The sequence below is a fragment of the Pseudomonas sp. BF-R-01 genome (assembly GCF_019946615.1).
Classification (GTDB): Bacteria; Pseudomonadota; Gammaproteobacteria; order Pseudomonadales; family Pseudomonadaceae; genus Aquipseudomonas; species Aquipseudomonas migulae.
In genome coordinates, this window is record NZ_JAGYFX010000003.1 from 1 (window position 1) to 56,398 (window position 56,398).

Consider the following 56,398-nt stretch of genomic DNA (forward strand, 5'->3'; position numbering starts at 1 on the left):
ACATTGATAGTGGCTGACCTGCCGCTTTCGCGAGCAAGCTCGGCTCCTACAGGGTTTGGGGTTTTTTCGAGACTGGCGACAGCCTGCGACATTGGTACAACGGTCAACCCGCAGTCTAAGCGGCTAATATGGCACTTCAATGCTGTCGATTGTCCGGGAACCGCGCTTTATGCAAACCGCCTACACCGTCCTGATCCTGTTGATGCTGGTCAGTGTTTCGCGCCTGGTCGGACGCGTGATCCCGTTGCCATTGCCGCTGGTGCAAATCGGTGCCGGCGCCTTGCTGGCCTGGCCGACGCTCGGTTTGCACGTCGCCCTTGACCCGGAATTGTTTCTGTTTTTGTTTCTGCCGCCGCTGCTGTTCTCCGACGGCTGGCGCATGCCCAAGCGCGAGCTTTGGCGACTGCGGGGGCCGATCCTGACCTTGGCGGTCGGCCTGGTGCTGTTTACCGTCGTCGGTGCGGGTTACTTCATTCATTGGTTGTTGCCGAGCATTCCGCTGCCGGTGGCCTTTGCCCTGGCGGCGGTGTTGTCGCCGACGGATGCCGTGGCCGTCTCGGCGATTTCTCAAAACCGACTGCCGACACCACTGATGCACATGTTGCAGGGCGAGGCGCTGATGAATGACGCGTCGGGCCTGGTGACCTTCAAGTTCGCCCTGGTCGCGGCGGTGACCGGGGTGTTCTCGCTGGCCAACGCCAGTCTGACATTTGTGTTGGTGGCGGTTGGTGGCCTGGCGGTCGGTGTTGCGTTGAGCTGGCTGGTCGGGCGTTTGCGCTCGTGGATGATTGCTCGCGGTTGGGATGATCCGGCGACTCACGTGGTCTTCATGTTGTTGCTGCCGTTTGCGGCTTACGTGCTGGCCGAACGCCTGGGGGGCTCGGGGATTCTGTCTGCCGTGGCGGCCGGGATGATGCAGAGCTGGCTCGATCTGCTGCCGCGCCAGACCAGCACCCGACTGCTCAACCGCAGCGTCTGGTCACTGCTGGAGTTCGCGTTTAACGGGCTGATCTTCCTGCTGCTGGGTTTGCAGTTGCCGGACATCATCAAAGCCGTGGCCAGCCACGAAACGTCGTTGTGGCCAACGCTGCTGTATCGCTGCCTCGACGTGGTGGCGATTTTCCTGGTGTTGGTGGTGTTGCGGTTTGTCTGGGTGCAGAGCATCTGGCGATTGTCGGGGCTGCTGCGTCGCTGGCGCGGCAAGGGCGAAATGACGCAAGTGCCGACGGCGCGCTCCTGCTGGTTGTTGACCGTCGGCGGGGTGCGCGGAGCGGTGACGCTGGCGGGTGTGTTGTCAGTGCCGATACTGATGGGGAATGAGGCGTTTCCTGAGCGCGATCTGCTGATTTTCATCGCGGCCGGGGTCATTCTGCTGTCGCTGATTGCCGCGTGTATTGCATTGCCATTGCTGCTGCGCGGCATCGAGAAGAGCCCTGACGACAAACGTCGCAGTGAAGTACGCGATGCCTGGCGCAAGACCGCCGAAGCCGCCATTCATGCGCTCGAAACCGAAGAGGCCAATCCGCAGGACGCCGCCCAGGCGGCGCTCGCTGTCGAACTCAAGGCACGGATCATGTCCGAGTATCGGCATCAACTGGAGGTGTTCAACGATTCGGCGGAAGCCCAGGCGCTGGCGTTTCAGATGGACCTGCTGGAGCGGCGTCTGCGCTTGAAGGCGCTGCGGGCGCAACGCCTGGAGTTGTATAAGCTCAGCCGTCACCACCAGATTGGTGATGACGTGTTGCGCGAGGTGCTGGGGGAGCTGGACTTGAGCGAAGCCAATCTGGGGCAGGTGAAATAGCGTCGCTCGTGCCGGCAAGCCGGCACCTACAGGTTTGTGGTTATTTGCGGCGCTGGATGAAGGCGCGGATGCGTTCAGCGGCTTCCACACACTCGGCCAGCGGCGCAACCAGCGCCATACGCACCCGACCGGCACCCGGATTCGCACCGTCAACGTCACGGGACAGATAAGAGCCAGGCACCACGGTCACGTGTTCTTCGACGAACAGATCGCGGCAGAACGCCTCGTCATCACCTTCAACATTCGGCCACAGGTAAAAACCGCCATCCGGGCGCTGCACGTCCATCACCGGGCCGAGGATTTCCAACACCGCGTCGTACTTCTCGCGATACAACGCACGGTTGGCGCGCACATGCACTTCGTCATTCCACGCAGCAACGCTGGCCAGTTGAGTCTGAACCGGCATCGCGCAGCCGTGGTAGGTGCGGTACAGCAGGAAGCCTTTGAGAATGTCGGCATCACCGGCCACGAAACCCGAACGCAGGCCCGGCAGGTTGGAGCGCTTGGACAGGCTGTGGAACACCACACAGCGTTTGAAGTCCTTGCGGCCCAGTTCCGCGCAGGCGCTGAGCAGGCCGGCGGGCGGGGTTTGTTCGTTGAAATACAGTTCGCTGTAGCACTCGTCCGCAGCGATCACGAAGTCGTGCTCGTCGGCCAGGGCGATCAGCTTTTTCAGGGTTTCGACCGGGATCAACGCGCCGGTCGGGTTGCCCGGCGAGCACAGGAACAGGATCTGGCAACGCTTCCAGATGTCCGGGGAAACGGCATCGAAATCCGGATTGAAGCCATTCTCGTCCAGGCACGGCAGGTAATGCGGCTTGGCGCCGGCGAGGAACGCGGCACCTTCATAGATCTGATAGAACGGGTTCGGGCTGACCACCAGGGCGTCGTCGCCACGGTTGACCACGGTCTGGGTGAACGCGAACAGCGCTTCGCGGGTGCCGTTCACCGGCAGTACGTTGCGCGCCGGGTCGAGCCAGCCGTTCGGCACGTTGAAGCGGCGTTCGCACCACGCGGCGATGGCTTCACGCAGGGCCGCAATGCCGAGGGTGGTCGGATACACGGCCATCTGGTCCAGATTGCTTGCCAGGGCTTCGGCGACAAAGCTTGGCGAACGGTGCTTCGGCTCGCCGATGGACAGCGCGATAGGGCGCTTGTCCGGGTTTGGCGTGACGCTGCCGAGCAGGGCGCGGAGCTTCTCGAACGGATAAGGCTGCAACTGGGACAGAGCGTTGTTCATCGGTAGATCTCGTTCAATGTGGAGGCCTGCCTGCCCTGTGTAGGAGCTGGCTTGCCGGCGATGGTCGTTAACGATGACGCGTGCTTATCGGGTAAGCGCGGGGCCTTCAAGTCCATCGCTGGCAAGCCAGCTCCTACAAAGAGCCGGCCAATTCAAATGCTTATGCGCGACAGTTTGATATCGGGTTCCTGGCTGACACTGAGCTGTTCGACGATCGCATCCTGCAAACGGCTGCACAACAGTGGGTCAGACAACGGTTGGTTGTTGGCGTCGGTAATGAAGAACACGTCTTCCACACGCTCGCCGAGCGTGGCGATCTTGGCGTTCTGCAATGACAGGTCGAATTCCAGAAAAATCGTGCCGATTCGCGCCAACAACCCTGGGCGATCCGGGGCGCTGAGCTCCAGCACCGTCACCGGGCGCTGGGCGTCGTTGTGGATCGTCACCTGAGGTGCAAACGCGAAATGCTTGAGCTGGCGCGGTACGCGACGCTGGATGATCGTCGGGTAATCGTCCGGGTTGCGCAGGGCTTCGGTCAGGCCTTCGCGAATCTGTTTGACCCGCGCCGGGTTATCGCCAATCGAGTCGCCGTCAGTGTCGAGCACGATGTAGGTGTCGAGGGTGAACTGGCTGCTGGAGGTGATGACCCGGGCGTCGTGAATGTTCAGGTTGAGCTGGTCCATCGCGGCCACGGTCACGGCGAAGAAGTCGTGCTGGTCCGGCGCGTAGATGAAGATCTGCGTACCGCCCTCGAACTCGCGCTGGGTGGTTTCCTTGATCAGCACCAGCGGGCCGCCATCGGCCGGCTGCTGCAGGATCGCATCGGTGTGCCAGGCCACATCGCCGGCGGTGTGACGCAGGAAATAGTCATCGCCCAGTTGCGACCACAACTGCTCGACGTCGTCGGGGTCGTTGCCGCCGCGTACCAGAATGTCCAGGGCGGCGCTCTGGGTCTGGCGGATCTGCATTTCGCGATCCACCGGGTTTTCCAGGCCGCGACGCAACGCACGCTTGGTCTCGGTGTAGAGCTGGCGCAGCAGGCTGGCGCGCCAGGAATTCCACAGCGTCGGGTTGGTGGCGTTGATGTCGGCGACGGTCAGCACGTACAGGTAATCCAGGCGGGTTTCGTCACCGACGATCTGCGCGAAATCATGGATCACCTGCGGGTCGGACAAGTCCTTGCGCTGGGCGGTGGTCGACATCACCAGATGGTTCTGCACCAGCCAGACGATCAGGCGGCTGTCCCAGATCGGCAATTGATGGCGCTGGCAAAAGGCTTCGGCGTCCACTGCGCCGATTTCCGAGTGATCGCCATGCCGGCCCTTGCCGATGTCGTGGTACAGGCCGGCGAGGTAGATCAGCTCGGGCTTGGGCAGCTTGCCCATGAGCTTGCTGGCCAGCGGGAATTTTTCCGACACTTGCGTGTACTGCAACTTACGCAGGTGCTTGATCAGGTTCAGGGTGTGCGCGTCGACCGTATAGATGTGAAACAGGTCGTGCTGCATCTGCCCGACAATGAAGCCGAACTCCGGCAAATAGCGGCCGAGGATGCCGTAACGGTTCATCCGCCGCAGGTTGCGGTGAATGCCGATCTTGCACTTGAACAGTTCGATGAACAGGCTGGTATTGCGAATGTCGTTGCGGAAATCGTCGTCGATCAGGTGCCGGTTTTCCCGCAGCAGACGAATGGTGTCGGCGCGTACGCCCTTGATTTCCGGCTGCTGGGCCATCAGCACGAAGATTTCGAGCATGGCGAACGGCGTGCGGCGGAACACGTTGTCGTTGCGCGCCTCGATGTAGCCGTCGTGCAACTGGAACCGCGAGTTGATCGGCTGCGGCGGCGCTTCGTCTTCGGGCGCGAGGATGACTTCCTCGAAGTGCTGGATGATCAGGTCGCTGAGCTGGGCGATGCTCATGACCACCCGGTAATACTGCTGCATGAAGTTTTCGATGGCTTGCTTGGCGTCATCGCCCTTGAACCCCAGCAGGCCGGCAATCGAACGCTGGTGGTCGAACAGCAAGCGGTCCTCCGAGCGGCCGGCGAGCATGTGCAGTGCGTAGCGGACTTTCCACAGGAATTCCTGGGAAGAAGCCAGCAGGGCGTTTTCGCTCTCGACCAGAAACCCTTCGCCGGCCAATGCCCGCAGGTTCAGGGTGCCGTATTCGCGACGGGCGACCCACAGAATCGTCTGAATATCCCGTAGTCCGCCGGGCGAACCTTTGACGTTGGGTTCCAGGTTGTATTCGGTGTCGTTGTACTTGTGATGACGGGCCTTTTGCTCGGCGCGCTTGGCCAGGAAGAACTCCTTGCTCGGCCACATGTGCGCGGTGCTGGTGACGTCTAGCATGCGCTGGCGCAAATGCTCGGGGCCGCAGATGGTGCGGCTTTCCATCAGGTTGGTGACAACCGTCAGATCTGCGCGGGCTTCAACGGCGCATTCTTCAACCGAGCGAACGCTCTGACCGACTTCCAGGCCGATGTCCCACAACAACGTCAGAAAACGCTCGATGGAATCGCGGAAAACTTCGTGGTCGGCGCTGTCCAGCAGGATCAGCAAATCGATATCGGAATAAGGGTGCAATTCCCCGCGACCGTAGCCGCCGACCGCGACCAGCGCGATGTCGGCATCTTCACTCCAGTTGAACTGCTCCCAGGCCTTTTGCAGGATGTTGTCGACGAACCACGCACGATCCTCGATCAGCCGGCGAATCTCCCGGCCGCTGCGAAAGCGCTCGTCGAGCACCTCGCGCGCCTGGCGGATTGCCTTCTTGAAGGCCGCGATCGGGCTGGCCTTCAGGGCCAGTTCAGCCTGGAACTGGCCACGGTCGAAGAGTTCGGGATCCACCTGCGGCATCGATTGGCTTTCCTATCTATAAGGCTGAGAGCTGTGCGGACCGGATCAGGCCGAAACGCGCGGGATGGTGTCGTCGCTGCGCAGGGTGAAGATCTCATAACCGGTTTCGGTCACTGCCAGGGTGTGTTCCCACTGGGCCGAGAGCTTGCGGTCCTTGGTGATCGCGGTCCAGCCATCGCCCAACACCTTGGTGTCGGCCTTGCCCTGGTTGATCATCGGCTCGATGGTGAAGGTCATGCCCGCTTTCAGTTCCATGCCGGTGCCGGCTCGGCCGTAATGCAGGATCTGCGGTTCTTCGTGGAACACCTTGCCAATGCCGTGGCCGCAGAACTCGCGAACCACCGAGAAGCCGTTCTTTTCGGCGTGCTTCTGGATCACTTCACCGATGTCGCCCAGGCGGCAGCCGGGTTTGACGATTTCGATGGCCTTGTACATGCATTCCTGGGTCACTTGCGACAGGCGCTCGGCCCAGACCGGCACGGTGCCGACGTGGAACATGCGGCTGGTGTCGCCGTGGTAGCCGTCCTTGATGACGGTGACGTCGATGTTCAGCGTGTCGCCGTCCTTCAATGGCTTCTCGTTCGGGATGCCGTGGCAGACCACGTGGTTGATCGAGGTGCAGATCGACTTCGGATAGCCTTTGTAGTTGAGCGGGGCAGGGATGGCCTGCTGCACGTTGACGATGTAGTCGTGGCAGATGCGGTCCAGCTCTTCAGTGGTGACGCCCGGCTTGACATGTTCAGCAATCATTTCCAGCACATCGGCGGCCAGTTTGCCGGCGACACGCATTTTTGCGATGTCCTCCGGGGTTTTGAGGGTGACGGTCATACAGGCTCTCTCTACGCTCGATGGCGCTTGTCAAAACGGAATGGGCAGTGTGCGATCAATCTTTACCGCCCTGAAAAACGCGATTCTAACAGACGAACAGCGCAAATCTGAGCCTCTGTACATCGCTTCTCTCTATAGATAGGCGCATTCTTGAGCGATTCCAAGGGCGCGGATAAAGGCGCGCGTCAGGAATTGAGAATCCGGGTTCCGTTTTTGCGAGCCTTGTGATATAAAATGCGCCGCTTTCCGGGGATACCCCGAAAGGCTTAAATCCACACACGTGTCGACACGATGACCTGGGTGCCTTCAGCTGATGCTGCTGGTTGGTCATTGGGATACGTGGAGGCCAAACCCGACTTATTAAGGAACTATCATGTCCCAAGTCAACATGCGCGATATGCTGAAGGCCGGTGTGCACTTCGGTCACCAGACCCGTTACTGGAACCCGAAAATGGGTAAATACATTTTCGGCGCGCGTAACAAGATCCACATCATCAACCTTGAAAAAACCCTGCCAATGTTCAACGAAGCTCTGACTTTCGTAGAGCGTCTGGCCCAGGGCAAAAACAAGATTCTGTTCGTCGGCACCAAGCGTTCCGCTGGCAAGATCGTTGCTGAAGAAGCAGCACGTTGCGGTTCGCCGTACGTCGATCACCGCTGGTTGGGCGGCATGCTGACCAACTTCAAAACCATCCGTGCTTCCATCAAGCGTCTGCGTGACCTTGAAGTACAAGCCGAAGACGGTACTTTCGCCAAGCTGACCAAGAAAGAAGCGCTGATGCGCTCCCGTGACCTGGAAAAGCTGGATCGTTCCCTGGGTGGTATCAAGGACATGGGTGGTCTGCCAGACGCTCTGTTCGTTATCGACGTTGATCACGAGCGCATCGCGATCACCGAAGCCAACAAGCTGGGCATCCCGGTTATCGGCGTAGTCGATACCAACAGCAGCCCGGAAGGCGTTGACTACATCATCCCAGGCAACGATGACGCAATCCGCGCTATCCAGCTGTACATGGGTTCGATGGCTGACGCAGTAATCCGCGGTCGCAACCACGTTGCTGGCGGCACCGAGCAGTTCGTTGAAGAAGCTCCGGCAGCTGCAGCTGAGTAACTGACGCCTTGGCGTTGACTCAGTAAGCAAAAAGGGGGCTTGGCCCCCTTTTTGCCACCTCGAAAACCATTTGTCCGGTGGCGCATTTACATCATTTGTAACTTGCAGCTGCTAACAAGGGTGGTTCGGGAAGAATTGAACGCCCGTTCGATCGGGTGGAATGGTTGAAAACCTATCCAAGAGGAATTTTGAAATGGCAGAGATTACTGCAGCGTTGGTCAAAGAACTGCGCGAGCGTACTGGCGAAGGCATGATGGACTGCAAAAAGGCCTTGACCAAGGCTGGCGGCGACATCGAAAAAGCCATTGATGACATGCGTGCTTCGGGCGCCATCAAGGCTGCCAAGAAAGCAGGCAACGTGGCTGCTGAAGGCGCTATCGCTCTGAAAGAAGACGGTAAATCCGCCGTTCTGCTGGAAGTGAACTCGCAGACCGACTTCCTGGCTCTGCAGGACGACTTCAAGGCATTTGTTGCTGCCAGCGTTGAAAAAGCGTTCGCCGACAAGCTGACTGACGTCGCTCCGCTGATCGAAGCTCAAGAAGCTGCTCGCCTGGTACTGGTCGGCAAGGTTGGCGAAAACGTCAACATCCGTCGCCTGGTTCGCGTTGAAGGTGATGTTGTTGGTGGTTACCTGCACGGCAACAAAATCGGTGTTGCGGTTGTTCTGAAGGGCGGCGACGTTGAGCTGGCCAAAGACATCGCCATGCACGTAGCGGCCAGCAACCCTGAGTTCCTGCTGCCATCGGAAGTTTCTGCTGAAGCTATCGAGCGCGAAAAAGCCGTGTTCCTGCAGCTGAACGAAGAAAAAATCAAAGGCAAGCCAGAAAACATTGTTGAGAACATGGTCAAAGGCCGTATCAGCAAGTTCCTGGCTGAAGCAAGCCTGGTTGAGCAGGCGTTCGTCAAGAACCCTGAAATCAAGGTTGGCGAACTGGCCAAGAAAGCCGGTGCAGAAATCGTTTCTTTCACCTACTTCAAAGTAGGCGAAGGCATCGAGAAGCCGGTCGACAACTTCGCTGAAGAAGTTGCTGCCCAGCTGGCTGCCGCCAAGCAATAAGACGGTTTTTTAACTGTCGCCCTGAAGAGGCTGCCCGCTTACGCGCGCAGCCTCTTTTCAGATGGGGCACCAATTTTTAATTGGTTTCCTTTTGGAACTGGCTTACAAAGCCATGTTCCGATGGCGCTGAAGCAGCGCCAAGCTAGAGTGAACGCCAGCTGTAAACAGCTCGCAAAGAATTTTTAAAATACGCCGCAGGAGAGATTCGCAATGGCTCAGCAGGGCAGTGGTTATCAGGCTCGCTATAAACGCATTCTACTCAAGCTTAGCGGCGAGGCCCTGATGGGCTCGGAAGAGTTCGGGATCGATCCGAAAGTTCTGGACCGCATGGCGCTGGAAGTCGGCCAACTGGTCGGCATCGGCGTCCAGGTCGGCCTGGTGATCGGCGGCGGCAACCTGTTCCGCGGTGCAGCGCTGAGCGCGGCCGGCATGGATCGGGTCACCGGCGACCACATGGGCATGCTGGCCACCGTGATGAATGCCTTGGCCATGCGCGACGCGCTGGAACGTGCCAATATCTCGGCCATCGTGATGTCGGCGATTTCCATGGTTGGCGTGACTGATCACTACGATCGTCGCAAAGCCATGCGCCACCTGAACGCCAAGGAAGTCGTGATCTTCGCGGCCGGTACCGGCAATCCGTTCTTCACCACGGATTCGGCGGCCTGCCTGCGAGCAATCGAAATCGATGCCGATGTCGTGCTCAAGGCGACCAAGGTCGATGGCGTCTACACCGCTGATCCATTCAAAGACCCGCATGCCGAGAAGTTCGATCATCTGACCTACGATGAAGTGCTGGATCGCAAGCTGGGTGTTATGGATCTGACCGCCATTTGCCTGTGCCGCGACCACAAGATGCCGTTGCGCGTATTTAACATGAACAAACCCGGCGCCCTGCTGAACATCGTGCATGGCGGCGCTGAAGGGACCCTGATCGAGGAAGGCCAACAATGATCAACGAAATCAAGAAAGACGCTAAAGAGCGTATGCAGAAATCCGTCGAGTCGCTGATGCACAACTTCGGCCGTATTCGTACTGGCCAGGCGCACCCAAGCATTCTCGAAGGCGTGATGGTGCCGTACTACGGTTCCGACACCCCGATCAAGCAAGTCGCCAACATCACCGTCAAAGACGCCCGTACCCTGCAAGTGGTCGCTTTCGAGCGCAACATGCTGGGCGCCGTCGACAAGGCCATCGGCAGTGCTGGTCTGAACCTCAACCCGACCAACCTGGGTGAGTTGCTGCTGATCTCCATGCCGGCCCTGACCGAAGAAACCCGCAAGGGCTTCACCAAGCAGGCTCGCGATGTCGCTGAAGATGCCCGTGTTGCCGTGCGCAACATCCGTCGTGATGCGAACAGCCAGCTCAAGGATCTGGTCAAGGAAAAGGAAATCAGTGAAGACGAAGAACGTCGCGCCACTGGTGAAATTGATGATCTGACCAAAAAGTACGTGGCTGAAATCGACGCGAATTTGGCGCAGAAAGAAAAAGACCTGATGGCCGTATAAGGGTCGCGTTTTCATGGAAAAGACCAAGCAGTCAGTGCCGTCCGCGGTGCCGCGTCATGTCGCGATCATCATGGATGGCAATAATCGCTGGGCGAAAAAACGCTTTATGCCGGGTGTTGCCGGGCATAAAGCGGGCGTGGACGCAGTTCGTGCAGTGATCGAGGTGTGTGCCGAGGCCAAGGTCGAGGTATTGACCCTGTTCGCCTTCTCCAGCGAGAACTGGCAGCGTCCGGCCGATGAAGTCAGTGCCTTGATGGATCTGTTCTTCAAGGCGTTGCGTCGTGAGGCCAAGCGCCTCAACGACAACAACATCAGTCTGCGCATCATTGGTGACCGTTCGCGTTTCCATCCAGAGCTTCAGGCTGCGATGCGTGAAGCGGAAGCGATGACCGCGGGCACCAATCGCTTCGTTCTGCAGATCGCCGCCAACTACGGCGGTCAGTGGGACATCGCGCAAGCCGCACAGCGTCTGGCGCGGGAAGTTCAGGCCGGGCATCTGCGTCCGGAAGACATCACCCCGGAACTGTTGCAAACCTGCCTGGCCACTGGCGATCTGCCGTTGCCGGACTTGTGCATCCGTACCGGTGGCGAGCACCGCATCAGCAATTTCCTGCTGTGGCAACTGGCCTACGCCGAGTTGTACTTCTCCGACCTGTTCTGGCCGGACTTCAAACACGACGCCATGCGCACCGCGCTGGCCGATTTCGCTTCTCGCCAGCGCCGCTTCGGTAAAACGAGCGAGCAGGTCGAGGCTGGGGCCCGGGTTTAATGCTCAAACAACGAATCATCACCGCGCTGATCCTGTTGCCGATCGCCTTGTGCGGGTTTTTCCTGCTCGAAGGCTCCGGTTTCGCGCTGTTCATCGGGCTGGTCGTGACCCTCGGTGCCTGGGAATGGGCGCGTCTGGCGGGCTTCACTGAGCAGCCGATCCGCGTTGCCTATGCTGCAGTCGTCGCGTTGATGCTGTTTGTCATGCATATCCTGCCGGGGCTGGCACCTTGGGTGCTGGGCGCTTCGGTGCTGTGGTGGGGCGTGGCGACGTACCTGGTGTTGACGTATCCGCGTTCGAGCGAGCGTTGGTCCAGTGCGGCGACCAAACTGGTGATCGGTCTGTTGATTCTCCTGCCGGCCTGGCAAGGTCTGGTGCAGATCAAACAATACCCATTGGGCAACTGGTTGATCATGGCCGTCATGGTGCTGGTCTGGGGTGCCGACATCGGTGCTTACTTTTCCGGTCGGGCCTTCGGCAAGCGCAAGCTGGCACCGCAGGTCAGTCCCGGCAAGAGCTGGGAAGGCGTGTATGGCGGTCTGGCGCTGAGCCTGGTCATCACCGTCATTGTCAGCCTGGTTCGCGACTGGACGGTTGCCGAGCTTTTCAAAGGGTTGGTCGGTGCCGCAATTATCGTGTTCATCTCGGTAGTGGGTGACCTCACCGAAAGCATGTTCAAGCGCCAGTCCGGGGTCAAGGACAGTAGCAATCTGCTGCCCGGCCACGGTGGTGTGCTCGATCGCATCGACAGCCTGACGGCAGCGATCCCGGTGTTCGCGGTGTTGTTGTGGATGGCGGCATCGTGAGCCGCCCTCAACAGATTACCGTTCTGGGGGCTACCGGCTCGATCGGCCTGAGCACGCTCGACGTTATTGCCCGTCATCCCGAGCGTTATCAAGTGTTCGCCTTGAGCGGTTTCACTCGCCTGAGTGAGTTGTTCGCGTTGTGCGTCCGTCATACGCCACGGTTCGCCGTTGTGCCAGAGCAGGGCGCTGCCCGAGGCTTGCAGGACGACTTGCGTGCGGCCGGGTTGTCGACCCGCGTTCTGGTGGGGGAGGAGGGGCTGTGTCAGGTCGCCGCCGATCCTGAGGTCGATGCCGTCATGGCCGCCATTGTTGGCGCGGCGGGCCTGCGCCCGACGCTGGCGGCGGTCGAGGCTGGCAAGAAAATACTCCTGGCCAACAAAGAAGCACTGGTGATGTCCGGTGCGTTATTCATGCAGGCCGTACGTAAAAGCGGTTCGGTGCTGCTGCCGATCGACAGCGAGCACAACGCGATTTTCCAGTGCATGCCGCAGGATTTCGCTCGTGGGCTGGGTGCGGTCGGTGTCCGTCGGATCTTGCTGACAGCTTCCGGTGGTCCTTTCCGTCAGACGCCTATGGCTGAGCTGGTGCATGTAACCCCTGATCAGGCGTGTGCCCATCCGAACTGGTCCATGGGGCGCAAGATTTCGGTGGATTCGGCCAGCATGATGAACAAAGGCCTCGAGCTGATCGAAGCCTGCTGGCTGTTTGATGCCAAGCCGTCCCAGGTCGAAGTGGTGATTCACTCGCAGAGCGTGATTCATTCGCTTGTCGATTACATCGATGGTTCGGTCCTGGCTCAGTTGGGTAATCCCGACATGCGTACGCCTATTGCCAATGCGCTCGCCTGGCCCGAACGTATCGACTCAGGTGTCGCACCGCTGGATCTGTTTGCCATTGCGCGCCTGGATTTCCAGGCTCCCGATGAAGAGCGTTTCCCATGCCTGCGCCTGGCGCGTCAGGCCGCAGAGGCTGGCAATAGTGCGCCAGCCATGCTCAATGCGGCAAATGAAGTGGCTGTCGCGGCCTTTCTCGACGGGCGGGTTCGCTATCTGGAAATCGCGAGTATCATCGAAGAAGTGTTAAATCTCGAGCCCGTGGTTGCGGTGGATGATCTCGAGGCGGTGTTCACGGCTGACGCGAAAGCGCGAGTACTGGCCGGGCAGTGGTTGAGTCGTCACGGGCGGTAAGTGCTGCAATACGTTGGCCCATGCAGCACCGGATAAGTTGCGGAGAAAGTAGATGAGCGCGCTCTATATGATTGTCGGCACCCTGGTAGCCCTGGGCGTGCTGGTCACTTTCCACGAATTCGGCCATTTCTGGGTCGCACGTCGCTGTGGAGTCAAAGTGCTGCGTTTCTCCGTGGGCTTCGGTATGCCGTTGCTGCGCTGGCACGACAAGAAAGGCACTGAATTCGTGATTGCCGCCATCCCGCTGGGTGGCTACGTGAAAATGCTCGACGAGCGTGAAGGTGAAGTGCCGGCCGATCAGCTCGATCAATCCTTCAATCGCAAATCCGTCCGTCAGCGCATTGCTATCGTGTCGGCGGGGCCGATTGCCAACTTCTTGCTGGCGATGATTTTTTTCTGGGTGCTCGCCATGCTTGGCAGCGAGCAGGTGCGGCCAGTCATCGGTGCCGTTGAGTCCGGCAGCATCGCCGCCAGGGCGGGTTTGAGTGCAGGTCAGGAAATTGTTGCCATTGATGGTGAGCTGACTTCGGGCTGGGGCGCAGTAAATCTGCAACTGGTTCGCCGTCTTGGCGAAAGCGGTTCCCTTCAGTTGCTGGTTCGTGAGCAGGGTTCCACAGCGGATTCGCCGCGTGAGTTGGTGCTGGATAAATGGCTCAAGGGCGCTGACGAGCCGGATCCGATTCGCTCGCTGGGTATTCGCCCATGGCGTCCGGCGTTGCCGCCGGTGCTGGCGGAACTCGATCCGAAAGGCCCGGCGCAGGCTGCCGGCCTGAAAACCGGTGACCGATTGTTGGCCCTGGATGGCAAGGCGCTCGATGACTGGCAACAAGTGGTCGATATCGTCCGTATTCATCCTGATACCAAAATCATGCTGCGCGTCGAGCGCGATGGTGCTCAAATCGACGTCCCTGTGACGCTCGCTGCTCGCGGCGAGAAAAAGTCGCCCAGTGGTTATCTCGGTGCCGGGGTGAAGGCGATCGATTGGCCGCCGGAGATGATTCGCGAGGTCAGTTACGGTCCTTTGGCCGCGATTGGCGAGGGGGCTCGACGCACCTGGACCATGAGCATACTGACCCTCGATTCGCTCAAGAAAATGTTGTTCGGTGAGCTCTCGGTAAAAAACTTGAGTGGACCGATAACCATTGCTAAAGTGGCGGGCGCTTCTGCCCAGTCGGGCGTCGCTGATTTCCTGAATTTCCTTGCTTATCTGAGTATTAGCCTGGGTGTTCTGAATTTGTTGCCCATTCCGGTACTGGATGGGGGGCATTTGTTGTTTTATCTGATTGAGTGGGCGCGTGGTCGCCCCTTGTCGGATCGGGTGCAGGGTTGGGGGATACAGATCGGCATCAGTTTGGTGGTCGGGGTGATGTTGCTCGCTCTGGTCAATGATTTGGGTCGTCTGTAACACTTCGCTGAATTGCGAATCTGCCGCATTTTGCGGCAGTTTGTTTATTGCCAGTTGGAATAAGAAAGGACTTCATGAAACGTCTGCTGCTAACTGCGGTTCTCACCGTATTGATGATCGCCGAAGTTCACGCCGAGTCCTTCACTATCTCTGATATTCGCGTCAATGGCCTCCAGCGGGTCTCCGCGGGTAGCGTCTTTGGTGCCTTGCCGTTGAACGTCGGTGAACAGGCGGATGATCGTCGCCTGGTGGAATCCACTCGTGCGCTGTTCAAAACCGGGTTCTTTCAAGATATCCAGCTGGGCCGTGATGGCAACGTCCTGGTCATTACTGTAGTCGAGCGTCCGTCCGTCGCCAGTATCGAGATCGAGGGTAACAAGGCGATCTCCACTGAAGACCTGATGAAGGGCCTCAAACAGTCCGGTCTGGCCGAAGGCGAGATCTTCCAGCGCGCCACCCTCGAAGGTGTTCGTAACGAGCTGCAGCGCCAGTACGTCGCTCAGGGCCGCTACTCGGCTACCGTTGACACCGAAGTGGTGCCGCAGCCGCGTAACCGCGTCGGCCTCAAGGTCAATATCAACGAAGGCACCGTTGCAGCTATCCAGCACATCAACGTGGTGGGTAACACGGTCTTCCCTGATGAAGACCTGATCGACCTGTTCGAACTCAAGACCACCAACTGGTTGTCGTTCTTCAAGAACGACGACAAGTACGCTCGTGAAAAACTGTCCGGTGACCTGGAGCGTCTGCGTTCCTACTACCTGGACCGTGGCTATATCAACATGGATATCGCTTCGACCCAGGTGTCCATCACCCCGGACAAGAAGCACGTCTACATCACCGTCAACGTCAACGAAGGCGAGAAGTACACCGTTCGTGACGTCAAGCTGAGCGGCGACCTGAAAGTTCCTGAAGACCAGGTCAAGTCCCTGTTGCTGGTGCAGAAAGGCCAGGTGTTCTCGCGCAAGCTGATGACCACCACCTCCGAACTGATCACCCGTCGCCTGGGTAACGAGGGTTACACCTTCGCCAACGTCAACGGCGTACCTCAGCCGCACGATGAAGACCACACCGTCGATATCACTTTCGCGGTCGATCCGGGCAAGCGTGCTTACGTTAACCGCATCAACTTCCGTGGCAACACCAAGTCCGAAGACGAAGTGCTGCGCCGTGAAATGCGTCAGATGGAAGGCGGCTGGGCTTCGACTTACCTGATCGACCAATCCAAGACCCGTCTTGAGCGTCTGGGCTTCTTCAAGGAAGTCAACGTCGAAACCCCGGCTGTACCGGGTGTCGATGACCAGGTTGACGTGAACTACAGCGTTGAAGAGCAAGCGTCCGGTTCGATTACCGCCAGCGTCGGCTTTGCACAGAGTGCCGGTCTGATCCTCGGTGGTTCGATCACCCAGAACAACTTCCTCGGTACCGGTAACAAGGTCAGCGTTGGCTTGACCCGCAGTGAATACCAGAGCCGCTATAACTTCGGTTATGTCGACCCGTACTGGACTGCTGACGGTGTGAGCCTGGGTTACAACGCGTTCTATCGCACCACTGACTACAAAGACCTCGACGTCGACGTTGCCAGCTATGCGGTAGACAGCTACGGTGCCGGCGCGAGCGTCGGTTATCCGATCAGCGAGACTTCGCGTCTGACCTTCGGCCTGACTGCGCAACAGGACAAGATCAAGACTGGCCTGTACACCGTTGACGAAATCTTCGACTTCGTTAACAAGGAAGGCGACAGCTACCTGAACTTCAAGGCTTCGGCCGGTTGGTCCGAGTCGACCCTGAACAAAGGCGTGCTGGCGACCCGTGGTCATTCGCAAAGCCTTGTGCTGGAAACCACGACCCCTGGCAGCGACCTGTCGTTCTTCAAACTCGACTACCGTGGCCAGTTGTTCCAGCCGTTGACCGAAAACTACACCATGCGCCTGCATACCGAGCTGGGTTATGGCGATGGCTACGGTTCGACCGATGGCTTGCCGTTCTATGAAAACTACTATGCTGGTGGTTTCAACTCGGTTCGTGGCTTCAAGGACAGCACCCTGGGTCCTCGCAGTACTCCAAGTACCGGCAAGAACCCTGGCACTGCGCTCGATCCGGACCAGGATCCGCTGCCGTTCGGTGGTAACGTCCTGATCCAGGGTGGTGTGGAGGTTCTTTTCCCTCTGCCGTTCGTCAAGGATCAGCGTTCCCTGCGCACCTCGGTATTCTGGGACGTGGGTAACGTGTTCGACTCGCAGTGCAAGTCGACCACCAATGCCGATGGTTCGAAGTCCAATACACAGTGCAACGACATCAGCCTGAGCAACATGGCCAGCTCTGTCGGTGTAGGCGTGACATGGGTTACCGCACTGGGTCCTCTGAGTTTCGCGTTGGCCATGCCGATCAAGAAACCGGATGAGGCTGAAACTCAAGTGTTCCAATTCTCCCTCGGCCAGACGTTCTAAGCGTCTGACCCAAGATAACGACAATGGATTTTGTAGGAGTGCATCGTGCGTAAGTTGACTCAATTGGTTCTCCTGGCGACCGTACTGGTAGCAGGCCCGGCTTTTGCCGACATGAAAATTGCCGTTCTGAACTATCAAATGGCTTTGCTGGAATCCGATGCGGCCAAGAAGTACGCCGTGGATGCCGAGAAGAAGTTCGGCCCGCAACTGACCAAGCTCAAGACGCTGGAAAGCAGTGCCAAGGGTATTCAGGACCGTCTGATGGCTGGCGGCGACAAGATGCAGCAAGGCGAGCGTGAGCGTCTGGAGCTTGAATTCAAGCAAAAGGCCCGTGACTTCCAGTTCCAGTCCAAGGAATTGAACGAAGCCAAAGCCGTTGCCGACCGTGAAATGCTGAAGCAGCTCAAGCCGAAACTGGACAGCGCTGTGGAAGAAGTCATCAAGAAAGGTGCTTTTGACCTGGTCTTCGAGCGTGGCGCAGTGATTGATGTCAAACCTCAGTACGACATCACTCGCCAGGTTATCGAGCGCATGAATCAGCTGAAGTAATCCATGACAGCGACCATAAAACTCGGCCAGTTGGCCGAGTTCCTCGGCGCCACCCTACGTGGCGACCCAGAGAAGGAAATTACTGGGCTAGCCACTTTGCAAGAGGCTGGCCCAGCTCAGTTGAGCTTTCTGGCAAATCCTCAATACCGCAAATACCTGGCTGACAGCCGGGCTGCAGCTCTGTTGCTGAAAGCCGCTGACGCTGAAGGTTTTGCCGGGAATGCATTGGTCGTACCTGATCCGTACGCCGCCTACGCTCGTGTTTCCCACCTGTTCGATCCCAAGCCCAAGGCGGCTGCCGGCATTCATCCGACCGCAGTGATTGCGGCGGACGCGGTGGTTGATCCAGCGGCGAGCATCGGTGCCTTTGTGGTCATCGAGAGCGGGGCGCGAGTTGATGCAGGTACGACCATCGGCGCGCATTGCTTCATCGGCGCTCGTAGCGTTATCGGCGAAGGTGGCTGGCTCGCACCGCGCGTCACGCTGTATCACGACGTGCGCATCGGCAAGCGGGTGGTGATTCAGTCCGGTGCAGTGTTGGGTGGCGAAGGCTTCGGCTTTGCCAACGAGAAAGGCATCTGGCAGAAAATCGCCCAGATCGGTGGCGTTCTGGTCGGTGACGATGTGGAGATCGGCGTGAATACCGCCATCGACCGCGGTGCACTGGCCGATACCATTCTTGGTAATGGCGTCAAGCTCGACAATCAGATTCAGATCGCCCACAACGTTCAGGTTGGTGATCACACTGCCATGGCGGCGTGCGTGGGGATCTCCGGCAGCACCAAAATCGGCAAGCATTGCATGCTTGCCGGTGGCGTAGGGCTGGTGGGACATATCGAAATTTGCGACAAGGTTTTCATTACCGGGATGACCATGGTGACCCACTCGATTACTGAGCCGGGCTCCTATTCTTCCGGTACGGCCATGCAACCGGCTGCCGAATGGCGCAAAAGCGCGGCACGTATCCGTCAGCTCGATGACATCGCGCGGCGGCTGCGACAGCTGGAAAAGCGAGTAGGGGAAGTGACCCCTGACGGTATTGCTTCATCAGATGGCTGATACCATTTCCATATCAAGTGTGCACAGCCGCTAGACTGCCTCCTTGATTTGCTAGAGGAGCGCGCGTCAGTCGCGCGTTCCCAATCTTTACATAGGCTTCCCCCCGAAATGATGGACATCAACGAGATTCGCGAATACCTGCCTCACCGTTACCCGTTCCTGCTGGTGGACCGGGTCGTGGATCTGGATGTGGAAGGCAAGCGCATTCGCGCCTACAAGAATGTCAGCATCAACGAACCGTTCTTCAATGGTCACTTCCCTGCGCATCCAATCATGCCGGGCGTACTGATCATCGAAGCGATGGCTCAGGCTGCCGGGATCCTTGGTTTCAAGATGCTGGACGTGAAGCCGGCTGATGGCACCCTGTACTACTTCGTAGGCTCCGACAAACTGCGTTTCCGTCAGCCGGTCAAGCCTGGCGACCAGTTGATCCTTGAAGCCACGTTCATCAGTTGCAAGCGCAAGATCTGGAAGTTCGAATGCCAGGCATCGGTAGATGGCAAGCCGGTCTGCTCGGCCGAGATCATCTGTGCGGAACAAAAAGTATGAGTTTGATTGACCCTCGCGCAATCATCGATCCGACGGCCATTCTGGCCGACGACGTCGAGGTCGGCCCTTGGTCGATCGTCGGCGCTGGTGTGGAAATCGGCGAGGGGACAGTGATCGGGCCGCATGTGATTCTCAAAGGCCCGACCCGAATCGGTAAGCACAACCGCATCTACCAGTTTTCTTCGGTAGGCGAAGACACGCCCGATCTGAAATACAAGGGTGAAGAAACCCGTCTGGTCATCGGTGATCACAACGTCATCCGTGAAGGCGTGACCATTCACCGCGGGACCATTCAGGACCGTTCCGAAACGACCCTGGGCGATCACAACCTGATCATGGCCTACGCTCACATCGGTCACGACAGCGTCATCGGCAACCATTGCATCCTGGTCAACAACACCGCGTTGGCGGGCCATGTGCATGTTGAAGACTGGGCGATCCTGTCCGGTTTTACCCTGGTTCACCAGTATTGCCACATCGGCGCCCACAGCTTTTCCGGTATGGGTACCGCCATTGGCAAGGACGTTCCAGCGTACGTCACGGTGTTTGGTAACCCGGCCGAAGCTCGCAGCATGAACTTCGAAGGCATGCGCCGTCGTGGTTTCAGCGAAGACGCGATCCACGCCCTGCGCCGTGCCTACAAGGTGGTGTATCGCCAGGGCCTCACGGTTGAGCAGGCACTCGCGGAGCTGGCCGAGCCTTCGGAGCAGTTTCCGGAAGTTGCGGTGTTCCGTGACTCCATCCAGTCTTCGACCCGCGGCATCACACGTTAATCATGGCTAATCTGCGTATTGCGCTGGTGGCGGGTGAGGCTTCCGGTGACATTCTGGGCGCCGGTCTCATGCGTGCGCTCAAGGCTCAGCATCCGGCGGTCGAGTTCATCGGTGTCGGTGGCCCGCTGATGCAGGCTGAAGGCCTGACCTCGTATTTTCCGATGGAACGTCTCTCGGTCATGGGGCTCGTGGAAGTGCTCGGTCGGCTGCGCGAGTTGTTGAAACGCCGCAAGAAGCTGATCGCAGACCTGATCGCCGAGAAACCGGACGTGTTCATCGGTATCGATGCGCCGGATTTCAACCTCAACATCGAACTGAAGCTGCGTCAGGCCGGGATCAAGACCGTGCATTACGTCAGCCCGTCGGTGTGGGCGTGGCGGCAGAAGCGGGTGCTGAAGATTCGCGAAGGTTGCGACCTGATGCTGACGCTGTTCCCGTTCGAAGCGAAATTCTATGAAGAGAAGGGCGTGCCGGTGCGGTTTGTCGGACACACCTTGGCCGATGCGATACCCCTTGAGGCTGATCGTCGCGCTGCACGCGCCGAGCTCGGTTTGCCTGATGGCCCATTGGTCGCGCTGATGCCGGGCAGTCGCGGTGGCGAAGTCGGGCGTCTGGGCGCTTTGTTCCTCGATGCCGCCGAGCGTTTGCGCGCCATGCGCCCTGGCGTGCGGTTCATTATTCCTTGCGCCAGCCCTCAGCGCCGCGTGCAGCTTGAAGAACTGCTGGCCGGTCGCGATCTGCCGCTGACCCTGCTCGACGGCAAGTCCCATCTGGCGCTGGCCGCCTGCGACGCAGTGTTGATTGCCTCCGGAACGGCGACCCTCGAAGCCTTGCTGTACAAGCGCCCGATGGTGGTGGCTTATCGCCTGGCACCGCTGACGTTCTGGATCCTCAAGCGCATGGTGAAAAGCCCTTACGTCTCGTTGCCGAACCTGCTCGCCCAGCGCCTCCTGGTGCCTGAATTGTTACAGGACGATGCAACGGTTGAAGCCTTGGCCCAGACGCTGTCGCCCCTGATCGAAGGTGGTGAAGAACAGACCCGCGGCTTCGATGAAATCCACCGGACCTTGCGCCTGGATGCCTCCAATCAGGCGGCGGACGCGGTACTGAATCTGATCGGCAAAACACAATGACAAAAGCACAACAGATGGGCCTTGATTTCACCCTGGTCGCCGAAGTCGAAGAGCTGGTTGCCGGTGTGGATGAAGTCGGTCGCGGCCCGCTCTGCGGCGCTGTGGTGACGGCTGCGGTGATCCTCGATCCGAATCGTCCGATCCTTGGTCTCAACGATTCGAAAAAGCTCACCGAAGCCCGCCGCGAAAAACTCTTCGACGAAATCTGCGAAAAAGCCCTGAGCTGGTGCATCGCTCGCGCGGAAGTCGAAGAAATCGACGAGCTGAACATCCTGCATGCCACCATGCTGGCCATGCAGCGTGCGATCGAAGGCCTGCACATTCAGCCAAAACTGGCGATGATCGACGGTAATCGTTGCCCGAAACTGGCCATGCGCGCTGAAGCCGTGGTCAAGGGCGACAGCAAGGTCCCGGCCATCGCTGCCGCCTCGATTCTGGCCAAGGTCAGCCGCGACCGTGAAATGGCGGCATTTGAACTGATTTACCCGGGTTACGGCATCGGCGGTCACAAAGGTTACCCGACGCCCGTTCATCTGGAAGCGCTGGCACGCTTGGGGCCGACGCCGATTCACCGCCGCTCGTTCGCACCGGTGCGGTTGGCGTATGAGGCGCGGGAAAGCCTCATCGAGAGTTAGTCGCGAGGCTGATGTTTTCGCCAAGGCCCGGTACAATCCGGGCCTTGTTGTTTTCATGACATAACGCAGGATCACTATGCCGGCTTCATTCGTTCACCTACGCCTGCACACTGAATACTCCCTGGTCGACGGTCTGGTGCGGATCAAACCGCTGGTCAAGACCCTGGTCGGCATGAACATGCCTGCCGTAGCGGTCACTGACCAGAACAACATGTGTTCCCTGGTCAAATTCTATAAAGCCTCGATGGGCGCAGGCATCAAGCCGATCTGCGGCGCCGACTTGTGGCTGTCGAACAAGGACCCGGACAACGCCCTGAGCCGGATCAGCCTGTTGGCGATGAACGCTGTCGGCTATCGCAACCTGACTGAGCTGATCTCCCGCGGTTTCATCGACGGCCAGCGTAATGGCTCGATTATCATCGAGCGTGAGTGGGTGGCCGAGGCCAGCGAAGGCTTGATCATGCTGTCGGCGGCGAAGGAAGGCGAAATCGGCCTGGCCATGCTCAGCGGCAATCCGGCGGAAGCGGAAAAACTGGCACGCGAATGGATGGCGGTCTTCCCGGATCGTTTCTACCTGGAAATCCAGCGCACCAACCGCCCTAACGATGAAGAACAACTGCACGGCGCCGTGGCCCTGGCCGAGAAAATCGGCGCGCCACTGGTAGCGACCAACGACGTGCGCTTCATCAAGCAGGAAGACTTCGCCGCTCACGAAACCCGCGTCTGCATCGGTGAGGGCCGTGCCCTCGACGATCCGCGGCGTTCGAAGAACTACAGCGATCAGCAATACCTCAAAAGCGCCGAGGAAATGGCTGAGCTGTTCAGCGACATTCCCGAGGCGCTGGAAAACACCGTCGAGATCGCCAAGCGCTGCAACATCGAAGTGAAGCTGGGCACGCACTTCCTGCCCAACTTTCCGATTCCCGATGGCATGACCATCGACGAGTATTTCCGCAAGGTGTCCTTCGATGGCCTGGAAGAACGGCTGACCGTTCTGCTGCCCAAGGACACCACCGAAGACTATGAAGCCAAGCGCCAGGTCTACGTCGACCGGTTGAATTTCGAGCTGGATATCATCATCCAGATGGGTTTCCCCGGTTACTTCCTGATCGTTATGGACTTTATCCAGTGGGCCAAGAGCAACGGCGTACCGGTAGGTCCTGGCCGTGGATCGGGTGCCGGATCGCTGGTGGCCTATGTGCAGAAAATCACCGACCTCGACCCGCTGGAATATGACCTGCTGTTCGAGCGGTTCCTCAACCCGGAACGGGTCTCCATGCCCGACTTCGACGTTGACTTCTGCATGGACGGTCGTGACCGTGTGATCGACTACGTGGCCGAGAAATACGGGCGCAACGCGGTAAGCCAGATCATCACTTTCGGTTCCATGGCGGCGAAGGCTGTGGTCCGTGACGTGGCGCGGGTGCAAGGCAAGTCCTACGGCCTGGCGGATCGTCTGTCGAAGATGATTCCGTTCGAAGTCGGCATGACCCTGGAAAAAGCCTACGAACAGGAAGAAATCCTTCGTGACTTCATCAAGGTCGATGAAGAAGCCGCGGAAATCTGGGAAATGGCGCGCAAGCTCGAAGGCGTCGTGCGTAACGTCGGTAAACACGCCGGTGGTGTGGTTATCGCGCCGACCAAGCTGACCGACTTCTCGCCGATCTATTGCGACGAGGCCGGTGACGGCCTGGTAACCCAGTTCGACAAGGATGACGTTGAAGCCGCCGGCCTGGTGAAGTTCGACTTCCTCGGTCTGCGGACCCTGACGGTCATCGACTGGGCGCTGAAAACCATCAACCGCGATCGCGCCAAGGTCAACGAACCACCGCTGGACATCGCGTTCATCCCGCTGGACGACAAGCCGACCTACACGCTGCTGCAAAAAGCGGAAACCACCGCAGTGTTCCAGCTCGAGTCGCGCGGCATGAAAGAGCTGATCAAAAAGCTCAAGCCCGACTGCCTGGAAGACTTGATCGCACTGGTGGCCCTGTTCCGTCCGGGCCCCTTGCAATCCGGCATGGTTGACGACTTTATCAACCGTAAGCACGGCCGCGCCGAACTCGCGTACCCGCACTCGGATTACCAGTACGAAGGCCTGAAACCGGTACTGGCGCCGACTTACGGCATCATCCTGTATCAGGAACAGGTGATGCAGATCGCCCAGGTCATGGCCGGTTACACCCTCGGCGGTGCGGACATGCTGCGGCGGGCCATGGGTAAGAAAAAGCCCGAAGAAATGGCCAAGCAGCGCGGCGGTTTCATTGAAGGTTGCAAGACCAACAATATCGAAGCCGACCTGGCCGGTAACATTTTCGACCTGGTAGAGAAATTCGCCGGTTACGGCTTCAACAAATCCCACTCCGCCGCCTACGGGCTGGTGTCGTACCAGACCGCGTGGCTGAAAACGCACTACCCGGCGCCGTTCATGGCCGCGGTACTGTCGGCGGATATGCACAACACCGACAAGGTCGTGACCTTGATCGAAGAAATTCGCACCATGAAGCTGCGTCTCGACGCGCCGGATGTGAATACCTCTGAGTTCAAGTTCACGGTGAACGACGAAGGCCGCATCATTTACGGCCTCGGCGCGATCAAGGGTGTGGGCGAAGGCCCGGTGGAGGCGATTACCGAGGCGCGTCAGGACGGTCCGTTCAAGGATCTGTTCGATTTCTGCGCCCGTGTCGACCTCAAGCGCATCAACAAGCGCACCCTCGACGGTTTGATCCGCAGCGGTGCGCTGGATCGTCTGGGCCCGTATTTCCATGACGAACCGAAAGCCTATCAAGCGAGCATCGACCAGAACCGCGCAGTGCTGCTGAATGCGATGGAAGGGGCGATCAAGGCCGCCGAACAAACCGCTCGCACCCACGACAGTGGCCACGCCGATCTGTTTGGCGGGCTGTTCGTCGAGGCAGACGCCGACGTCTACGCCAATCACCGCAAGGCGAAAGAGCTGACCCTGAAGGAACGCCTGAAAGGGGAGAAAGACACCCTGGGCCTGTACCTGACCGGTCACCCGATCGACGAATACGAAGGCGAAATCCGCCGCTTTGCCCGTCAGCGCATCATCGACCTGAAGCCGGCTCGCGATACACAGACCGTCGCGGGCATGATCATCGCCCTGCGTGTGATGAAGAACAAAAAGGGCGACAAGATGGGGTTCATCACCCTTGACGATCGTTCTGGGCGGATCGAAGCTTCGTTGTTTGCCGATGCGTTCCATTCGGCGCAGTCGCTTTTGCAGACTGACGCGATGGTTGTTGTCGAAGGCGAAGTCAGCAACGACGATTTCTCCGGCGGTTTGCGCCTGCGGGTCAAGCGGGTGATGAGCATGGAAGATGCGCGCACCAACCTGGCCGAAAGTCTGCGCTTGAAGCTGCAGACCAAGGATTTGAAAGGCGATCAGCTACGCTGGCTGGGTGAGCTGTTCAAGCGTCACCGAGGTGCGTGCCCGATCACCATGGAGTACACGAGCCCCGATGCGAAGGCCTTGCTGCAGTTCGGCGAGACCTGGCGAATCGACCCGGCGGATGCGTTGATTCAAGCCTTGCGTGACCAGTTCGGGCGAGACAACGTCTTCCTCCAATACCGTTGACGGTCAGGTAGCAACTGAACGCCCTGATCTCGACCTGAATTTTTAATCTCGACCTGAACGCGCCTCTCCCTTAAGGTAGGGCGCGAATAGACAACCGGCCGGCCCAAGCTCTCTTGGACGTCGACCCAAGACGGACGCCTATGAACCCGAATTTTCTAGATTTCGAACAGCCGATCGCCGACCTGCAAGCCAAGATCGAAGAGTTGCGCTTGGTCGGTAACGACAATTCGCTGAATATCGGCGATGAGATCTCCCGCCTGCAGGACAAAAGCAGCACGCTGACCGAAGACATCTTCGGCAAGCTGACCAGCTGGCAGATCGCGCGTCTGGCGCGTCACCCGAAACGTCCATATACCCTGGACTACATCGAACACATCTTCACCGAGTTCGACGAGCTGCACGGCGACCGTCACTTCTCTGACGACGCTGCCATCGTTGGCGGCGTGGCCCGTCTGGACGACCAGCCGGTGATGATCATCGGTCACCAGAAAGGCCGCGAAGTGCGCGAGAAGGTTCGCCGCAACTTCGGTATGCCGCGTCCGGAAGGCTACCGCAAGGCGTGCCGCCTGATGGAAATGGCCGAGCGCTTCAAAATGCCGATCCTGACCTTCATCGACACGCCGGGTGCTTACCCGGGCATCGACGCTGAAGAGCGCAACCAGAGCGAAGCGATTGCCTGGAACCTGCGTGTCATGGCTCGCCTGAAAACCCCGATCATCGCCACCGTCATCGGTGAAGGTGGTTCCGGTGGTGCACTGGCAATCGGCGTGTGCGATCAGTTGAACATGCTGCAGTACTCGACCTACGCGGTGATCTCGCCGGAAGGTTGTGCGTCGATTCTGTGGAAAACCGCCGAAAAAGCGCCAGATGCCGCTGAAGCCATGGGCATCACCGCCGAGCGCCTGAAAGGCTTGGGCATCGTTGATAAAGTGATCGGCGAACCTCTGGGCGGCGCTCATCGCGACCCGGTGGCGGCTGCTGCATCGATCCGTGCCGAGCTGACCTCGCAACTGGCGATGCTGAAGAAGTTCGACAACGAAGCGCTGCTCAAGCGCCGTTACGAGCGACTGATGAGCTACGGTCTCTGAGATTGACGCAGTACTAATGTAGGAGCCGGCTTGCTGGCGATGGCGGCCTTGAGGCTGGAGGTGTTTGACCGATCCCATCGCCGGCAAGCCGGCTCCTACATTTGGTCCTCGCAGTTTTGAAGTAGTGATTCTGTACCGGATTGCGGCGGCATTTTGAGATGAAACCTTTCAAACCGGACCTCCCCGCTAATCTGCTGAAAACCCTGGCTCCGTGGCGCAATGCTGCGAAATGGCACATCGCCTTCTCCGGTGGACTCGACTCCACGGTCCTTCTGCACCTTCTCGCCCATCTCGCCAAAACCGAACACCTCCCTGAGCTGAAAGCTATCCACATTCATCACGGCCTCCAGTCTGCGGCCGATGCGTGGCCGGAGCATTGCCAGTCAGTCTGTGATGCGCTGGGAATACCGCTGCAGGTCGTTCACGTCCAGGTTCAGCCCGGCGCCAGCCTTGAGCGTGCAGCCCGTGACGCGCGTTATGGCGCGTTCATCGAGGCTACTCAAGCCAATGAAGTGCTGTTGACCGCCCAGCATCGTGATGATCAGGCGGAAACCCTGTTGTTCCGATTGCTGCGTGGGGCAGGGGTGAGAGGGCTGTCAGGGATGCCGCGCCAGCGTGTGTTGGGCAAAGGGCATCTGGTGCGACCCTTGCTCGATGTCACGCGAGCAGAGTTGGAGGGGTACGCGAACGAGTACTCATTGAGCTGGATCGAGGATCCTTCCAATCAGGATCGACGTTTCTCGCGTAATTACTTGCGCAATCAGGTGTTCCCGGTGCTGACCGAACGCTGGCCTCAAGCGATGGCGACTATGGCTCGCAGCGCCGCGCATCTGAGCGAAGCGCAGGAATTGCTCGATGAGTTGGCGCAAATCGATCTGGCCCAGGCCAGCTCTATCAGTGAATTCGATTGGCTGGGTGTGCCGTCACTTGAGCTTTCTACGCTTGTCAGCCTGTCCGCCGCTCGCCAGCGAAATGCAGTGAGTCACTGGCTCTCGGCATTGACCCGTTTACCGGATAGCGACCATTGGTCGGGTTGGGAAGATTTTCGTGATGCTGCCGCGGATGCCTCTCCGGTCTGGCGCTTGGCCGATGGGGAATTGCATCGGGCGAACGGGCGGATCTGGTGGCTGTCGGGCTGCTGGCTGCGAACGCCGCCGCCCGCGCCTGATTGGCCTGATCCCTCGCTATCGCTGGCGTTGCCGGACAACGGCGTGCTGTCGCTCACCGGTCAAACCCCCGATGGCCCGTTGCATATCCGCTATCGTGAAGGGGGCGAGGTCATGAGTCTGCCCGAGCGCGGCCATCGTGATCTGAAGCGTTTGCTCAACGAACGTGGGGTCCCGGGCTTCGTCCGTGGCCGATTGCCGCTGCTCTATCAGGGCGAGCAATTGCTGGCGGTGGCGAGGCTGCGAGGCTTGAATGGCAGTGAGCAGGACGGCTGGAATTTGCATTGGCAACCACCGAACGAAGATCAAGGTTTGAGCTGAAAGGGGCTTTCCGGTAGACTACGCTCCCTTCTTGATACAACTTCTGTGGATTCGCCTGAATTGCAGGAGTTGCCGATTACCAAGCAGTCTTTGCTGGGCGATTCCAAAAAATGTGTAGCGAGCAACGTACCGGTGTTTCATCTTCCGGTCTGTCCCAACGCGGCGGTTTTTTTGAAAGGTGCACTGTGATTAATGCAGGTGATCGGGGGCTTCGGCCTTCCTTCGCTTTCCCCGGCGGCTCGGACCGCTTTAACGCAGACTTCTAGGGTTTTTCATGACGCGCTACATATTCGTCACGGGCGGTGTTGTTTCTTCATTGGGGAAAGGCATTGCATCGGCTTCATTGGCGGCCATCCTGGAGGCGCGGGGACTTAAGGTCACCATGCTGAAGCTGGATCCGTACATCAACGTCGATCCGGGCACCATGAGCCCGTTCCAGCACGGTGAAGTGTTCGTCACCCACGACGGCGCCGAGACCGACCTGGACCTGGGTCACTACGAGCGGTTCATCCGCACGACCATGACCCAGAACAACAACTTCACCACCGGCCGTGTCTACGAACACGTCCTGCGCAAAGAGCGCCGTGGTGATTACCTGGGCGCGACCATCCAGGTGATCCCGCACATCACCGACGAAATCAAGCGCCGGATCATCAAGGGCGCCGGCGATGCCGACGTGGCCATGGTCGAGATCGGTGGCACCGTAGGTGACATCGAATCCCAACCGTTCCTCGAAGCCATCCGCCAGCTGCGTTTCGAAGTCGGCGCCAAGCGCGCGATGCTGATGCACCTGACACTGGTGCCGTACATCGCCACTGCCGGCGAAACCAAAACCAAGCCAACCCAGCACTCGGTCAAGGAGCTGCGCTCCATCGGCCTGCAACCTGACGTGCTGGTGTGCCGCTCCGATCACCCGATCGACATCTCCTCGCGTCGCAAGATCGCGCAATTCACCAACGTTGAAGAACGTGCGGTAATCGCGCTGGAAGACGCCGACACCATCTACAAGATCCCGGGCATCCTGCATTCGCAAGGCCTGGATGATTTTGTGGTCGAGCGTTTCGGCCTGCAATGCGGCGGCGCTGATCTGTCCGAGTGGGAAGCCGTGGTTGACGCCAAGCTCAATCCTGAGCACGAAGTCACCATCGCCATGGTCGGCAAGTACATGGAATTGCTGGACGCCTACAAGTCGCTGATCGAAGCGATGAGTCACGCCGGCATCAGCAACCGCACCAAGGTCAACCTGCGCTACATCGATTCCGAAGACATCGAAAACCAGGGCACCGCGCTGCTGGAAGGCGTCGACGCGATTCTGGTTCCAGGCGGCTTCGGTCTGCGCGGCGTGGAAGGCAAGATCACCGCCGTCCAGTACGCTCGCGAAAACAAGGTTCCGTACCTCGGCATCTGCCTGGGCATGCAAGTGGCGGTCATCGAGTTCGCTCGTAACGTCATGGGCTGGAAAGACGCCAACTCCACCGAGTTCGATCGTGCAAGCGGTCACCCGGTCGTGGGTCTGATCACCGAGTGGGAAGACGCCACCGGCGCCGTTGAAACCCGTACCGAAACCTCCGATCTGGGCGGGACCATGCGTCTCGGCGCGCAGGATTGCCTGCTGGAGCCGGGTTCCCTGGTTCACGGCTGCTACGGCAAGGACGTGATCGTCGAGCGTCACCGTCACCGCTACGAAGTGAACAACAACCTGCTGCCGAAAATCATGGAAGCCGGTCTGAAAATCTCCGGTCGCTCCGGTGATGGCGCGCTGGTTGAAGTGGTCGAAGCCCCGGATCATCCATGGTTCGTCGCTTGCCAGTTCCACCCTGAGTTCACCTCGACGCCACGCGACGGTCACCCGTTGTTCAGCGGCTTCGTCAAAGCAGCTTTGGCTCAACACCAGAAGAAGGCTTGAACCTTATGGCGCAGAAGATCATCCGCGTAGGCGATATCGAGATTGCCAACGACAAGCCAATGGTGCTTTTCGGTGGCATGAACGTGCTGGAAAGCCGCGACATGGCGATGCAGGTCTGCGAAGAGTACGTGAAGGTTACCGAGAAACTCGGTATCCCTTACGTGTTCAAGGCCAGCTTCGACAAGGCCAACCGTTCCTCCGTGACCTCTTACCGTGGCCCCGGCCTGGAAGAGGGCATGCGGATTTTCCAGGACATCAAGCAAGCCTTCGGCGTGCCGATCATCACCGACGTCCACGAGCCTGAACAGGCCGCGGTCGTCGCTGAAGTCTGCGACATCATCCAGCTTCCGGCCTTCCTGTCGCGCCAGACCGACCTCGTGGTCGCGATGGCCAAGACCGGTGCGGTGATCAACATCAAGAAAGCCCAGTTCCTCGCACCTCAGGAAATGAAACACATCCTGAACAAGTGCGTGGAAGCGGGTAACGATCAGTTGATCCTCTGCGAGCGTGGTTCGAGCTTCGGCTACAACAACCTGGTGGTCGACATGCTCGGCTTCGGCATCATGAAGCAGTTCGAGTACCCGGTGTTCTTCGACGTGACCCACGCGCTGCAAATGCCTGGCGGTCGTGCCGATTCCGCCGGCGGTCGTCGCGCCCAGGTCCTCGATCTGGCGAAAGCCGGGATCAGCCAGTCACTGGCCGGTCTGTTCCTCGAAGCACACCCGGACCCGGACAACGCCAAATGCGACGGCCCTTGCGCCTTGCGTCTGGACAAACTGGAGCCATTCCTGGCCCAGCTCAAAGCTTTGGACGAACTGGTGAAGAGTTTTCCGACGGTAGAAACCGCGTAATCCTCATTTCTCCGGTAAAGTACCGCACGATTTGTTGCTCAGGCCCTCGGGCCTGAGCCTTATCGTCCGCAAGTCTGCCCGTTGCACATCACTTGCCGGCGATAAAAGATTTCCTTCAGCTGCGTCGTTTTCGTCAACTTTGGAGTGTTTACAACAATGGCAAAAATCGTCGACATCAAAGGTCGTGAAGTTCTCGACTCCCGTGGCAACCCCACCGTGGAAGCGGACGTGCTTCTCGATAACGGCATCATCGGCAGTGCTTGCGCGCCGTCCGGTGCTTCCACTGGCTCGCGTGAAGCGCTCGAGCTGCGTGATGGCGACAAGAGCCGTTACCTGGGCAAAGGCGTTCTGAAAGCCGTCGCCAACATCAACGGTCCGATCCGCGACCTGTTGAAAGGTACAGATCCAAGCGACCAGAAAGCGCTGGATCACGCGATGATCAAGCTGGACGGTACTGAAAACAAAGGCTCCCTGGGCGCCAACGCGATCCTCGCCGTTTCCCTGGCAGCGGCCAAGGCAGCAGCTCAGGACCAGGACCTGCCGCTGTACGCACACATCGCCAACCTGAACGGCACCCCGGGTGTTTACTCGATGCCGGTTCCGATGATGAACATCATCAACGGTGGCGAGCACGCCGATAACAACGTCGACATCCAGGAATTCATGGTTCAGCCGGTTGGCGCCAAGTCTTTCTCGGAAGGTCTGCGCATGGGCACCGAGATTTTCCATCACCTCAAAGCTGTGTTGAAGGCTCGTGGCCTGAGCACTGCCGTCGGTGACGAAGGTGGTTTCGCACCGAACCTGGCTTCCAACGAAGACGCTTTGAAAGTGATCTCCGAAGCCGTGGCCAACGCCGGTTACAAGCTGGGCACCGACGTGACCCTGGCACTGGACTGCGCGGCCAGCGAGTTCTACGAAGACGGCAAGTACAACCTGTCCGGCGAAGGCCAGGTGTTCACCGCTGAAGGTTTCGCCGATTACCTGAAAGGCCTGACCGAGCGTTACCCGATCATCTCCATCGAAGATGGCCTGGACGAGTCCGACTGGGCTGGCTGGAAAATCCTCACCGACAAGATCGGCGAGAAAACCCAGCTGGTAGGCGACGACCTGTTCGTGACCAACACCAAGATCCTGAAAGAAGGCATCGATAAAAAGATCGCCAACTCGATCCTGATCAAGTTCAACCAGATCGGCACCCTGACCGAAACCCTGGAAGCCATCCAGATGGCCAAGGCCGCTGGTTACACCGCCGTGATCTCGCACCGCTCCGGCGAAACCGAAGATTCGACCATTGCCGACCTGGCTGTGGGCACTTCGGCTGGCCAGATCAAGACCGGCTCCCTGTGCCGTTCCGATCGCGTTTCCAAGTACAACCAACTGCTGCGTATCGAAGAGCAGTTGAACGGCAAAGCCAAGTACAACGGCCGCAGCGAGTTCCGCGGTTAAGCTGTAGAAGGTAAAAAGACACCGGATTGTGTCGGAAAAATCGCGACAGCGACGTTTTTGCCACTAATCTGATGCCTTAAGAGCACAAGCCTGGATTTTCCAGGCTTCGTGCTATCAGAAGCTTCAAAGTTTTGGCATGGCTGTCTTTTTTCACTGGATACCTGATATTCGATGCGCAGTCCCAATTGGTTGTTCCTCGTCTTGCTCTTGTTGCTGGCTGGCCTGCAATACCGCCTGTGGGTGGGTAATGGCAGTCTGGCGCAAGTGGCCGAGCTGACTCAGCAGATCGCGGATCAACACGCAGAGAACGAAGGCTTGCTGGAGCGCAATCGGGTCATGGACGCCGAAGTCAGTGAGTTGAAAAAAGGCATGGAGACCGTTGAAGAGCGGGCTCGCCATGAGTTGGGCATGGTCAAGGACGGTGAAACCCTTTACCAGTTGGCTCAATGAATTCCTCGTTACCGGCCTTCTGGGCCGTTATCCCTGCCGCGGGCGTCGGTGCCCGTATGGCCGCAGACCGTCCCAAGCAATACTTGCACCTGGGCGGGCGCACTATTCTTGAACACAGCCTTGGCTGTTTCCTTGATCATCCTTCCCTGAAGGGGCTGGTGGTCAGTCTGGCTGTTGATGATCCTTATTGGCCCAACCTGGCATGCGCCAGCGATTCGCGTATTCAACGCGTTGACGGTGGCGCCGAGCGTTCCGGGTCGGTGCTCAATGCCTTGCTGCACTTGCATGCGTTGGGTGCGGACGATGAGGATTGGGTGTTGGTCCACGATGCTGCGCGGCCGAATCTGAGCCGCGATGATCTGGACAAGTTGCTGGTTGAACTGGCTGACGATCCGGTCGGCGGGCTGCTGGCGGTTCCGGCACGCGATACCCTGAAGCGGGTCGACAAGCACGGTCGTGTCGTTGAAACCGTGGACCGCAGCGTGATCTGGCAGGCGTATACGCCGCAGATGTTTCGACTTGGCGCGTTGCATCGGGCGTTGGCGGACAGTCTGGTGGCGGATGCTGTTATCACTGATGAAGCGTCGGCGATGGAGTGGGCTGGTTCATCGCCACGCCTTATCGAAGGGCGTTCCGACAATCTCAAGGTCACACGTCCCGAAGATCTTGAATGGTTGAGACAGCGCTGGGCTAACCGCCGCTGATTCTTCAGCGCTTGATAGATTGCAATCGCGGGCAAGCCCGCTCCCACAGTTTTTTGTAGTCCTTGTGGGAGCGGGCTTGCCCGCGATGGCGGCGGTCCAGACAACCAGCATTCCACTGACACACCGACCCTCTTCTAACTCCGGTACTCCGGCCTTTCGGCCAACCCTTCCTTCAAATAATCCACCAACTTGCGCACCTTCGGCGACAGATGCCGCTGCTGTGGATAAAGCGCCCAAACGGCAGTATTCGGCGGCTGATGAGCCTCCAGCAGCGAAATCAAATCCCCGCTTTTCAGATGCTCCAGCACATAGTAATCCGGCAACTGACAGAGCCCGACGCCCTGTAACGCCGCATCCAGCACTGCTTGCCCACTGTTGCAACGCCAGTTTCCCTGCACCCGCTGGGAAAATTCCCGCCCGTTCTGTTCCAGTTGCCACAGGTCCGAACTACCGATGAGGCAGTTGTGGCGGCTCAATTCCGACAAGCTATGTGGGCGACCATACCGTTCCAGGTAGGACGGCGACGCACACAAATACATGCGTCGCGGTGCCAGTCGCGTGGCGACCAGTCGCGAGTCCTGAAGGCGGCCGAGGCGGATCGCCAGGTCCAGGCCTTCATGCACCAGATCGAGTTGACGGTTGCTCAGCTCGATATCAATCCGCAGTTGCGGATAGAGCCCCATGAATCGCGTCACCAGCGGCACGATAAAGCGCTCGCCGTAGGCCACTGCGCAGGTCATGCGCAACATGCCTTTGGGCTCGCTGGTCAGGTCGCCGACGGCTCTGAGCGCTTCTTCACGACCGTCCTGCAACCGTTGGCAATGCTGCAAAAACGTTTGCCCGGCTTCGGTCAGCGTGACTCGCCGGGTGCTGCGGTACAGCAGGCGCGTCTGAAGGCGTTCTTCGAGGCGTACTATTTGGCGACTGATGTGGGAGGAAGACACCCCAAGGCGCTCTGCCGCCGCCGTAAACTGGCTGCACTCGGCCACGGCGACGAACTCGTCGATACCTTCCCAGCGGTTTTCGGACATTAACGATTATCCCTGTGTAGCAATAATGTTTTGCTTTTGTCCGGATTATTCACCGTAAGGCGCTGTATTACACTCACTGTCTCGTTTTATTCACTGGAGAACCAACATGATCAAGTCGCGCGCCGCCGTTGCCTTCGAGGCCAAGAAACCCCTCGAGATCGTTGAAGTCGATGTCGCCCTGCCCAAGGCCGGTGAAGTTCTGTTGCGTGTAGTTGCCTCCGGTGTCTGTCATACCGATGCCTACACCCTGTCGGGCGCTGACCCGGAAGGTATCTTCCCGTCGATCCTCGGTCATGAAGGTGGCGCGGTGGTTGAAGCGATCGGCGAGGGCGTGACCTCGGTCGCTGTCGGCGATCATGTGATCCCGCTGTACACCCCGGAATGCCGCCAGTGCAAATTCTGCCTGTCGGGCAAGACCAACCTGTGCCAGGCGATTCGTGCGACCCAGGGCAAAGGCCTGATGCCAGATGGCACCACGCGTTTTTCCTACAAGGGCCAGCCGATTTTCCACTACATGGGCACCTCGACGTTCTCCGAATACACCGTGCTGCCGGAAATCTCCGTCGCCAAGATTCCTAAAGAAGCGCCACTGGAAAAAGTCTGCCTGCTGGGCTGCGGCGTCACCACCGGCATTGGCGCGGTACTCAACACAGCCAAGGTGAAGCCGGGTGATACCGTAGCGATTTTCGGTCTTGGCGGTATTGGTCTGTCGGCGGTCATTGGCGCGGTAAAAGCCAAGGCTGCGCGCATCATCGCCATCGACATCAACCCGGCCAAATTCGAGATCGCCAAACAGTTGGGTGCAACCGACTGCGTGAACCCGAAAGACTTCGACCGTCCGATCCAGGAAGTCATCGTCGACATGACCGATGGCGGCGTCGACTTTTCCTTCGAGTGCATCGGCAATGTCCAATTGATGCGCGCCGCACTTGAGTGCTGCCACAAAGGTTGGGGCGAGTCGGTGATCATCGGCGTCGCCGGTGCCGGTCAGGAAATCGCTACCCGCCCATTCCAGTTGGTCACCGGTCGCGTCTGGCGCGGTTCGGCGTTCGGCGGTGTGCGCGGTCGTACCGAGTTGCCAAGCTATGTCGAAATGGCCGAGACCGGCGAAATCCCGCTGGATACGTTCATCACCCACACCATGGGCCTGGAAGATATCAACAAGGCTTTCGACCTGATGCATGAAGGAAAAAGCATCCGTTCCGTCATTCATTTCTGAGGTCGGTCATGAGCCTGGAAAATATCTCCTGCCAGAAAAGCTTCGGCGGCTGGCACAAACGCTACCGGCACCGCTCCGACGTGCTCGGTTGCGACATGGTGTTTGCCGTGTACCTGCCGCCGCAAGCGGAGCAGGGCGGCAAACTGCCGGTGCTGTACTGGTTGTCCGGCCTGACCTGCACCGACGAAAACTTCATGCAAAAGGCCGGCGCCATGCGCATGGCCGCCGAGCTTGGGTTGATCATCGTTGCCCCGGACACCAGCCCGCGCGGTCCCGATGTGCCGGGTGATCCGGACGGTGCCTGGGACTTCGGCCTCGGCGCCGGGTTTTATCTGAATGCCACGCAGGAACCCTGGTCGCGGCACTATCGGATGCATGACTATGTCGTGCAGGAATTGCCGGCATTGGTCGAAGCCCATTTCCCGGCTTCGGACAAGCGCGGTATCAGCGGCCACTCCATGGGCGGTCACGGCGCGCTGGTCTGTGCGTTGCGCAATCCGGGGCGTTATCAGTCGGTGTCGGCGTTCTCGCCGATCAACAATCCGATGGATTGCCCGTGGGGTCAGAAAGCCTTTTCCCGTTACCTGGGCGAAGACCGTTCGAAGTGGCGCGAGTGGGATGCCTGTGCGCTGATTGCCGAGGCTGACGAGAAGCTGCCGCTGTTGGTCGACCAAGGTGATCGAGATGATTTTCTCGCCACCCAGCTCAAGCCTGAAGCCCTGCAACAGGCGGCCAAACTGGCCGGTCATCCGCTGACGTTGCGCTTGCAACCGGGCTACGACCACAGCTATTTCTTCATCGCCAGCTTCATCGATGAACACTTGCAGCATCATGGACGTGCTCTAAGCGCCTAATGACTGACAAAGCAGGTAGAATCACGCCCTGACAAAAATCGGGGCGTTTTTTTATGCGTATTGGCCACGGCTATGATGTGCACCGTTTCGCTGAAGGCGATTTCATTACTCTGGGCGGCGTGCGCATTGCACACGGCTTCGGGCTGCTCGCTCATTCCGACGGTGACGTCCTGCTGCACGCCTTGAGCGATGCCTTGCTCGGCGCTGCTGCGCTGGGTGATATCGGCAAGCATTTCCCGGACACCGACCCGACATTCAAGGGTGCCGACAGCCGTGTGCTGTTGCGTCATGTCGTCGCACTGGTCCACGCCAAGGGCTGGAAGGTCGGCAACGTCGATAACACCATCGTCGCCCAGGCGCCGAAAATGGCCCCGCATATCGAATCGATGCGTGCGCTGATTGCCGCGGATCTTCAAGTTGAGTTGGATCAAGTGAACGTGAAAGCTACCACCACCGAAAAGCTCGGCTTTGTCGGTCGCGAAGAAGGTATTGCCGTGCACTCCGTTGCCTTGTTGCTGCGCGCATGAACGAACTGCAATTGCTTGGCCCGCGTGCCTATGGTGAAGCCCTCGGCACCGCTGTACTGAAAGCTACGGCGGAAGATTTCCAGGTCGATGAAGTCCTCAATATTCCTCTCAGCGGCGACGGCGAGCACCTGTGGATCTGGGTGGAAAAACGCGGCCTGAATACCGAAGAGGCAGCACGTCGAATCGCCAAGGCGGCGGGCGTGCCGTTGCGCACCGTCAGTTACGCCGGTCTCAAGGATCGTCAGGCGTTGACGCGTCAGTGGTTCAGCGTACAACTGCCGGGTAAGGCCGACCCCGATCTGTCGGCGGCGGAAAACGATACGCTGAAAATCCTCAAGACCGGTCGGCACAAACGCAAGCTGCAACGCGGTGCCCACTCGGCCAACGGTTTTACTTTGCGCCTCACGCAATTCGCTGGCGACAAAGCGGCGATCGAAGCGCGTCTGCAACTGATCGCCAAACAAGGTATTCCGAATTATTTCGGCGCCCAGCGTTTCGGCTTTGACGGTGGCAACGTGGTCGATGCCCGAGGCTGGGCCGCGCGCAAGGCTTTGCCGGAGCAGCGCAATGTGCGTTCGCGTCTGCTTTCCACCGCCCGCAGTTTTCTGTTTAACCAAGTGTTGGCGGCACGCGTCGCTGATGGCACCTGGCAGCAAGCGCAGGTTGGCGATCTGTTGGCGTTTACCGACAGCCGCAGTTTTTTTCCGGCCGGTGAGGCCGAGTGCAGCGACCCGCGACTGGCGATTCTCGACCTGCACCCGACCGGCCCGCAGTGGGGTGAAGGTGACTCGCCCGCGACGGGCGTTGTCCATGAACTGGAGCAGGCAATCGCCGCCCGTGAAGCAGACCTTCGCGATTGGTTGATTAACGCCGGAATGAGCCACGAACGTCGCATCCTGCGGCTGCCCATTGGTGGGTTGACGTGGCATTATCCCGAGCCTGACATTCTGCAACTGGAATTCGTCCTGCCGGCCGGATGCTTTGCCACTGTATTGGTGCGCGAGCTTGTTGATCTGGTGCCGGTGGGGCAGACGGACAGCCCATGCGTATTCTGATTTCTAACGACGATGGGGTAACCGCACCCGGTCTCGCCGCGCTTTATGCTGCGCTGGCGGATTACACCGAATGCGTGGTTATCGCCCCGGACCAGGACAAAAGCGGCGCCAGCAGTTCGCTGACGCTCGACCGTCCGTTGCACCCGCAAACCCTGGCCAACGGCTTTATCAGCCTTAATGGCACACCGACCGATTGCGTGCACCTGGGCCTCAACGGCTTGCTGGAGCGCGAAGCGGACATGGTGGTTTCCGGCATTAACCTGGGCGCCAACCTGGGGGACGATGTGTTGTATTCCGGTACCGTGGCAGCGGCCCTCGAGGGGCGTTTCCTGAAGCGGCCATCGTTTGCCTTTTCGTTGGTCTCACGGCAGGTCGAGAACCTTCCCACAGCCGCTTACTTTGCGCGCAAACTGGTGGAAGCCCACGCTGACCTTGACCTGCCACCGCGCACGGTGCTGAACGTGAACATTCCCAATTTGCCGCTGGACCACATCCGCGGAATCCAGCTGACTCGCCTCGGCCATCGCGCCCGCGCCGCGGCACCGATGAAAGTGGTCGACCCGCGCGGCAAGTCCGGTTACTGGATCGCCGCCGCCGGGGACGCCGAAGACGGCGGCCCGGGCACCGACTTCCATGCGGTGATGCAAGGCTATGTATCCATCACGCCGCTGCAACTGGATCGCACCTTCAATGATGCTTTCGCAAGTCTCGACGGCTGGCTGGAGGGACTGCGCTGATGGCTCGTGAACAAGACCCGATGCATCGCGGTATCGGGATGACCTCGCAACGTACCCGCGAGCGCCTGATTCAGCGGTTGTACGAGGAAGGCATTTCCAACACCAAGGTGCTGGAAGTGATCCGCCTTACGCCACGACACCTGTTTGTCGACGAAGCGCTGGCGCACCGTGCCTACGAAGACACGGCGTTGCCGATCGGTAACAACCAGACGATCTCCCAGCCTTACATGGTGGCCCGCATGAGCGAGCTGCTGCTGGAAGCGGGGCCTCTGGACAAGGTAATGGAAATCGGCACGGGCTCGGGTTATCAGACCGCAATCCTGTCGCAACTGGTCGAGCGGGTTTTTTCCGTCGAACGCATCAAGGTTCTGCAGGACCGGGCCAAGGAACGCCTGGTTGATCTGAACTTGCGCAATGTGGTTTTCCGCTGGGGCGATGGTTGGGAAGGCTGGCCTGCGCTGGCGCCGTATAACGGCATTATCGTGACGGCGGTGGCGACCGACGTACCTCAAGCCTTGCTCGATCAGTTGGCACCTGGAGGGCGACTGGTCATACCGGTCGGTTCGGGTGAAGTGCAACAGTTGATGCTGATCATCCGCGAAGAACACGGGTTTTCCAGGCGTGTTCTGGGGGCGGTGCGTTTCGTTCCATTGCTCAACGGCCCCCTGGCCTGAGCATTTGTCCGGGCGCTGTGAATTCTCTTCGATTGCCTCTGTCTTACGGCGGCGTCGATCGGTTAAACGGGTTTCATCGTCAGGTAGCAAACGTGTGCTTCGCTTCATTAAAGGTAAAGCCTGCACAGCCCGTTATACTGGTGACACTTCATGCCGGGAGCGCGGCAATTCAATATTTCAGCCACCACAAAGGGAGCGGCGGGTGAGTCTCACAGTCATTGCGCAGCGAATGGGTATAACGAGCTTTCAGCGCCTGGTGACTGGCCTAGTCTTGAGTACCTTGCTGGTCGGTTGTTCCAGCAACAAGTCGAGCGACGTACGCGTCGTCGATCGCAACAATGCCGTGGCCCAGCGTCCGGCAGTGACCACGGGCCAGTATGTGGTTCGACCTAAAGACACCTTGTTTTCCATCGCCTTTCGCTACGGCTGGGACTACAAAGCCCTCGCGGCACGCAACAACATTCCTACGCCTTACACGATACATCCGGGTCAGACGATTCGCTTTGACGGTCGCACCGGTTCAACGCCGACGGCGGTGGCCAGCCCGGCCGATTCGGCGCCTTCATCGTCGAGTAAAACCACAGTAATCCGGCGCCAGCCAAATGGCGCAACTACGACGACAACGGTGGTTGCACCGTCCGTCGCCAACAAGCCAGCACCCGCTCCGATGCCTCCTGCAGGCCCGGCCCCGACCGGCTGGGGGTGGCCTTCTAATGGCATTCTCATTGGAAAATTCTCTTCAAACGGTAGTTTGAATAAAGGAATTGATATCGCCGGGGATTTGGGACAGCCTGTTTTAGCTGCGTCTGATGGGACGGTGGTATACGCCGGGAGTGGCTTAAGGGGCTACGGCGAATTGGTCATCATCAAACACAGCGACACCTACGTCAGTGCCTACGGTCACAACCGCAGGCTGTTGGTTCGGGAGGGGCAGCAGGTCAAGGTCGGACAGACAATTGCCGAAATGGGGTCAACGGGTACAGACCGGGTGAAACTGCATTTTGAGATTCGCCGACAAGGTAAACCTGTAGATCCGCTGCAGTTCCTGCCACGTCGTTGATTTGTTACCAGCCTGTTCCGTCACGTAGAGGGAACAGGCTCCAGCGTTGCCAAGGATAAAGGCGCCGCTTGAGCCTGAGGTCGAACTCACCAAAGGACTATAACAATGGCTCTCAGTAAAGAAGTGCCGGAGTTTGACATCGACGATGAGGTTCTCCTGATGGAGACCGGCATCGGTACGGATTCGATGTCGAATGATGAAGGGGCTGCTCCACCTTCCGTTCGTGCCAAATCCAGACACTCCGCCTCGTTAAAGCAACACAAGTACATCGATTACACGCGTGCGCTCGATGCCACGCAGCTGTACCTCAATGAAATCGGCTTTTCCCCTCTGCTGTCCCCCGAAGAAGAAGTTCACTTTGCACGCTTGTCGCAAAGTGGCGATCCGGCCGGGCGCAAACGCATGATTGAAAGCAACCTGCGGCTGGTGGTGAAAATCGCCCGACGCTATGTCAATCGTGGCTTGTCGCTGCTGGACCTGATCGAAGAGGGCAACCTCGGACTGATTCGGGCGGTAGAAAAGTTCGACCCCGAACGAGGCTTCCGCTTTTCGACCTACGCAACCTGGTGGATTCGTCAGACCATCGAGCGCGCGATCATGAATCAGACCCGGACCATCCGGTTGCCGATCCATGTGGTCAAAGAGCTTAACGTGTACCTGAGGGCCGCACGGGAGCTGACGCAAAAACTCGATCATGAACCCTCACCCGAAGAAATCGCCAACCTGCTGGAAAAACCGGTGGGCGAGGTCAAGCGCATGCTGGGCCTGAACGAGCGGGTTTCTTCGGTCGATGTCTCACTGGGTCCGGATTCGGATAAAACCCTGCTGGACACCCTTACCGACGACCGTCCGACCGATCCATGCGAACTGCTGCAGGATGACGACCTGTCCCAGAGCATCGATCAATGGCTCTCGGAACTGACCGACAAGCAGCGCGAGGTGGTGATACGCCGCTTCGGTCTGCGCGGTCATGAGAGCAGCACACTGGAAGATGTAGGCCTGGAAATTGGCCTGACCCGGGAACGCGTCAGACAGATTCAGGTTGAAGGCCTGAAGCGTCTTCGGGAGATTCTGGAGAAAAATGGCTTGTCGAGTGAGTCGCTGTTCCAATAAGCGAATCGCTTGAGCGGCATGCAAAAAGCCCCGACTGGTTCGGGGCTTTTTGTTGTCTGGCTGATGCTCCTGCAATGACGATATGTTTGTAGTCTTGCGGTGTAAGTCTTGGCTTACTCTTGCGTAAGTGTTCGCTATTTTTACACCCTGGAAGACGACTACTGTTCGCCGATTATTGTTTTAATGCTTTGATTTTTATGGATATTTGTAAAAGTTTGGAGCAAATGACAGCGGATTTTTGCCGCGGAGAGCGATTGCTCTTGCTCGGGAATTCTCTAGTATTCAGGTTGTGTCGACGGACAGACACGCCCTTCAAGGATGAGGGGAAAGGACATTGCAGGATGCGATTCATCAGGACGATGAAAAGGAACACAGGGAATAGGGAAAAAATGTGGGCGGGTCAAACCGCCCCTTTTTTTTGTCTTTTTTTTGGTTTGGGTGCCACTTTATTTTCCGCGTGGGCACTGTTCTTTGTAGGAGCCAGCTTGCTGGCGATGGCGGCTTGATAGCCGACCATTTTCTTCCTGGTGTACATATCCGTTTCTGCGGTGACGGCGGCTAATGGTTTCGCCCTTACGGCGAGTCACTTGGAAAAGCCCCAAGTAACCAAGCGCTCTTGCCCCTTTCGTTCGGTGCCTCGCCTAGGCTCGGCATGCCCTCGCTCCGGTCCTGCTCCGTGGGCCCGCCGCCATCGGCCATCCATGGCCGGGGGCGGCTAACCCGGCATCCATGCCGGGTTGCCCACTGCGCAGAACCTCCACTCGGCCTCTCGAGGGGGCGCTCAGATCAAAAGCTGAAGGCGAGCTAACGCTCGGCCTGATGAGTGGTGAAAATCAAAAGCGTACGTGCCCCTCTGTAGGAGCTGGCTTGCCAGCGATGGTGGTCAACGACAACGCATGCTGCCTGGGTAGACGCGGCGCACTTGAATCCATCGCTCCTACAGGAGTGGCGTGATCCCGGTTCTGTCTCACGACACAGAATCTGTAGGAGCTGGCTTACCAGCGATGGTGGTCAACGATAACGCGTGCTGTCTGGATAGACGCGGCGTACTTGAATCCATCGCCAGCAGGCTGGCTCCTACAGGAGTGGCGTGATCCCGGTTCTGTCACACGACACAGAATCTGTAGGAGCTGGCTTGCCAGCGATGGTGGTCAACGGTAACGCGTGCTGTCTGGATAGACGCGGCGCACTTGAATCCATCGCCAGCAAGCCGGCTCCTACAGGTTTTTTGCGTTATCAACTTTTTTGCCTGCAAAAAAGCAAAAAGGCCCGCAAGGGGCCTTTTCGGGAACGCAGGGTCAATCAGCGTTCGAGGTCTTTGATCTTGCCTTTGACGCCATCCCACTCTTCGGCATCGGGCAGCGATTCTTTCTTCTCGGTGATGTTCGGCCAGATTTCGGCCAACTCAACGTTCAGCTGAATGAATTCCTGCATCTCTTCCGGGACTTCATCTTCGGAGAAGATGGCCACGGCAGGGCATTCTGGTTCGCACAGTGCGCAGTCGATGCACTCATCCGGGTGAATCACCAGGAAATTCGGGCCTTCGTAAAAGCAGTCCACCGGACAGACTTCTACGCAGTCGGTGTACTTGCACTTGATGCAGTTGTCGGTGACGACGAAGGTCATTTCTAATTTTCTCCTCAGGCGGCGGCAGCGGAGCCCCTTCACGTTGGGGTCGCCAGGTTTGGGAGCGATAGTCTGCAGGCCAGGCTATTAGCCTGCAGCATCCCAAACCGCGCGAGATTCTAACAGCTTGCAGGCAAGTGCGTTAGATCCGTGTCTTTAGTGTATAGAGCATTTCTAGTGCACGACGCGGTGTCAGGTCGTCCAGATCCAGTTTGGCCAGTTCTTCGAGTACCGGATGCGGCAGGCTGGCGAACATGTCGCTTTGCTGTGGCGCGGCCGATTTGCCTTTGGCAGCCTTGGGCACTTCATGCGGCAGCGCGGTGGCTTCCAGGCGACCCAGGTGCTCGCGAGCGCGCACGATCACTTCGCTCGGCACGCCGGCCAGTTGTGCAACGGCCAGGCCATAACTCTGGCTGGCAGGCCCGGGCAGCACGTGGTGCAGGAACACGATGCGCTCGTTGTGCTCAGTGGCATTGAGGTGCACGTTGGCCACCAGCGGTTGCGCTTCCGGTAGCACCGTCAGTTCAAAATAGTGCGTGGCGAACAGCGTGTAAGCCCGCAGCTGTGCCAGGCGCTCAGCCGCCGCCCATGCCAGGGACAGGCCGTCGAAGGTGCTGGTGCCGCGACCGACTTCGTCCATCAGCACCAGGCTGCGCTCGGTGGCGTTGTGCAAAATGTTGGCGGTTTCGCTCATTTCGACCATGAAGGTCGAACGCCCACCGGCCAGATCATCGCTGGAACCGATCCGGGTAAAAATCCGGTCCACCAGCGACAATTCGCAACTGGCCGCCGGCACGAAGCTGCCGATGTGCGCCAGCAGTACGATCAACGCGGTCTGGCGCATGTAGGTGGATTTACCGCCCATGTTCGGACCGGTGATCACCAGCATGCGCGTGTTGTCGTCGAGGCTCAGGTCGTTGGCCACGAACGGCGTGGTCAGTACTTGCTCGACCACCGGGTGACGACCCTGGCTGATGCGCATGCACGGCTCGTCGACGAAGCGCGGGCAGTTCAGGTCGAGGTTCAGCGCGCGTTCGGCGAGGTTGCTCAGCACGTCCAGCTCGGCCAGGGCTGCAGCGGTGTCTTGCAGCGGCGGCAATTGGCTGATCAAGTCTTCGAGCAGCGCTTCGTAGAGCATCTTCTCGCGGGCGAGGGCGCGGCTCTTGGCTGACAGCGCCTTGTCCTCGAACGCCTTCAGTTCCGGCGTGATAAAGCGCTCGGCGCCTTTGAGCGTCTGGCGACGGATATAGTCGGCCGGCGCCGATTCAGCCTGCTTGCTCGGCAGCTCGATAAAGTAGCCGTGAATGCGGTTGTACCCGACTTTCAGGTGCGACAGACCGGTACGGGCCTTCTCGCGTGCTTCCAGATCAATCAGGAACTGCCCGGCGTTTTCGCTGAGCGATTGCAGGTCATCGAGTTCGCTGTCGTAACCGGTTTTCAACACGCCGCCGTCACGGATCACCGCAGGCGGGTTGTCGATGATGGCTTTTTCCAGCAGGGCCGCCAGTTCAGGGTAGGTGCTGGTGGTTTTCGCCAGTTGAATAATGTGCGGCGCTTCCAGCTCGGCCATCGCCACTTGCAGCTCGGGCAATGCGCCGAGGGCATCGCGCAGACGCGCCAGGTCGCGAGGACGCGCATTACGCAAACCGATGCGCGCGAGAATCCGCTCGATGTCACCGATTTCCTTGAGCTGCGGTTGCAGCTTTTCGAAACGGTAACCGTCGAGCAGGCAGGTGATCGAGGTCTGGCGCGCGAGCAAAACGTTCAGGTCCCGCAGCGGACGATTCAACCAGCGGGTCAGCAAGCGGCTGCCCATGGCGGTCTGGCAGCGATCGACCACCGATTGCAGCGTGTTGTCGCGGCCACCGGCCAGGTTGGTGTCCAGTTCCAGGTTGCGACGGCTTGCGCCATCCAGCACCACGGTGTCGTCCAGGCGCTCATGGCGCAGGCTGCGCAAATGGGGCAGGGCGGTGCGCTGGGTTTCCTTGGCGTAGCTGAGCAGGCAGCCCGCAGCGCCGATGGCCAGGGTCAGGTTCTCGCAGCCAAAACCCTTCAGGTCCTGGGTCGAAAACTGCTGGCAGAGACTTTTCAGCGCCGAGTCGCGCTCGAAATCCCACGGTGCACGACGACGAACCCCACGGCGTTTCTCCGCCGGCAAATCCTTCGGCCAGTCATCCGGGATCATCAACTCCACCGGATTGACCCGCTCCAGTTCCGCCAGCAGGTTTTCCCAGCCCTTGATCTCCAGCACGGAGAAGTTGCCGCTGGTGATATCCAGCACCGCCAGACCGAACAGACGCTCGTCACCCAGCACCGCCGCGATCAGGTTGTCCCGACGCTCATCCAGCAGCGCTTCATCACTGACCGTGCCCGGCGTGATGATCCGTACTACCTGCCGATCCACCGGGCCTTTGCTGGTCGCCGGGTCGCCGACCTGTTCACAGATCACCACCGATTCGCCGAGCTTCACCAGTTTCGCCAGGTAACCTTCCGCTGCGTGGTAAGGAATCCCACACATCGGAATCGCCTGGCCAGCCGACTGCCCACGGGCGGTCAGGGTGATGTCCAGCAACTTGGCGGCCTTCTTCGCGTCTTCATAGAAGATCTCGTAGAAGTCACCCATGCGATAGAACATCAACTGGTCGGGGTGCTGGTTCTTCAGGCGCCAGTACTGCTGCATCATTGGCGTGTGAGAGGACAGATCGGAGAGTGCTTTATTCATCGGATAATCAGGCAAATTCGTTGAAAGGTGTAGGGCAAAGGAGGGACATCGGCCCGGCTTTTCCGCGATGGGCGCAAGGTTACCATGGGCGGTCTGCCCGACGCAGGCAACTAAAGCTGTGCGATACATTTCTGCTGTCTATGCACGAATTATGCAATTCTGCATTTGCCTCGGTAAAAAAGATCAAGCACTATGCGCGTTATGCAAAAACGCAATGTTTCTTCCGTCTTAAGAGCGCTGCTCGATCAGCACGGGATCTCCCCCACGGAGCTTCACCGTCGCACCGGCGTGCCTCAATCCACTCTCTCGCGGATCCTCGGCGGGAAGATTGTCGATCCTTCGGATAAGCACATTTCGAAGATCGCCGAGTACTTCGCCGTGAGCACCGATCAGTTGCGTGGCCGCGCGGATGTCGCGCCTGCCGCCCATTCCGGTCGCGATGAATTGCATTCCGAACTCAAGGACATAAGCCTGTGGGACGACGATACGCCTGTCGATGACGACGAGGTGTCGGTCCCCTTTCTTCGCGAGGTTGAATTGGCTGCTGGATCAGGAAGATTCGTCATCGAAGAAAGCGAGCGCTCTAGCCTGCGCTTCGGCAAGCGCAGCTTGCGCCATAACGGTGTGCAGTTCGACCAGGCCAAATGCGTGACGGTGCGTGGTAACAGCATGCTGCCGGTACTGCGTGACGGCGCCACCGTAGGGGTCAATGCCGGCAAGTGCGGGATCGGCGATATCGTCGATGGCGACCTTTATGCGATCAACCACAACGGCCAACTGCGGGTTAAACAGCTTTATCGCTTGCCCACGGGGATTCGCCTGCGCAGCTTCAATCGCGATGAACATCCGGACGAGGACTACACCTTCCAGGAGATCCAGGAAGAGCAGATTGTCATCCTCGGCCACGTCTTCTGGTGGGGCATGTACGCCCGCTAACCTCATTGCTGTCAGATAAAACCCGCCATCGTGCGGGTTTTTTTTCGCCTGCTGAAAACCCACCAACGCCTTTGTCTGCGGGGCCTTAATGCGTTAGTGCATTTTAAATGCATAAATAAATGCATTTGTGCATTGACTGTATATGCATCCATGCATATTCTTTGTCTCAAGCCGCTCAACAAAGCAGCTCGAAACGAAGTTCTTTAGTTCCACGACAAAGGCAGCGATGAACCGGCCTCAACGGTTCAGAGGGTTGGCAACTGACCCGGGTGTGCAGCGTAAAGCACCGAAAGCAGTTATCCGGCGGGCAGGGACCGCGGTCGGAAAAACAATCTGAATGGACCCGTACCGCGCCAGTAGCGCCGAAAGGTCAACGCGAAGGATCGCATTACTGAAAAGCCCGGCAAGCGCCGGGCTTTTTGGAATGCCTACCTCGTACGAGGTCGATCAACCTCATCCACAGAAAGGATTCGACACAAGCCAGGAGGCGTCGTGATGTTGAAAGATTGCAGATGTGGGCAGTGCAAAAGACTGCTCGCCCGGGTGGGTGAGTACACCGAGCTCCAGATCAAATGCTCCCGATGCGGAACATTGAATCACGTGAAGGCCGCGAGCCTTGAGCGATCGCCGTTGAGCGACAAAGAAGCGGCACATGCCGCAACTTCCCAATTGGCATAGAGCTGTTGGGTTAATCGTTCAGGAGAAACATATGCAACGTTTTACAGGTGTAGCCCAATCGTTCATGAATGCGTGCGAAGCGATCGCACCCGTTGCGGGTGTGGAGATGGAGGATCTAGTCAAGAAAACCTTCAATCGTCCAGCGCAGGCAGAGGAGATGTTCCAATTCAAATTGCTGATGGACGGGGGTTATTTCTCCAACGAAGGCGTTGGCCCGAAGGGCACGCCACTTTATCAACTGACGTGGAAGGGTTATGCGTTGCTGCAGGCTATGCGCCGTAACGAAAACGTTTGATAGCGGGTATGCGATGGGGGCAACTCACCGGCATTGCCTGAGTTCTGCGCCCGGTAACGTGGTTGAAGGGCAGGCTTGTCGATGGGCAGGCCTGCTATCCGAAGCAAAATCAGGACGATGGTCTTCGACAGGTAGCGTGGAAAGACACGCGCCCCCTATTTATGGTCTCGTATTCGCGGGACCTTTTCGTTACGCAATTCACCCCAGGAGGCGAGACATGACAAACGAGCAACAAGCGTTGCTGGACATGCCGATCTGGCTGGTCATCGTGCTCGCCCTGGTGGGCGGGGTAACCGGCGAAATGTGGCGTGCCGACAAGGAGGGCGCTCGCGGCTGGTCATTGCTGCGGCGTCTGGCCCTGCGTTCCGGGGCCTGCATGATTTGTGGGGTCTCGGCCATCATGCTGCTGTACGCCGCCGGCCTGTCTATCTGGGCGGCCGGCGCGTTCGGCTGCCTTACGGCGATGGCCGGCGCCGATGTCGCCATTGGCCTTTATGAGCGCTGGGCGGCCAAGCGGATCGGCGTGTGTGAAGTGCCGCCGCATGATTCCCGCCCGGATCAATAAAGCCAGGTCCCTTTGCCGTTCTGGCATCCCCGGTCCGCTGCATGAACCCACGCAGCCGGACGCCTCGAAATTTGAATGGAAGCCTCTTATGTCCCCCGACATCGATAAACCGTCGCGTCTGTTTTTTGCCATTGCCGACGCGCTGCGTGCGGTTGGCCCGGGTTTGAAGGTCGGAGGCCGTCAGGACTTCGACGGCACGTTCGATCAGGCGTGGGTCCTGATCGCCATCGAACGCAATGCAGCCGGCGACCGCGCCCATGACGGGCGCATCGCCCATGTTTTGTCGATCTCGCTGCAAATCATTGTGCCGCCGACCCTGAGTAATCCGGGGTTGGCCGCTGGCGATCTGGCGAGCGTACTCAAGGGATTGGTCACGGATAACCGCTGGGGCCTGCCGGGTAGTCAATGCGACCTGCCCATGAACATCGATGCCTTGCCGTCGACGCTCATCAGCGGTTCGCAGGAGTACCTCGCCTGGACCCTTTCCTTTACCCAGACGATTTACCTCGGCGCATTGCTGCTGGAGGACCCGTTGGGCATCCCGAAATTCGCCAAAACCTGGGAAGTCTCGAACATCGACGACCCGGACCAATACACCGCACTTGAGGACTGAGCCATGTTCGATGCGCTTTTACGTCAGCAGCTCGGCCCGATCATTGAGCGTCTGGCCGAGATGGAGGCCGAACTTGAAGACGTGCACCGGCGCACAGACAGCCTGTGTCGTATCGGCGTGTGCCAGGAAGTCGATGCGGCCAGCAATACCTGCCGGGTCAGCCACTCAGGATTGCTGACGCCCGCCATCCGTTTTTTCAACCCCAGCGCCGGGGCGCAAAGCGAGTCGCGGATCCCCTCGGTCGGCGAGCAATGCCTGTTGCTGAACCATGGCGGCGGCGAGGGCGGCGCTCAATCCGTGGCGTTGTTCGGGCTTAACGGTAATCGGTTTCCACCTGCCTCGACCCAGGCTTCGCTGACGCGTCGCCTCTATCTGGACGGTACGGAAAGCGGTTACGACGACGCCCTTCATGCCTTGCACTGGAAGAACGGCCCGGCGGCGTTCAATGGCTCACGCGAAGCGCTCGAGTTGAATCTCGGGCCGGCGAGACTTGCGATCACGCCTGAGGCCATCGAACTGCAACTGGGCGCGGTCGGCTTGCGACTCGACGCTTCCGGTGTGCACCTGAGCGGCCCGGTGGTGGATCACCAGGGACGCGTCATCAGTACCGCATAAAGAGTTTCCCATGATCGGAATCGAAAGAAACACCGGGGCGGTGGTCGATGACTGGCCGCAGTTTGTACAGCGCGCAACCCGAGCGCTGACCACGCCGTTGGGTACCCGGCAGAAGCGTCCTTTGTATGGCTCGCTGATCCCGGAACTGCTGGGCCGCAACCTCGGCGACGACTTGCTGATGCTTGCCCAGAGCCACGCGGCACAAGCGTTCTACAACCCGCAGAACGGCATCGATGATTTCCAGCCGCAGGTCATTGTGGCCAGCCGGCAAGGCGCCGGGCTGGTCCTGCGATTCGCCGGCACCTGGCAAAACCGCAAACAGACTTTCGAGGTGGTGACATGAGTATGTTGATACCCGGCCAGAACCAGTTGGCCGAACCATCGATCGTCACCGTCGAAGCGTTCGAGGATTTGCTCGCCGAGTTCAAGACGTTTGTCGTCGAGTACGTCGGCGCCCGCGCTCCCGAGTCGGCGGCAAAGATCAAGGTCAGCCTCGAAAACGAAAGCGAGTTGCTGACCCTGGCCCTTGAGGCCTTTTGTGTGCGCCTGCAAATCCACGAACGCAAATACAACGCCCGTATCAAGCAGATGCTGGCCTGGTGGGCGACTGGCAGCAACCTCGATGCCCGCCTTGCGGACATGGGGCTTGAGCGTCAGTTGCTGGACCCTGGCGACCCGGCGGCATTCCCGCCGATTGCGCCCGTGTACGAAAGCGACGACGACGCCCGGTTGCGTTATTACCTGGCGCCGCACGCACCGGCCGCCGGTTCACGCATGCAATATCGCCGCGAGGTCTTCACCCTCGGCGAGCGTCCTGTGGTGAAGGTGGACACTCATGCACCGGGTGAGGTGACGGTCACGTACACCTTCGACCCGGACGGCTACGCGGCGCAGGTCAAGGACGGCAATGGACGCCGCACCGCGCCCGGTGAGGTGATGGTCACGGTGCTGGCTCGGGAGGGCGATGGCACTGCGTCCGATGACCTGCTCGACGGCGTGCGCCGGCACTTCGCCCGGCCTGACGTCCGACCGGAAACGGATCGGGTCACGGTGCAAAGCGCCCATATCAAAAACTACAAAATCCGCGTCGTCGCCCGAATCAACGCCGGCCCTGATTCGGGGTTGACCAAGGTTGCCGCGCAACAGCAACTGCAAGCGTATGCCCAGAGCTGTCATCGACTGGAAGGGCGGATCGATCCGAGCTGGATCGACTACACGCTGCATAGTGCCGGCGCGGTTCAACTGGACATTCTCGAACCGGTCGAGCCGATTGTGACGACGGCGTTTGAAGCGCCTTACTGCACCGGGGTCGAGGTCGAGGTGCTCACGCTATGAGTGACCAGACGCCGCGCCCGAGCCTGTTGCCAGCCAACAGCTCACCGTTGGAAAAAGCCCTCGATATCGGCTTCGGTGCATTGCTTGACCGCATCGCGCCGCCGTTCCCCGAGCTGATGAACCCGACCTCGACCCCTCAGGCATTTCTGCCTTATCTCGCAGCGGATCGTGGTGTCAGCGAATGGAGCACCGAGGCCGCCGAGGCGGAAAAGCGTTTGACCGTTGAACTGGCCTGGCCCACCGCACGGCAGGCCGGGACACGTCAGGCCCTGGAAAACGCCGCCAAAGGATTGCGGCTAATGCCCGAGGTGCGTGCCTGGTACGAGCAGACACCGCCGGGCGCGCCTTACAGCTTTTCCGTCAGGGCATTTACCGAGCAACCCTACAGCGAAGAAATCGACGCTCGTCTCGACCGGCGTCTGGCGGACGCCAAAAGCGAACGCGACGTTCTGTCGGTGTCCGTCGGCTTTCTGACACGACTTGCCTACCTTCATGACGCCGTCGCCAAACCGATCAACGAACTGTATGTGCTGGCGCGGCGCGGTCAGGCGAAATCGTTGTCGGGCAAAGTGCTGCCGGACATAAAACTGTCGGTGACTACCAACAATCGACCAGGCGATCACGCCTTCATTTCCGCCACGCTGGATGAGACCAGCCGAGCCAAATATCAGGGGTGCAAGACCAGTTGGTGGGATGCAGCGGCCGGTAAAGTGCGTATCGAGGAAAGCGGCATTGCCCCGTTCAAGACAGTCCGCCAGCGCTATCACAGCGCAGACGAAGCGCGGGCTGCCGGTGAGGGCGAGGTGCGCCGGATGATGCGTGAAGCGCTGAAGGTAAAAATCGACTGCCCCGGTCATCCGGGGTTGTCTGCCGAAGGCCTGATATTGCTGGATACCACCTGGCCCGATTTCATGCGCGGTCGTTGGTCGATCGACAAGGTCACGGCCAGCGGCAGTCGCCAGAACAGCTATCGTTGCTCGATCGAGGCGACCTGTCTGGACGCACGGTCATAGCCTGCGGGCGAATTCACTCTGAAACCCCGGGACCCCGGCGGGGGCCCCGTTCAAGGGATGCTATGACGATTACACAATCACAACTGCAAAAGATCATGCCCAACGCCCGCAACCAAGCGGGCGTTTTCATTTCTGCTCTCAACACCGCCATGGCTCGCTCCAACATCAATACTCCCAAACGCATTGCGGCTTTTCTGGCGCAAGTCGGTCACGAATCCGGGCAGCTGCACTACGTGCGCGAACTCGGCGGTGATCAGTATTTGAGCAAGTACGACACCGGCACCCTGGCCGCTCGTTTGGGCAATACACCCATGCCCGACGGTGATGGCCAAAGGTACCGAGGCCGTGGCCTGATCCAGATTACCGGCCAGCATAACTACCAGCAGTGCAGCCTCGGATTGTTCGGCGACGAGCGTCTGTTGCAGTTGCCGGAACTGTTGGAGCAACCGCAATGGGCCGCCGAATCCGCCGCCTGGTTCTGGGGGCAAAACGGCCTCAACGAGCTGGCTGATCGTGACCAGTTCAACAGCATCACCCGCCGGATCAACGGGGGGTTGAACGGGTTGCAGGATCGTTTGCAACTCTGGGCGCGGGCGAGGGCGGTGTTATGCCAGCCTTCGGTTTGATCCCGGGGTCGTGGCGGGTTGTTGGCGTTGTTGTGTTGCTGGCTGTGTTGGCTGGTGGCTCGGCAACGCTGGCCTGGCGATTTCAGGATGGGCGTTATGGGCGGCAACTGGCGGAACAGGCCAGGGCGCACGCCGAGATGCTCAACCAACTGACCCTGGCGGCCGCCACTCGACAACAGACCGAGCAGGATAAACGGCTGGCGCTGGAACAGCGGCTATCGGCCAGCGAACAAACCCATTATCGAGCGCTTAGCGATGCCCAACGTGATCAAGGTCGCTTGCGCGATCGTCTTGCCACTGCTGATGTGCGGCTGTCAGTCCTCCTCGATGCCCATGACGCTGCCTCAGCCTGTGCAGTGCCAACCGCCGCCAGCACCGGCAACGTGGATCATGGTGCCGTTCGAGCCCGACTTGACCCGGCGCATGCTCAACGAATTATCGCCATCACCGACGCCGGCGACCGTGCACTGATTGCGTTGCAGGCCTGTCAGGCCTATATCAGGGCGCTCGGTCGCTAACATTTTGATCGATCCTGTAACTTGCAAGCGTGATCCGCTCGTGTACGGTAGTCCCATTCCGCCCGCTCAGGAGATGACCGTGAAAGAAATCACCCAACTGGCCGCTGAACTGGGCAGACGCCTGCAGCTTCTCAATGCTCACGTCACCGCAGCCGAATCCTGTACCGGCGGCGGCATTTGCGAGGCGATCACCCGGATTCCGGGGAGTTCGGCGTGGTTCGAGGCCGGTTATGTGACGTACTCCAACCGGCAGAAGACCGAGCAACTGAATGTCCCGGTCGGGTTGTTTGCGACGGTGGGGGCGGTCAGTCGCGAAGTGGTCGAGGCCATGGTCCGTGGCGCCCAGGAAAAAAGCCGGGCGTATTTTGCCGTGGCGGTCAGCGGTGTGGCGGGGCCGGATGGCGGTTCGCCGAACAAGCCGGTCGGCACGGTCTGGCTGGCCTGGGGGGTGGGGGAGCGGGTGTTCAGCGAGGTGCAGCACTTCCCCGGCAACCGCGATGAGGTCCGCCGACAAACGGTGAAGGCCGCGCTAGAGGGGCTGCTGCGCCATGCCTCGGGAGAAATCTCAAATCAGGGGTAGGCGATCCTGAATCGCTGTGGAATAATACTGGCTACTTATACAGGTGTTGGCCGTCAGGCCTTATTGATTACGTGAGGACTTTAATGGACGACAACAAGAAGAAAGCCTTGGCTGCGGCCCTGGGTCAGATCGAACGTCAATTCGGCAAGGGTGCCGTAATGCGTATGGGCGATCAGGACCGTCAGGCGATCCCGGCTATTTCCACTGGCTCTCTGGGTCTGGACATCGCGCTCGGCATTGGCGGTCTGCCAAAAGGCCGTATCGTTGAAATCTACGGTCCTGAATCCTCCGGTAAAACCACGCTGACACTGTCGGTAATCGCCCAGGCTCAAAAAGCCGGCGCGACCTGCGCATTCGTCGACGCCGAACACGCCCTCGATCCTGAATACGCCGGCAAGCTCGGCGTCAACGTCGACGACCTGCTGGTTTCCCAGCCGGACACCGGTGAGCAGGCCCTGGAAATCACCGACATGCTGGTGCGTTCCAACGCGGTTGACGTGATCATCGTCGACTCCGTAGCCGCCCTGGTTCCAAAGGCTGAAATCGAAGGCGAAATGGGTGACATGCACGTGGGCCTGCAAGCCCGTCTGATGTCCCAGGCGCTGCGTAAAATCACCGGTAACATCAAGAACGCCAACTGCCTGGTGATCTTCATCAACCAGATCCGTATGAAAATCGGCGTGATGTTCGGCAGCCCGGAAACCACCACCGGTGGTAACGCGCTGAAGTTCTACGCTTCGGTTCGTCTGGACATCCGTCGTACTGGCGCGGTGAAAGAAGGTGATGAAGTCGTCGGTAGCGAAACCCGCGTCAAGGTTGTGAAGAACAAGGTCGCTTCGCCGTTCCGTCAGGCCGAGTTCCAGATTCTTTACGGCAAGGGCATCTACCTGAACGGTGAGATGATCGACCTGGGTGTTCTGCACGGTTTCGTCGAGAAGTCCGGTGCCTGGTATGCCTACGAAGGCACCAAGATCGGTCAGGGCAAGGCCAACTCGGCCAAGTTCCTGGCGGACAACCCGGAAATCGCGGCGAAACTTGAGAAGCAATTGCGTGACAAGTTGCTGTCTCCGTCATCGGTAGCGGAATCCAAAGCTTCTGCGGTCAAAGAGACTGAAGATGACCTGGCTGACGCTGATATCTGATTGATCCGATGACCGCCGTACTCGATACACTCGTCGCGGTGCGGCGAACCGCAATGGACCTGCTCGCGCGACGCGAGCACGGTCGGGTCGAGCTGACGCGTAAACTGCGTCAGCGCGGCGCTCTCCCTGAAATGATCGACACAGCACTCGACCGCTTGACGGAAGAGGGCCTGTTGTCCGAATCCCGTTACCTCGAAAGCTTCGTTTCCTACCGTTCCCGTTCCGGCTATGGCCCTTTGCGTATTCGCGAAGAGTTGAGCCAGCGTGGCCTGCAACGCAATGACATCGAACTCGCACTGCGTGAGAGCGGTATCAACTGGCAGGAACAACTGGAAGATACCTGGCGGCGCAAGTTTGCCGGGCATTTACCGATAGACGCACGGGAACGCGCCAAGCAAGGGCGGTTCCTGAGTTATCGGGGCTACTCCATGGAAATGATCAGCCGCTTGTTCAGCGGTCGAGGAATGGATGATTAAACAAAAACGGCCCGCTATTTCGATAGCGGGCCGTTTTTTTTTGCCTCACGTAACCTTTGACGGTTCCCGCGTGCGTTGTTGCGCCTGGGGTTTGGACTGCGCCCAGTTTTCCGGCAGGTTGATGTAGTCCACCAGTTCGCGCAGTCGTCCATGATCACGGGCGTTAAAGGTGAAGGCCAGGCGAGCGAGGTGGCTGAACTGCGGTTCGTCGTGCTCCTCGCCGCTGTAGGCATGCTGATGGAAGTGATCGCTCAGGCACAGGTCGGCGAACGCTTGTTGCATGTGCTCGAGCGCAGCATCACTGAGTTTGTGGTTCATGCGGATCACGAATTGATGCTTGAGCCAGCGGCTGGAGTGGAAGTTGCTGTAGAACTGATTGATCTGCTCCACCGCCTCCTCGGCGCTGTAGACCAGGCTCACCAGCTTCATGTCGGTCGGCAGGATGTAGCGGTTCTCCTCCAGTTGATTGCGGATGAAATCCAGTGCGCCTTGCCAGAACGTGCCACCTGGAGCGTCCAGCAGCACCACTGGTACCAGCGGGCTTTTACCGGTTTGAATGAGTGTCAGCACTTCCAGCGCTTCATCAAGGGTGCCGAAACCGCCAGGGCACAAAACCAGCGCATCGGCTTCCTTGACGAAGAACAGCTTGCGGGTAAAGAAAAAGTGGAACGGCAGCAAGTTGGTGGTGCCGTTCACGGTGGGATTCGCATGCTGCTCGAAGGGCAGGGTGATGTTGAATCCCAGGCTGTGTTCAAGGCCGGCACCTTCGTGGGCGGCCGCCATGATGCCTCCGCCTGCGCCGGTGATCACCATCAGGTCGGAGCGTGCCAGTGCGGCGCCGAGTTCTCTGGCCAGGCCATACAACGGGTGTTCTATCGGTGTGCGGGCCGAGCCGAATACCGTGACTTTGCGCCGGCCCCGGAATTGTTCGAGCACACGGAAGGCGTGTTCGAGTTCGCGCAGGGCTTGCAGGGTGATCTTGGCATTCCAGCGGTTGTGATCGTCCTGGGCCATGCGCAGCACGGTCAGGATCATGTCGCGGTAGATCGGGATGTTCGGGCTGTTGGGTGAAACCAGGTTGAGTTGCTCTTCGACCTTGCTGATGAGGTCGTGGCCGCTTTCTTCGAAATGACGGCTGAGGAG

General features: G+C 59.0%; 53 protein-coding genes (1 of these 53 cut by a window edge). 46 read left to right on the forward strand and 7 right to left on the reverse strand.

All coding sequences use genetic code 11. The features are described 5' to 3' along the window. The first annotated feature begins 169 nt into the window (after positions 1-169). Complete coding sequence (locus KGB27_RS02350; RefSeq protein ID WP_008039389.1) at positions 170-1,801, forward strand: Na+/H+ antiporter; 1,632 nt, start codon at positions 170-172, stop codon at positions 1,799-1,801. 40 nt (positions 1,802-1,841) lie between these two features. Here KGB27_RS02350 and dapC read toward each other — a convergent pair whose 3' ends face one another. The 3 genes from dapC to map form a co-directional block, all read right to left on the reverse strand. Continuing rightward, a complete protein-coding gene (gene dapC, locus KGB27_RS02355; RefSeq protein ID WP_192228494.1) occupies positions 1,842-3,041 on the reverse strand; it encodes a succinyldiaminopimelate transaminase in 1,200 nt (399 codons plus the stop codon). Positions 3,042-3,193: 152 nt separating this feature from the next. Then, positions 3,194-5,896, reverse strand: a complete 2,703-nt coding sequence (locus KGB27_RS02360; protein WP_008039391.1) for a [protein-PII] uridylyltransferase — start codon at positions 5,894-5,896, stop codon at positions 3,194-3,196. A 45-nt stretch (positions 5,897-5,941) separates the two neighbouring features. After that, positions 5,942-6,724 (reverse strand): type I methionyl aminopeptidase, encoded by a 783-nt coding sequence (gene map / locus KGB27_RS02365; RefSeq protein WP_008028962.1) that lies wholly within the window; start codon positions 6,722-6,724, stop codon positions 5,942-5,944. A 373-nt stretch (positions 6,725-7,097) separates the two neighbouring features. Between map and rpsB the strand changes: the two genes are divergently transcribed. The 23 genes from rpsB (at position 7,098) to ispD (ending at position 33,245) form a co-directional block, all read left to right on the forward strand. Continuing rightward, positions 7,098-7,835, forward strand: coding sequence for a 30S ribosomal protein S2 (gene rpsB / locus KGB27_RS02370; RefSeq protein WP_008028964.1), 738 nt, complete (start codon positions 7,098-7,100; stop codon positions 7,833-7,835). Between the two features lie 193 nt (positions 7,836-8,028). After that, entirely contained in the window at positions 8,029-8,892 is an 864-nt protein-coding gene (gene tsf, locus KGB27_RS02375; protein ID WP_008028965.1) for a translation elongation factor Ts, read from the forward strand. 210 nt (positions 8,893-9,102) lie between these two features. Beyond that, entirely contained in the window at positions 9,103-9,846 is a 744-nt protein-coding gene (pyrH, locus tag KGB27_RS02380; RefSeq protein ID WP_003172271.1) for a UMP kinase, read from the forward strand. Then, positions 9,843-10,400, forward strand: a complete 558-nt coding sequence (gene frr, locus KGB27_RS02385) for a ribosome recycling factor (RefSeq protein ID WP_008028968.1) — start codon at positions 9,843-9,845, stop codon at positions 10,398-10,400. Before pyrH ends, frr begins: the two co-directional genes overlap by 4 nt. Positions 10,401-10,413: 13 nt before the next feature. Then, the gene (uppS, locus tag KGB27_RS02390) at positions 10,414-11,169 is read left to right on the forward strand and encodes a polyprenyl diphosphate synthase (RefSeq protein WP_008039394.1); all 756 of its coding nucleotides are present in this window, start codon (positions 10,414-10,416) and stop codon (positions 11,167-11,169) included. After that, positions 11,169-11,975, forward strand: a complete 807-nt coding sequence (locus KGB27_RS02395; RefSeq protein ID WP_223553013.1) for a phosphatidate cytidylyltransferase — start codon at positions 11,169-11,171, stop codon at positions 11,973-11,975. Before uppS ends, KGB27_RS02395 begins: the two co-directional genes overlap by 1 nt. Next, on the forward strand, positions 11,972-13,162 hold the full coding sequence (gene ispC / locus KGB27_RS02400; RefSeq protein WP_008039399.1) for a 1-deoxy-D-xylulose-5-phosphate reductoisomerase: 1,191 nt from the start codon (positions 11,972-11,974) through the stop codon (positions 13,160-13,162). The genes KGB27_RS02395 and ispC overlap by 4 nt, the downstream gene beginning before the upstream one ends. A 52-nt stretch (positions 13,163-13,214) precedes the next feature. After that, entirely contained in the window at positions 13,215-14,567 is a 1,353-nt protein-coding gene (rseP, locus tag KGB27_RS02405) for a sigma E protease regulator RseP (protein WP_223553015.1), read from the forward strand. A 74-nt stretch (positions 14,568-14,641) separates the two neighbouring features. Next, on the forward strand, positions 14,642-17,017 hold the full coding sequence (bamA, locus tag KGB27_RS02410; protein ID WP_008039402.1) for an outer membrane protein assembly factor BamA: 2,376 nt from the start codon (positions 14,642-14,644) through the stop codon (positions 17,015-17,017). 45 nt (positions 17,018-17,062) lie between these two features. Next, positions 17,063-17,566 carry an OmpH family outer membrane protein gene (locus tag KGB27_RS02415; protein WP_008028980.1) on the forward strand — a complete coding sequence of 168 codons (504 nt, stop codon included), beginning with the start codon at positions 17,063-17,065 and terminating at the stop codon, positions 17,564-17,566. A gap of 3 nt (positions 17,567-17,569) precedes the next feature. Beyond that, a complete protein-coding gene (lpxD, locus tag KGB27_RS02420; RefSeq protein ID WP_008039404.1) occupies positions 17,570-18,625 on the forward strand; it encodes a UDP-3-O-(3-hydroxymyristoyl)glucosamine N-acyltransferase in 1,056 nt (351 codons plus the stop codon). A gap of 108 nt (positions 18,626-18,733) precedes the next feature. Then, the gene (fabZ, locus tag KGB27_RS02425; protein ID WP_008028982.1) at positions 18,734-19,174 is read left to right on the forward strand and encodes a 3-hydroxyacyl-ACP dehydratase FabZ; all 441 of its coding nucleotides are present in this window, start codon (positions 18,734-18,736) and stop codon (positions 19,172-19,174) included. Next, the gene (gene lpxA, locus KGB27_RS02430; protein ID WP_008039405.1) at positions 19,171-19,947 is read left to right on the forward strand and encodes an acyl-ACP--UDP-N-acetylglucosamine O-acyltransferase; all 777 of its coding nucleotides are present in this window, start codon (positions 19,171-19,173) and stop codon (positions 19,945-19,947) included. Before fabZ ends, lpxA begins: the two co-directional genes overlap by 4 nt. A gap of 2 nt (positions 19,948-19,949) precedes the next feature. Further along, entirely contained in the window at positions 19,950-21,080 is a 1,131-nt protein-coding gene (lpxB, locus tag KGB27_RS02435) for a lipid-A-disaccharide synthase (protein WP_192228497.1), read from the forward strand. Beyond that, positions 21,077-21,715: a ribonuclease HII gene (rnhB, locus tag KGB27_RS02440; RefSeq protein ID WP_008028985.1), complete on the forward strand. Its 639-nt coding sequence runs from the start codon at positions 21,077-21,079 to the stop codon at positions 21,713-21,715. The genes lpxB and rnhB overlap by 4 nt, the downstream gene beginning before the upstream one ends. Before the next feature lie 76 nt (positions 21,716-21,791). Next, positions 21,792-25,313, forward strand: coding sequence for a DNA polymerase III subunit alpha (gene dnaE / locus KGB27_RS02445; protein WP_008028986.1), 3,522 nt, complete (start codon positions 21,792-21,794; stop codon positions 25,311-25,313). Positions 25,314-25,453: 140 nt separating this feature from the next. Continuing rightward, a complete protein-coding gene (locus tag KGB27_RS02450; protein WP_008028987.1) occupies positions 25,454-26,401 on the forward strand; it encodes an acetyl-CoA carboxylase carboxyltransferase subunit alpha in 948 nt (315 codons plus the stop codon). A 158-nt stretch (positions 26,402-26,559) separates the two neighbouring features. Beyond that, positions 26,560-27,888: a tRNA lysidine(34) synthetase TilS gene (tilS, locus tag KGB27_RS02455; RefSeq protein WP_223553023.1), complete on the forward strand. Its 1,329-nt coding sequence runs from the start codon at positions 26,560-26,562 to the stop codon at positions 27,886-27,888. 274 nt (positions 27,889-28,162) lie between these two features. Next, entirely contained in the window at positions 28,163-29,794 is a 1,632-nt protein-coding gene (locus KGB27_RS02460) for a CTP synthase (protein ID WP_008028989.1), read from the forward strand. A gap of 5 nt (positions 29,795-29,799) precedes the next feature. Further along, on the forward strand, positions 29,800-30,645 hold the full coding sequence (kdsA, locus tag KGB27_RS02465; RefSeq protein ID WP_008028990.1) for a 3-deoxy-8-phosphooctulonate synthase: 846 nt from the start codon (positions 29,800-29,802) through the stop codon (positions 30,643-30,645). A gap of 156 nt (positions 30,646-30,801) precedes the next feature. Further along, positions 30,802-32,091 (forward strand): phosphopyruvate hydratase, encoded by a 1,290-nt coding sequence (gene eno / locus KGB27_RS02470; protein WP_008039408.1) that lies wholly within the window; start codon positions 30,802-30,804, stop codon positions 32,089-32,091. A 171-nt stretch (positions 32,092-32,262) separates the two neighbouring features. Beyond that, entirely contained in the window at positions 32,263-32,541 is a 279-nt protein-coding gene (gene ftsB / locus KGB27_RS02475; RefSeq protein ID WP_008028992.1) for a cell division protein FtsB, read from the forward strand. After that, positions 32,538-33,245: a 2-C-methyl-D-erythritol 4-phosphate cytidylyltransferase gene (gene ispD, locus KGB27_RS02480; RefSeq protein WP_223553025.1), complete on the forward strand. Its 708-nt coding sequence runs from the start codon at positions 32,538-32,540 to the stop codon at positions 33,243-33,245. Before ftsB ends, ispD begins: the two co-directional genes overlap by 4 nt. A 134-nt stretch (positions 33,246-33,379) precedes the next feature. On the opposite strand, the gene KGB27_RS02485 is transcribed toward ispD, so the two are convergent. Continuing rightward, positions 33,380-34,276: a LysR substrate-binding domain-containing protein gene (locus KGB27_RS02485; RefSeq protein WP_223553035.1), complete on the reverse strand. Its 897-nt coding sequence runs from the start codon at positions 34,274-34,276 to the stop codon at positions 33,380-33,382. Between the two features lie 106 nt (positions 34,277-34,382). Between KGB27_RS02485 and KGB27_RS02490 the strand changes: the two genes are divergently transcribed. The 8 genes from KGB27_RS02490 (at position 34,383) to rpoS (ending at position 41,515) form a co-directional block, all read left to right on the forward strand. Next, on the forward strand, positions 34,383-35,495 hold the full coding sequence (locus tag KGB27_RS02490) for an S-(hydroxymethyl)glutathione dehydrogenase/class III alcohol dehydrogenase (RefSeq protein WP_008029001.1): 1,113 nt from the start codon (positions 34,383-34,385) through the stop codon (positions 35,493-35,495). 8 nt (positions 35,496-35,503) lie between these two features. Continuing rightward, the gene (gene fghA / locus KGB27_RS02495) at positions 35,504-36,349 is read left to right on the forward strand and encodes an S-formylglutathione hydrolase (RefSeq protein ID WP_008029003.1); all 846 of its coding nucleotides are present in this window, start codon (positions 35,504-35,506) and stop codon (positions 36,347-36,349) included. Between the two features lie 53 nt (positions 36,350-36,402). Beyond that, positions 36,403-36,876, forward strand: a complete 474-nt coding sequence (gene ispF / locus KGB27_RS02500; RefSeq protein ID WP_008029005.1) for a 2-C-methyl-D-erythritol 2,4-cyclodiphosphate synthase — start codon at positions 36,403-36,405, stop codon at positions 36,874-36,876. Further along, positions 36,873-37,931: a tRNA pseudouridine(13) synthase TruD gene (gene truD / locus KGB27_RS02505; protein ID WP_223553037.1), complete on the forward strand. Its 1,059-nt coding sequence runs from the start codon at positions 36,873-36,875 to the stop codon at positions 37,929-37,931. Before ispF ends, truD begins: the two co-directional genes overlap by 4 nt. After that, positions 37,919-38,668 (forward strand): 5'/3'-nucleotidase SurE, encoded by a 750-nt coding sequence (gene surE, locus KGB27_RS02510; RefSeq protein ID WP_008029009.1) that lies wholly within the window; start codon positions 37,919-37,921, stop codon positions 38,666-38,668. The genes truD and surE overlap by 13 nt, the downstream gene beginning before the upstream one ends. A gap of 38 nt (positions 38,669-38,706) precedes the next feature. Beyond that, positions 38,707-39,342, forward strand: coding sequence for a protein-L-isoaspartate(D-aspartate) O-methyltransferase (locus KGB27_RS02515; RefSeq protein ID WP_177318174.1), 636 nt, complete (start codon positions 38,707-38,709; stop codon positions 39,340-39,342). Between the two features lie 202 nt (positions 39,343-39,544). Then, positions 39,545-40,402 carry a peptidoglycan DD-metalloendopeptidase family protein gene (locus KGB27_RS02520; RefSeq protein WP_008029014.1) on the forward strand — a complete coding sequence of 286 codons (858 nt, stop codon included), beginning with the start codon at positions 39,545-39,547 and terminating at the stop codon, positions 40,400-40,402. A 105-nt stretch (positions 40,403-40,507) separates the two neighbouring features. Next, entirely contained in the window at positions 40,508-41,515 is a 1,008-nt protein-coding gene (rpoS, locus tag KGB27_RS02525; RefSeq protein ID WP_008029016.1) for an RNA polymerase sigma factor RpoS, read from the forward strand. A gap of 1,302 nt (positions 41,516-42,817) precedes the next feature. Here the strand turns inward: rpoS and fdxA are convergent. Beyond that, positions 42,818-43,141: a ferredoxin FdxA gene (gene fdxA, locus KGB27_RS02530; RefSeq protein ID WP_007908827.1), complete on the reverse strand. Its 324-nt coding sequence runs from the start codon at positions 43,139-43,141 to the stop codon at positions 42,818-42,820. Between the two features lie 142 nt (positions 43,142-43,283). Continuing rightward, entirely contained in the window at positions 43,284-45,863 is a 2,580-nt protein-coding gene (gene mutS / locus KGB27_RS02535) for a DNA mismatch repair protein MutS (RefSeq protein ID WP_008029969.1), read from the reverse strand. Positions 45,864-46,064: 201 nt separating this feature from the next. Between mutS and KGB27_RS02540 the strand changes: the two genes are divergently transcribed. The 14 genes from KGB27_RS02540 to recX all read left to right on the forward strand — a co-directional run bounded on the left by KGB27_RS02540 (position 46,065) and on the right by recX (position 55,255). Then, positions 46,065-46,799 (forward strand): XRE family transcriptional regulator, encoded by a 735-nt coding sequence (locus KGB27_RS02540; protein ID WP_223480472.1) that lies wholly within the window; start codon positions 46,065-46,067, stop codon positions 46,797-46,799. A 495-nt stretch (positions 46,800-47,294) separates the two neighbouring features. Further along, positions 47,295-47,477 carry a Com family DNA-binding transcriptional regulator gene (locus KGB27_RS02545; RefSeq protein ID WP_008039326.1) on the forward strand — a complete coding sequence of 61 codons (183 nt, stop codon included), beginning with the start codon at positions 47,295-47,297 and terminating at the stop codon, positions 47,475-47,477. Between the two features lie 31 nt (positions 47,478-47,508). After that, positions 47,509-47,772 carry a hypothetical protein gene (locus KGB27_RS02550; RefSeq protein WP_008039325.1) on the forward strand — a complete coding sequence of 88 codons (264 nt, stop codon included), beginning with the start codon at positions 47,509-47,511 and terminating at the stop codon, positions 47,770-47,772. A 217-nt stretch (positions 47,773-47,989) separates the two neighbouring features. Continuing rightward, the gene (locus tag KGB27_RS02555; protein WP_223553040.1) at positions 47,990-48,337 is read left to right on the forward strand and encodes a phage holin family protein; all 348 of its coding nucleotides are present in this window, start codon (positions 47,990-47,992) and stop codon (positions 48,335-48,337) included. 88 nt (positions 48,338-48,425) lie between these two features. After that, the gene (locus tag KGB27_RS02560) at positions 48,426-48,950 is read left to right on the forward strand and encodes a hypothetical protein (RefSeq protein WP_223553042.1); all 525 of its coding nucleotides are present in this window, start codon (positions 48,426-48,428) and stop codon (positions 48,948-48,950) included. Positions 48,951-48,953: 3 nt separating this feature from the next. Further along, on the forward strand, positions 48,954-49,565 hold the full coding sequence (locus tag KGB27_RS02565) for a phage baseplate assembly protein V (protein ID WP_223435436.1): 612 nt from the start codon (positions 48,954-48,956) through the stop codon (positions 49,563-49,565). Between the two features lie 10 nt (positions 49,566-49,575). After that, positions 49,576-49,908 carry a phage baseplate protein gene (locus KGB27_RS02570; protein WP_223435431.1) on the forward strand — a complete coding sequence of 111 codons (333 nt, stop codon included), beginning with the start codon at positions 49,576-49,578 and terminating at the stop codon, positions 49,906-49,908. Further along, positions 49,905-50,900, forward strand: coding sequence for a baseplate J/gp47 family protein (locus KGB27_RS02575; RefSeq protein WP_223453211.1), 996 nt, complete (start codon positions 49,905-49,907; stop codon positions 50,898-50,900). Before KGB27_RS02570 ends, KGB27_RS02575 begins: the two co-directional genes overlap by 4 nt. Next, positions 50,897-51,913 carry a phage tail protein I gene (locus KGB27_RS02580; RefSeq protein ID WP_223553044.1) on the forward strand — a complete coding sequence of 339 codons (1,017 nt, stop codon included), beginning with the start codon at positions 50,897-50,899 and terminating at the stop codon, positions 51,911-51,913. Before KGB27_RS02575 ends, KGB27_RS02580 begins: the two co-directional genes overlap by 4 nt. A 62-nt stretch (positions 51,914-51,975) precedes the next feature. Further along, positions 51,976-52,539 carry a glycoside hydrolase family 19 protein gene (locus tag KGB27_RS02585; protein WP_223553046.1) on the forward strand — a complete coding sequence of 188 codons (564 nt, stop codon included), beginning with the start codon at positions 51,976-51,978 and terminating at the stop codon, positions 52,537-52,539. After that, positions 52,521-53,057, forward strand: coding sequence for a lysis system i-spanin subunit Rz (locus KGB27_RS02590; protein WP_223435408.1), 537 nt, complete (start codon positions 52,521-52,523; stop codon positions 53,055-53,057). Before KGB27_RS02585 ends, KGB27_RS02590 begins: the two co-directional genes overlap by 19 nt. Positions 53,058-53,136: 79 nt before the next feature. After that, the gene (locus KGB27_RS02595; protein ID WP_008039294.1) at positions 53,137-53,637 is read left to right on the forward strand and encodes a CinA family protein; all 501 of its coding nucleotides are present in this window, start codon (positions 53,137-53,139) and stop codon (positions 53,635-53,637) included. Positions 53,638-53,720: 83 nt separating this feature from the next. Then, on the forward strand, positions 53,721-54,779 hold the full coding sequence (recA, locus tag KGB27_RS02600; RefSeq protein WP_008030012.1) for a recombinase RecA: 1,059 nt from the start codon (positions 53,721-53,723) through the stop codon (positions 54,777-54,779). A gap of 8 nt (positions 54,780-54,787) precedes the next feature. After that, positions 54,788-55,255 (forward strand): recombination regulator RecX, encoded by a 468-nt coding sequence (recX, locus tag KGB27_RS02605; protein WP_223553049.1) that lies wholly within the window; start codon positions 54,788-54,790, stop codon positions 55,253-55,255. Between the two features lie 45 nt (positions 55,256-55,300). On the opposite strand, the gene KGB27_RS02610 is transcribed toward recX, so the two are convergent. Further along, positions 55,301-56,398, reverse strand: the 3' portion of a protein-coding gene (locus KGB27_RS02610) for a TIGR00730 family Rossman fold protein (RefSeq protein ID WP_008030016.1). 21 nt of this gene lie beyond the right edge of the window; 1,098 of the gene's 1,119 nt are visible here — the last part of the coding sequence; the start codon falls outside the window, past its right edge; its stop codon occupies positions 55,301-55,303.

Bases quoted from the DNA above. Each gene is read 5' to 3' on its own strand.
- KGB27_RS02350 (WP_008039389.1), top strand. From the start codon at position 170: ATGCAAACCGCCTACACCGTCCTGATCCTGTTGATGCTGGTCAGTGTT.
- dapC (WP_192228494.1), bottom strand. From the start codon at position 3,041: ATGAACAACGCTCTGTCCCAGTTGCAGCCTTATCCGTTCGAGAAGCTC.
- KGB27_RS02360 (WP_008039391.1), bottom strand. From the start codon at position 5,896: ATGCCGCAGGTGGATCCCGAACTCTTCGACCGTGGCCAGTTCCAGGCT.
- map (WP_008028962.1), bottom strand. From the start codon at position 6,724: ATGACCGTCACCCTCAAAACCCCGGAGGACATCGCAAAAATGCGTGTC.
- rpsB (WP_008028964.1), top strand. From the start codon at position 7,098: ATGTCCCAAGTCAACATGCGCGATATGCTGAAGGCCGGTGTGCACTTC.
- tsf (WP_008028965.1), top strand. From the start codon at position 8,029: ATGGCAGAGATTACTGCAGCGTTGGTCAAAGAACTGCGCGAGCGTACT.
- pyrH (WP_003172271.1), top strand. From the start codon at position 9,103: ATGGCTCAGCAGGGCAGTGGTTATCAGGCTCGCTATAAACGCATTCTA.
- frr (WP_008028968.1), top strand. From the start codon at position 9,843: ATGATCAACGAAATCAAGAAAGACGCTAAAGAGCGTATGCAGAAATCC.
- uppS (WP_008039394.1), top strand. From the start codon at position 10,414: ATGGAAAAGACCAAGCAGTCAGTGCCGTCCGCGGTGCCGCGTCATGTC.
- KGB27_RS02395 (WP_223553013.1), top strand. From the start codon at position 11,169: ATGCTCAAACAACGAATCATCACCGCGCTGATCCTGTTGCCGATCGCC.
- rseP (WP_223553015.1), top strand. From the start codon at position 13,215: ATGAGCGCGCTCTATATGATTGTCGGCACCCTGGTAGCCCTGGGCGTG.
- bamA (WP_008039402.1), top strand. From the start codon at position 14,642: ATGAAACGTCTGCTGCTAACTGCGGTTCTCACCGTATTGATGATCGCC.
- lpxD (WP_008039404.1), top strand. From the start codon at position 17,570: ATGACAGCGACCATAAAACTCGGCCAGTTGGCCGAGTTCCTCGGCGCC.
- fabZ (WP_008028982.1), top strand. From the start codon at position 18,734: ATGATGGACATCAACGAGATTCGCGAATACCTGCCTCACCGTTACCCG.
- lpxA (WP_008039405.1), top strand. From the start codon at position 19,171: ATGAGTTTGATTGACCCTCGCGCAATCATCGATCCGACGGCCATTCTG.
- lpxB (WP_192228497.1), top strand. From the start codon at position 19,950: ATGGCTAATCTGCGTATTGCGCTGGTGGCGGGTGAGGCTTCCGGTGAC.
- rnhB (WP_008028985.1), top strand. From the start codon at position 21,077: ATGACAAAAGCACAACAGATGGGCCTTGATTTCACCCTGGTCGCCGAA.
- dnaE (WP_008028986.1), top strand. From the start codon at position 21,792: ATGCCGGCTTCATTCGTTCACCTACGCCTGCACACTGAATACTCCCTG.
- KGB27_RS02450 (WP_008028987.1), top strand. From the start codon at position 25,454: ATGAACCCGAATTTTCTAGATTTCGAACAGCCGATCGCCGACCTGCAA.
- tilS (WP_223553023.1), top strand. From the start codon at position 26,560: ATGAAACCTTTCAAACCGGACCTCCCCGCTAATCTGCTGAAAACCCTG.
- KGB27_RS02460 (WP_008028989.1), top strand. From the start codon at position 28,163: ATGACGCGCTACATATTCGTCACGGGCGGTGTTGTTTCTTCATTGGGG.
- kdsA (WP_008028990.1), top strand. From the start codon at position 29,800: ATGGCGCAGAAGATCATCCGCGTAGGCGATATCGAGATTGCCAACGAC.
- eno (WP_008039408.1), top strand. From the start codon at position 30,802: ATGGCAAAAATCGTCGACATCAAAGGTCGTGAAGTTCTCGACTCCCGT.
- ftsB (WP_008028992.1), top strand. From the start codon at position 32,263: ATGCGCAGTCCCAATTGGTTGTTCCTCGTCTTGCTCTTGTTGCTGGCT.
- ispD (WP_223553025.1), top strand. From the start codon at position 32,538: ATGAATTCCTCGTTACCGGCCTTCTGGGCCGTTATCCCTGCCGCGGGC.
- KGB27_RS02485 (WP_223553035.1), bottom strand. From the start codon at position 34,276: ATGTCCGAAAACCGCTGGGAAGGTATCGACGAGTTCGTCGCCGTGGCC.
- KGB27_RS02490 (WP_008029001.1), top strand. From the start codon at position 34,383: ATGATCAAGTCGCGCGCCGCCGTTGCCTTCGAGGCCAAGAAACCCCTC.
- fghA (WP_008029003.1), top strand. From the start codon at position 35,504: ATGAGCCTGGAAAATATCTCCTGCCAGAAAAGCTTCGGCGGCTGGCAC.
- ispF (WP_008029005.1), top strand. From the start codon at position 36,403: ATGCGTATTGGCCACGGCTATGATGTGCACCGTTTCGCTGAAGGCGAT.
- truD (WP_223553037.1), top strand. From the start codon at position 36,873: ATGAACGAACTGCAATTGCTTGGCCCGCGTGCCTATGGTGAAGCCCTC.
- surE (WP_008029009.1), top strand. From the start codon at position 37,919: ATGCGTATTCTGATTTCTAACGACGATGGGGTAACCGCACCCGGTCTC.
- KGB27_RS02515 (WP_177318174.1), top strand. From the start codon at position 38,707: ATGACCTCGCAACGTACCCGCGAGCGCCTGATTCAGCGGTTGTACGAG.
- rpoS (WP_008029016.1), top strand. From the start codon at position 40,508: ATGGCTCTCAGTAAAGAAGTGCCGGAGTTTGACATCGACGATGAGGTT.
- fdxA (WP_007908827.1), bottom strand. From the start codon at position 43,141: ATGACCTTCGTCGTCACCGACAACTGCATCAAGTGCAAGTACACCGAC.
- mutS (WP_008029969.1), bottom strand. From the start codon at position 45,863: ATGAATAAAGCACTCTCCGATCTGTCCTCTCACACGCCAATGATGCAG.
- KGB27_RS02540 (WP_223480472.1), top strand. From the start codon at position 46,065: ATGCAAAAACGCAATGTTTCTTCCGTCTTAAGAGCGCTGCTCGATCAG.
- KGB27_RS02545 (WP_008039326.1), top strand. From the start codon at position 47,295: ATGTTGAAAGATTGCAGATGTGGGCAGTGCAAAAGACTGCTCGCCCGG.
- KGB27_RS02550 (WP_008039325.1), top strand. From the start codon at position 47,509: ATGCAACGTTTTACAGGTGTAGCCCAATCGTTCATGAATGCGTGCGAA.
- KGB27_RS02555 (WP_223553040.1), top strand. From the start codon at position 47,990: ATGACAAACGAGCAACAAGCGTTGCTGGACATGCCGATCTGGCTGGTC.
- KGB27_RS02560 (WP_223553042.1), top strand. From the start codon at position 48,426: ATGTCCCCCGACATCGATAAACCGTCGCGTCTGTTTTTTGCCATTGCC.
- KGB27_RS02565 (WP_223435436.1), top strand. From the start codon at position 48,954: ATGTTCGATGCGCTTTTACGTCAGCAGCTCGGCCCGATCATTGAGCGT.
- KGB27_RS02570 (WP_223435431.1), top strand. From the start codon at position 49,576: ATGATCGGAATCGAAAGAAACACCGGGGCGGTGGTCGATGACTGGCCG.
- KGB27_RS02575 (WP_223453211.1), top strand. From the start codon at position 49,905: ATGAGTATGTTGATACCCGGCCAGAACCAGTTGGCCGAACCATCGATC.
- KGB27_RS02580 (WP_223553044.1), top strand. From the start codon at position 50,897: ATGAGTGACCAGACGCCGCGCCCGAGCCTGTTGCCAGCCAACAGCTCA.
- KGB27_RS02585 (WP_223553046.1), top strand. From the start codon at position 51,976: ATGACGATTACACAATCACAACTGCAAAAGATCATGCCCAACGCCCGC.
- KGB27_RS02590 (WP_223435408.1), top strand. From the start codon at position 52,521: ATGCCAGCCTTCGGTTTGATCCCGGGGTCGTGGCGGGTTGTTGGCGTT.
- recA (WP_008030012.1), top strand. From the start codon at position 53,721: ATGGACGACAACAAGAAGAAAGCCTTGGCTGCGGCCCTGGGTCAGATC.
- recX (WP_223553049.1), top strand. From the start codon at position 54,788: ATGACCGCCGTACTCGATACACTCGTCGCGGTGCGGCGAACCGCAATG.